At 65.0% G+C, this 53,438-nt stretch carries 67 protein-coding genes and 1 pseudogene (2 of these 68 cut by a window edge); 15 read left to right on the top strand and 53 right to left on the bottom strand.

Going from position 1 to position 53,438, the window contains the following annotated elements:
- From CFB45_RS09155 to CFB45_RS09135, 5 genes are all read right to left on the bottom strand, one after another.
- Positions 1 to 728, bottom strand: the 5' portion of a protein-coding gene (locus tag CFB45_RS09155; RefSeq protein WP_006484201.1) for a CysB family HTH-type transcriptional regulator. It extends 199 nt beyond the left edge of the window; only the first 728 of its 927 coding nucleotides appear in the window; its start codon is at positions 726 to 728; its stop codon lies off the left edge, out of view.
- A gap of 75 nt (positions 729 to 803) precedes the next feature.
- Positions 804 to 1,865: a sulfate/molybdate ABC transporter ATP-binding protein gene (locus tag CFB45_RS09150; RefSeq protein WP_089425350.1), complete on the bottom strand. Its 1,062-nt coding sequence runs from the start codon at positions 1,863 to 1,865 to the stop codon at positions 804 to 806.
- 13 nt (positions 1,866 to 1,878) lie between these two features.
- The gene (gene cysW / locus CFB45_RS09145; protein ID WP_089425349.1) at positions 1,879 to 2,823 is read right to left on the bottom strand and encodes a sulfate ABC transporter permease subunit CysW; all 945 of its coding nucleotides are present in this window, start codon (positions 2,821 to 2,823) and stop codon (positions 1,879 to 1,881) included.
- Positions 2,820 to 3,710, bottom strand: coding sequence for a sulfate ABC transporter permease subunit CysT (gene cysT / locus CFB45_RS09140; protein ID WP_089425348.1), 891 nt, complete (start codon positions 3,708 to 3,710; stop codon positions 2,820 to 2,822). The genes cysW and cysT overlap by 4 nt, the downstream gene beginning before the upstream one ends.
- A 122-nt stretch (positions 3,711 to 3,832) precedes the next feature.
- Positions 3,833 to 4,870, bottom strand: a complete 1,038-nt coding sequence (locus tag CFB45_RS09135; RefSeq protein ID WP_011351893.1) for a sulfate ABC transporter substrate-binding protein — start codon at positions 4,868 to 4,870, stop codon at positions 3,833 to 3,835.
- Between the two features lie 264 nt (positions 4,871 to 5,134).
- Between CFB45_RS09135 and lexA the strand changes: the two genes are divergently transcribed.
- The 3 genes from lexA to CFB45_RS09120 are packed head-to-tail and all read left to right on the top strand — an operon-like array spanning position 5,135 to position 6,884.
- Positions 5,135 to 5,782: a transcriptional repressor LexA gene (gene lexA, locus CFB45_RS09130; protein WP_089425347.1), complete on the top strand. Its 648-nt coding sequence runs from the start codon at positions 5,135 to 5,137 to the stop codon at positions 5,780 to 5,782.
- A gap of 26 nt (positions 5,783 to 5,808) precedes the next feature.
- Positions 5,809 to 6,144, top strand: a complete 336-nt coding sequence (locus CFB45_RS09125; RefSeq protein ID WP_006476078.1) for a hypothetical protein — start codon at positions 5,809 to 5,811, stop codon at positions 6,142 to 6,144.
- 29 nt (positions 6,145 to 6,173) lie between these two features.
- The gene (locus CFB45_RS09120; protein ID WP_089425346.1) at positions 6,174 to 6,884 is read left to right on the top strand and encodes a DUF2939 domain-containing protein; all 711 of its coding nucleotides are present in this window, start codon (positions 6,174 to 6,176) and stop codon (positions 6,882 to 6,884) included.
- A 96-nt stretch (positions 6,885 to 6,980) separates the two neighbouring features.
- Here the strand turns inward: CFB45_RS09120 and CFB45_RS09115 are convergent, their stop codons facing one another.
- Positions 6,981 to 7,478: a universal stress protein gene (locus CFB45_RS09115; protein ID WP_039358765.1), complete on the bottom strand. Its 498-nt coding sequence runs from the start codon at positions 7,476 to 7,478 to the stop codon at positions 6,981 to 6,983.
- A 336-nt stretch (positions 7,479 to 7,814) separates the two neighbouring features.
- On the opposite strand from CFB45_RS09115, the gene nodI reads away from it, so the two are divergent.
- Positions 7,815 to 8,729 (top strand): nodulation factor ABC transporter ATP-binding protein NodI, encoded by a 915-nt coding sequence (gene nodI, locus CFB45_RS09110; RefSeq protein ID WP_244115410.1) that lies wholly within the window; start codon positions 7,815 to 7,817, stop codon positions 8,727 to 8,729.
- Positions 8,730 to 8,735: 6 nt separating this feature from the next.
- Positions 8,736 to 9,569, top strand: a complete 834-nt coding sequence (locus CFB45_RS09105; RefSeq protein WP_089425344.1) for an ABC transporter permease — start codon at positions 8,736 to 8,738, stop codon at positions 9,567 to 9,569.
- Between the two features lie 36 nt (positions 9,570 to 9,605).
- Here CFB45_RS09105 and CFB45_RS09100 read toward each other — a convergent pair whose 3' ends face one another.
- From CFB45_RS09100 to CFB45_RS09085, 4 genes are all read right to left on the bottom strand, one after another.
- Entirely contained in the window at positions 9,606 to 10,028 is a 423-nt protein-coding gene (locus tag CFB45_RS09100; protein ID WP_021157006.1) for a hypothetical protein, read from the bottom strand.
- A 101-nt stretch (positions 10,029 to 10,129) separates the two neighbouring features.
- Complete coding sequence (locus CFB45_RS09095) at positions 10,130 to 11,188, bottom strand: permease (RefSeq protein ID WP_089425343.1); 1,059 nt, start codon at positions 11,186 to 11,188, stop codon at positions 10,130 to 10,132.
- Positions 11,185 to 12,312, bottom strand: coding sequence for a tRNA 2-selenouridine(34) synthase MnmH (gene mnmH / locus CFB45_RS09090; RefSeq protein WP_089425342.1), 1,128 nt, complete (start codon positions 12,310 to 12,312; stop codon positions 11,185 to 11,187). The genes CFB45_RS09095 and mnmH overlap by 4 nt, the downstream gene beginning before the upstream one ends.
- Before the next feature lie 64 nt (positions 12,313 to 12,376).
- Complete coding sequence (locus CFB45_RS09085) at positions 12,377 to 13,330, bottom strand: LysR family transcriptional regulator (protein WP_089425341.1); 954 nt, start codon at positions 13,328 to 13,330, stop codon at positions 12,377 to 12,379.
- Between the two features lie 166 nt (positions 13,331 to 13,496).
- Between CFB45_RS09085 and CFB45_RS09080 the strand changes: the two genes are divergently transcribed.
- Together CFB45_RS09080 and CFB45_RS09075 are read left to right on the top strand one after the other, a co-directional pair.
- Positions 13,497 to 14,918 carry a M20 family metallopeptidase gene (locus CFB45_RS09080; RefSeq protein WP_089425340.1) on the top strand — a complete coding sequence of 474 codons (1,422 nt, stop codon included), beginning with the start codon at positions 13,497 to 13,499 and terminating at the stop codon, positions 14,916 to 14,918.
- A 35-nt stretch (positions 14,919 to 14,953) separates the two neighbouring features.
- Complete coding sequence (locus CFB45_RS09075; RefSeq protein ID WP_089425339.1) at positions 14,954 to 16,240, top strand: MFS transporter; 1,287 nt, start codon at positions 14,954 to 14,956, stop codon at positions 16,238 to 16,240.
- Between the two features lie 87 nt (positions 16,241 to 16,327).
- Here CFB45_RS09075 and CFB45_RS09070 read toward each other — a convergent pair whose 3' ends face one another.
- Positions 16,328 to 17,380, bottom strand: a complete 1,053-nt coding sequence (locus CFB45_RS09070) for an NADP(H)-dependent aldo-keto reductase (RefSeq protein ID WP_089425338.1) — start codon at positions 17,378 to 17,380, stop codon at positions 16,328 to 16,330.
- 147 nt (positions 17,381 to 17,527) lie between these two features.
- On the bottom strand, positions 17,528 to 17,965 hold the full coding sequence (locus tag CFB45_RS09065; RefSeq protein WP_039358790.1) for a PaaI family thioesterase: 438 nt from the start codon (positions 17,963 to 17,965) through the stop codon (positions 17,528 to 17,530).
- 178 nt (positions 17,966 to 18,143) lie between these two features.
- Between CFB45_RS09065 and CFB45_RS09060 the strand changes: the two genes are divergently transcribed.
- Together CFB45_RS09060 and CFB45_RS09055 are read left to right on the top strand one after the other, a co-directional pair.
- A complete protein-coding gene (locus tag CFB45_RS09060; RefSeq protein ID WP_089425337.1) occupies positions 18,144 to 18,632 on the top strand; it encodes a winged helix-turn-helix transcriptional regulator in 489 nt (162 codons plus the stop codon).
- A gap of 344 nt (positions 18,633 to 18,976) precedes the next feature.
- A complete protein-coding gene (locus CFB45_RS09055; protein WP_034201824.1) occupies positions 18,977 to 19,600 on the top strand; it encodes a phospholipase D family nuclease in 624 nt (207 codons plus the stop codon).
- 106 nt (positions 19,601 to 19,706) lie between these two features.
- On the opposite strand, the gene CFB45_RS39395 is transcribed toward CFB45_RS09055, so the two are convergent.
- Entirely contained in the window at positions 19,707 to 19,925 is a 219-nt protein-coding gene (locus CFB45_RS39395; protein ID WP_089425336.1) for a hypothetical protein, read from the bottom strand.
- 264 nt (positions 19,926 to 20,189) lie between these two features.
- Here CFB45_RS39395 and CFB45_RS09045 point away from each other — a divergent pair, with 264 nt between their 5' ends.
- The gene (locus CFB45_RS09045; protein WP_089425335.1) at positions 20,190 to 21,161 is read left to right on the top strand and encodes a GGDEF domain-containing protein; all 972 of its coding nucleotides are present in this window, start codon (positions 20,190 to 20,192) and stop codon (positions 21,159 to 21,161) included.
- A 74-nt stretch (positions 21,162 to 21,235) separates the two neighbouring features.
- Here CFB45_RS09045 and CFB45_RS09040 read toward each other — a convergent pair whose 3' ends face one another.
- From CFB45_RS09040 to CFB45_RS09020, 5 genes are all read right to left on the bottom strand, one after another.
- Complete coding sequence (locus tag CFB45_RS09040) at positions 21,236 to 21,709, bottom strand: VOC family protein (protein ID WP_046545626.1); 474 nt, start codon at positions 21,707 to 21,709, stop codon at positions 21,236 to 21,238.
- Between the two features lie 162 nt (positions 21,710 to 21,871).
- Positions 21,872 to 22,423 (bottom strand): aspartyl-tRNA synthetase, encoded by a 552-nt coding sequence (locus CFB45_RS09035; protein WP_089425914.1) that lies wholly within the window; start codon positions 22,421 to 22,423, stop codon positions 21,872 to 21,874.
- Positions 22,424 to 22,601: 178 nt separating this feature from the next.
- Positions 22,602 to 22,844, bottom strand: a complete 243-nt coding sequence (locus CFB45_RS39740; protein WP_089425913.1) for a hypothetical protein — start codon at positions 22,842 to 22,844, stop codon at positions 22,602 to 22,604.
- Between the two features lie 207 nt (positions 22,845 to 23,051).
- On the bottom strand, positions 23,052 to 23,360 hold the full coding sequence (locus CFB45_RS09025; protein WP_046546333.1) for a phosphatidylserine/phosphatidylglycerophosphate/cardiolipin synthase: 309 nt from the start codon (positions 23,358 to 23,360) through the stop codon (positions 23,052 to 23,054).
- Positions 23,361 to 23,406: 46 nt separating this feature from the next.
- Entirely contained in the window at positions 23,407 to 23,790 is a 384-nt protein-coding gene (locus tag CFB45_RS09020; RefSeq protein ID WP_089425334.1) for a VOC family protein, read from the bottom strand.
- Positions 23,791 to 23,876: 86 nt separating this feature from the next.
- Here CFB45_RS09020 and CFB45_RS09015 point away from each other — a divergent pair, with 86 nt between their 5' ends.
- Positions 23,877 to 24,620: a DUF695 domain-containing protein gene (locus CFB45_RS09015; RefSeq protein WP_089425333.1), complete on the top strand. Its 744-nt coding sequence runs from the start codon at positions 23,877 to 23,879 to the stop codon at positions 24,618 to 24,620.
- A gap of 430 nt (positions 24,621 to 25,050) precedes the next feature.
- Here the strand turns inward: CFB45_RS09015 and CFB45_RS09010 are convergent, their stop codons facing one another.
- Positions 25,051 to 25,677, bottom strand: coding sequence for a hypothetical protein (locus tag CFB45_RS09010; RefSeq protein WP_089425332.1), 627 nt, complete (start codon positions 25,675 to 25,677; stop codon positions 25,051 to 25,053).
- A gap of 209 nt (positions 25,678 to 25,886) precedes the next feature.
- A complete protein-coding gene (locus tag CFB45_RS09005; RefSeq protein ID WP_089425331.1) occupies positions 25,887 to 26,282 on the bottom strand; it encodes a hypothetical protein in 396 nt (131 codons plus the stop codon).
- Positions 26,283 to 26,607: 325 nt separating this feature from the next.
- Here CFB45_RS09005 and CFB45_RS09000 point away from each other — a divergent pair, with 325 nt between their 5' ends.
- Entirely contained in the window at positions 26,608 to 27,072 is a 465-nt protein-coding gene (locus tag CFB45_RS09000; RefSeq protein ID WP_089425330.1) for a plasmid fertility inhibition factor family protein, read from the top strand.
- A gap of 75 nt (positions 27,073 to 27,147) precedes the next feature.
- Here CFB45_RS09000 and CFB45_RS08995 read toward each other — a convergent pair.
- A pseudogene (locus tag CFB45_RS08995) lies at positions 27,148 to 27,399 on the bottom strand (GNAT family N-acetyltransferase); the annotation flags it as partial.
- A 634-nt stretch (positions 27,400 to 28,033) separates the two neighbouring features.
- Here CFB45_RS08995 and CFB45_RS08990 point away from each other — a divergent pair.
- On the top strand, positions 28,034 to 28,552 hold the full coding sequence (locus CFB45_RS08990) for a VUT family protein (RefSeq protein WP_089425329.1): 519 nt from the start codon (positions 28,034 to 28,036) through the stop codon (positions 28,550 to 28,552).
- Positions 28,553 to 28,674: 122 nt separating this feature from the next.
- On the opposite strand, the gene CFB45_RS08985 is transcribed toward CFB45_RS08990, so the two are convergent.
- On the bottom strand, positions 28,675 to 29,562 hold the full coding sequence (locus CFB45_RS08985) for a phosphatase PAP2 family protein (protein WP_179255050.1): 888 nt from the start codon (positions 29,560 to 29,562) through the stop codon (positions 28,675 to 28,677).
- Between the two features lie 406 nt (positions 29,563 to 29,968).
- On the opposite strand from CFB45_RS08985, the gene CFB45_RS39390 reads away from it, so the two are divergent.
- Complete coding sequence (locus tag CFB45_RS39390; RefSeq protein WP_256978178.1) at positions 29,969 to 30,397, top strand: hypothetical protein; 429 nt, start codon at positions 29,969 to 29,971, stop codon at positions 30,395 to 30,397.
- A gap of 598 nt (positions 30,398 to 30,995) precedes the next feature.
- Here CFB45_RS39390 and CFB45_RS08975 read toward each other — a convergent pair.
- From CFB45_RS08975 to CFB45_RS08920, 13 genes are all read right to left on the bottom strand, one after another.
- Positions 30,996 to 31,607: a lipase family protein gene (locus CFB45_RS08975; protein ID WP_089425327.1), complete on the bottom strand. Its 612-nt coding sequence runs from the start codon at positions 31,605 to 31,607 to the stop codon at positions 30,996 to 30,998.
- Positions 31,604 to 32,281, bottom strand: coding sequence for a hypothetical protein (locus tag CFB45_RS08970; RefSeq protein WP_089425326.1), 678 nt, complete (start codon positions 32,279 to 32,281; stop codon positions 31,604 to 31,606). The genes CFB45_RS08975 and CFB45_RS08970 overlap by 4 nt, the downstream gene beginning before the upstream one ends.
- Before the next feature lie 43 nt (positions 32,282 to 32,324).
- Complete coding sequence (locus tag CFB45_RS08965) at positions 32,325 to 32,540, bottom strand: hypothetical protein (protein WP_089425325.1); 216 nt, start codon at positions 32,538 to 32,540, stop codon at positions 32,325 to 32,327.
- Positions 32,541 to 32,542: 2 nt separating this feature from the next.
- A complete protein-coding gene (locus tag CFB45_RS08960) occupies positions 32,543 to 33,175 on the bottom strand; it encodes a hypothetical protein (protein ID WP_089425324.1) in 633 nt (210 codons plus the stop codon).
- A gap of 76 nt (positions 33,176 to 33,251) precedes the next feature.
- Complete coding sequence (locus CFB45_RS08955; RefSeq protein WP_256978176.1) at positions 33,252 to 33,818, bottom strand: glycoside hydrolase family 19 protein; 567 nt, start codon at positions 33,816 to 33,818, stop codon at positions 33,252 to 33,254.
- Between the two features lie 2 nt (positions 33,819 to 33,820).
- Positions 33,821 to 34,228, bottom strand: coding sequence for a hypothetical protein (locus CFB45_RS39385; RefSeq protein ID WP_256978175.1), 408 nt, complete (start codon positions 34,226 to 34,228; stop codon positions 33,821 to 33,823).
- Positions 34,229 to 34,288: 60 nt separating this feature from the next.
- On the bottom strand, positions 34,289 to 34,477 hold the full coding sequence (locus CFB45_RS08950) for a hypothetical protein (protein ID WP_218828871.1): 189 nt from the start codon (positions 34,475 to 34,477) through the stop codon (positions 34,289 to 34,291).
- A gap of 4 nt (positions 34,478 to 34,481) precedes the next feature.
- Positions 34,482 to 35,426 (bottom strand): hypothetical protein, encoded by a 945-nt coding sequence (locus tag CFB45_RS08945; RefSeq protein WP_089425322.1) that lies wholly within the window; start codon positions 35,424 to 35,426, stop codon positions 34,482 to 34,484.
- A 75-nt stretch (positions 35,427 to 35,501) separates the two neighbouring features.
- Positions 35,502 to 37,103, bottom strand: a complete 1,602-nt coding sequence (locus tag CFB45_RS39380; protein WP_256978173.1) for a hypothetical protein — start codon at positions 37,101 to 37,103, stop codon at positions 35,502 to 35,504.
- A gap of 8 nt (positions 37,104 to 37,111) precedes the next feature.
- Positions 37,112 to 37,828 carry a DUF2612 domain-containing protein gene (locus CFB45_RS08935; RefSeq protein WP_089425321.1) on the bottom strand — a complete coding sequence of 239 codons (717 nt, stop codon included), beginning with the start codon at positions 37,826 to 37,828 and terminating at the stop codon, positions 37,112 to 37,114.
- Between the two features lie 2 nt (positions 37,829 to 37,830).
- Positions 37,831 to 39,018: a baseplate J/gp47 family protein gene (locus tag CFB45_RS08930; RefSeq protein ID WP_089425320.1), complete on the bottom strand. Its 1,188-nt coding sequence runs from the start codon at positions 39,016 to 39,018 to the stop codon at positions 37,831 to 37,833.
- Positions 39,015 to 39,368, bottom strand: coding sequence for a hypothetical protein (locus CFB45_RS08925; RefSeq protein WP_089425319.1), 354 nt, complete (start codon positions 39,366 to 39,368; stop codon positions 39,015 to 39,017). Before CFB45_RS08925 ends, CFB45_RS08930 begins: the two co-directional genes overlap by 4 nt.
- A gap of 7 nt (positions 39,369 to 39,375) precedes the next feature.
- On the bottom strand, positions 39,376 to 40,122 hold the full coding sequence (locus tag CFB45_RS08920) for a Gp138 family membrane-puncturing spike protein (protein WP_089425318.1): 747 nt from the start codon (positions 40,120 to 40,122) through the stop codon (positions 39,376 to 39,378).
- A gap of 10 nt (positions 40,123 to 40,132) precedes the next feature.
- Here CFB45_RS08920 and CFB45_RS08915 point away from each other — a divergent pair, with 10 nt between their 5' ends.
- Positions 40,133 to 40,579, top strand: a complete 447-nt coding sequence (locus CFB45_RS08915) for a hypothetical protein (protein WP_089425317.1) — start codon at positions 40,133 to 40,135, stop codon at positions 40,577 to 40,579.
- Here the strand turns inward: CFB45_RS08915 and CFB45_RS08910 are convergent.
- The 18 genes in view from CFB45_RS08910 to CFB45_RS08825 are tightly spaced (at most 55 nt apart) and all read right to left on the bottom strand, a layout consistent with a single transcriptional unit that may run on beyond the window.
- Positions 40,570 to 41,559 carry a phage protein gene (locus CFB45_RS08910; RefSeq protein ID WP_089425316.1) on the bottom strand — a complete coding sequence of 330 codons (990 nt, stop codon included), beginning with the start codon at positions 41,557 to 41,559 and terminating at the stop codon, positions 40,570 to 40,572. The genes CFB45_RS08915 and CFB45_RS08910 overlap by 10 nt on opposite strands.
- Positions 41,559 to 41,873: a phage baseplate plug family protein gene (locus CFB45_RS08905; RefSeq protein WP_089425315.1), complete on the bottom strand. Its 315-nt coding sequence runs from the start codon at positions 41,871 to 41,873 to the stop codon at positions 41,559 to 41,561. Before CFB45_RS08905 ends, CFB45_RS08910 begins: the two co-directional genes overlap by 1 nt.
- Entirely contained in the window at positions 41,873 to 42,472 is a 600-nt protein-coding gene (locus tag CFB45_RS08900; protein WP_089425314.1) for a phage baseplate protein, read from the bottom strand. Before CFB45_RS08900 ends, CFB45_RS08905 begins: the two co-directional genes overlap by 1 nt.
- Positions 42,469 to 44,325: a glucosaminidase domain-containing protein gene (locus CFB45_RS38265; protein WP_144025188.1), complete on the bottom strand. Its 1,857-nt coding sequence runs from the start codon at positions 44,323 to 44,325 to the stop codon at positions 42,469 to 42,471. The genes CFB45_RS08900 and CFB45_RS38265 overlap by 4 nt, the downstream gene beginning before the upstream one ends.
- Positions 44,318 to 44,503: a DUF6889 family protein gene (locus tag CFB45_RS08890; protein ID WP_059723640.1), complete on the bottom strand. Its 186-nt coding sequence runs from the start codon at positions 44,501 to 44,503 to the stop codon at positions 44,318 to 44,320. Before CFB45_RS08890 ends, CFB45_RS38265 begins: the two co-directional genes overlap by 8 nt.
- Complete coding sequence (locus tag CFB45_RS08885; RefSeq protein ID WP_089425313.1) at positions 44,500 to 45,027, bottom strand: phage tail assembly chaperone; 528 nt, start codon at positions 45,025 to 45,027, stop codon at positions 44,500 to 44,502. The genes CFB45_RS08890 and CFB45_RS08885 overlap by 4 nt, the downstream gene beginning before the upstream one ends.
- A 2-nt stretch (positions 45,028 to 45,029) precedes the next feature.
- Positions 45,030 to 45,470: a phage structural protein gene (locus CFB45_RS08880; RefSeq protein ID WP_089425312.1), complete on the bottom strand. Its 441-nt coding sequence runs from the start codon at positions 45,468 to 45,470 to the stop codon at positions 45,030 to 45,032.
- A gap of 15 nt (positions 45,471 to 45,485) precedes the next feature.
- Positions 45,486 to 47,297 carry a DUF3383 domain-containing protein gene (locus CFB45_RS08875; protein ID WP_089425311.1) on the bottom strand — a complete coding sequence of 604 codons (1,812 nt, stop codon included), beginning with the start codon at positions 47,295 to 47,297 and terminating at the stop codon, positions 45,486 to 45,488.
- Positions 47,298 to 47,306: 9 nt separating this feature from the next.
- Positions 47,307 to 47,897: a phage neck terminator protein gene (locus CFB45_RS08870; protein ID WP_089425310.1), complete on the bottom strand. Its 591-nt coding sequence runs from the start codon at positions 47,895 to 47,897 to the stop codon at positions 47,307 to 47,309.
- Between the two features lie 4 nt (positions 47,898 to 47,901).
- Positions 47,902 to 48,273, bottom strand: a complete 372-nt coding sequence (locus tag CFB45_RS08865; protein WP_089425309.1) for a hypothetical protein — start codon at positions 48,271 to 48,273, stop codon at positions 47,902 to 47,904.
- A gap of 3 nt (positions 48,274 to 48,276) precedes the next feature.
- A complete protein-coding gene (locus CFB45_RS08860) occupies positions 48,277 to 48,759 on the bottom strand; it encodes a hypothetical protein (protein WP_089425308.1) in 483 nt (160 codons plus the stop codon).
- Positions 48,760 to 48,787: 28 nt separating this feature from the next.
- Entirely contained in the window at positions 48,788 to 49,171 is a 384-nt protein-coding gene (locus CFB45_RS08855; protein ID WP_049096470.1) for a DUF4054 domain-containing protein, read from the bottom strand.
- Positions 49,172 to 49,226: 55 nt separating this feature from the next.
- Positions 49,227 to 49,664, bottom strand: coding sequence for an STY1053 family phage-associated protein (locus CFB45_RS08850; protein ID WP_089425307.1), 438 nt, complete (start codon positions 49,662 to 49,664; stop codon positions 49,227 to 49,229).
- A gap of 9 nt (positions 49,665 to 49,673) precedes the next feature.
- Positions 49,674 to 50,711: a DUF2184 domain-containing protein gene (locus CFB45_RS08845; RefSeq protein ID WP_089425306.1), complete on the bottom strand. Its 1,038-nt coding sequence runs from the start codon at positions 50,709 to 50,711 to the stop codon at positions 49,674 to 49,676.
- 10 nt (positions 50,712 to 50,721) lie between these two features.
- On the bottom strand, positions 50,722 to 51,210 hold the full coding sequence (locus tag CFB45_RS08840; protein WP_089425305.1) for a structural cement protein Gp24: 489 nt from the start codon (positions 51,208 to 51,210) through the stop codon (positions 50,722 to 50,724).
- A gap of 12 nt (positions 51,211 to 51,222) precedes the next feature.
- Positions 51,223 to 52,536 (bottom strand): DUF2213 domain-containing protein, encoded by a 1,314-nt coding sequence (locus tag CFB45_RS08835; protein WP_089425304.1) that lies wholly within the window; start codon positions 52,534 to 52,536, stop codon positions 51,223 to 51,225.
- Between the two features lies 1 nt (position 52,537).
- Positions 52,538 to 53,182, bottom strand: a complete 645-nt coding sequence (locus CFB45_RS08830; protein WP_256978172.1) for a phage head morphogenesis protein — start codon at positions 53,180 to 53,182, stop codon at positions 52,538 to 52,540.
- On the bottom strand, positions 53,121 to 53,438 hold the 3' portion of the coding sequence (locus CFB45_RS08825; protein ID WP_089425302.1) for a DUF1073 domain-containing protein. The gene runs 1,266 nt beyond the window's last position; 318 of the gene's 1,584 nt are visible here — the last part of the coding sequence; its start codon lies off the right edge, out of view — the gene reads right to left on this strand; the stop codon is at positions 53,121 to 53,123. The genes CFB45_RS08830 and CFB45_RS08825 overlap by 62 nt, the downstream gene beginning before the upstream one ends.

The raw sequence follows: 53,438 nt of genomic DNA, 5'->3' as shown, positions 1-53,438 counted from the left end.
ACCACGCCGATCCCCATGCCGAGCTCGACATAGGTCTTGATCACGTCCGCGTCGATCGCGGTCAGCACGACGTCGGGCACGGCGCCCGCCTGCGTGAACGCCTGGTCGATGTGCGAGCGGCCCGTGAAGTCCTGGTCGTACGTGATGATCGGGTACTCGGCGATTTCCTCGAGCGTCAGGTTCTCGCGGCCGACGAGCGGATGGCCCTTCGGCACGACGACCGTGTGGTGCCACGAATAGCACGGGAACGTGACGATGTCCGGATAGCGGTCGAGCGCTTCGGTCGAAATGCCGAGATCGGCCTCGCCGTTCAAAATCATCTGCGCGATCTGCTGCGGGCTGCCCTGGCGCAGCGCGAGATGCACCTTCGGGAACACGTCGGTGAACTGGCGGATCACCTTCGGCAGCGCGTAGCGCGCCTGCGTGTGCGTCGTCGCGACGACGAGGTGGCCGCTGTCCTGGTCGGCGAACTGGCGCGCGACGCGGCGCAGGTTCTCGGCGTCGAGCAGCATCCGCTCGATCAGCTGGTGCACGGCCTTGCCGGGCTCCGTGAGCCCCGTCAGCCGCTTGCCGCGCCGGATGAAGATGTCGACGCCCAGCTCATCCTCGAGATCCTTGATCTGCTTCGACACGCCCGACTGCGACGTGTACAGCACGTTCGCGACTTCCGTCAGGTTCATGTTCTGGCGCACCGCTTCGCGCACGAACCGCAATTGCTGAAAATTCATGGGTATGCCTCTTAGGCTGTCGTTGTTTGATTGTCGATTCCGAGCGTATCCCGCCCCCTGCCCTGCATTTTCTCGTCAACGCGCGGGAAACACACGCACCGCGCGCGGCACCGCCGTCGCACCGTCGCCGACCTGCAGCGACAGCGCCCGCCATGCATCGCGATCGAGTTCGGCCTCGAGCGCGCCACCCGCGCGCGCCTCGAGCTCCACGCGCACCGAGCCGCCCAGCGGGATCACGCGGCGCACGTCCACCGCGATGCCGTCGCGGTGCCCTGCTTCGCCAACCGGCCACAGCTGCAGGTCGTGCGGGCGCACATAGGCGTTCGCGGGGCCGGCGAAATCGGCGTCGACCTTGATCGGCGCGGCCGCCCCCTCGGCGACGAAGCCACGCCCGGCGACCGTGCCCGGCAACCGGTTGGCCGCGCCGAGGAATTCGTAGACGAATGCGCTCTGCGGATGATCGTAGACGTCCTGCGGGCTGCCGACCTGCTCGACGTGGCCGCGGTTCAGCACGACGATGCGGTCCGCGACTTCCAGCGCCTCCTCCTGGTCGTGCGTGACGAAGATCGTCGAGATGTGCAGGTCGTCGTGCAGACGACGCAGCCAGCCGCGCAGCTCCTTGCGGACCTTCGCGTCGAGCGCGCCGAACGGCTCGTCGAGCAGCAGCACCTTCGGCTCGACCGCGAGCGCCCGGGCGAGCGCGATACGCTGGCGCTGGCCGCCCGACAGCTCGGACGGATAGCGCTGCGCGAGCCAGTCGAGCTGCACGAGCTTGAGCAGTTCGTGCACCTTCTCGCGGATCGCGGCTTCCGACGGCCGCTCGCGGCGCGGCTTCACGCGCAGCCCGAATGCGACGTTCTCGAACACCGTCATGTGGCGGAACAGCGCGTAGTGCTGGAACACGAAACCGACCTGGCGGTCGCGTGCGCCGACCGATGCCACGTCGAGCCCCTGCAGCACGACCTGGCCGGCATCCGCGTGCTCGAGGCCCGCGATCACGCGCAGCAGCGTGGTCTTGCCGCAGCCGGACGGCCCGAGCAGCGCGACCAGCTCGCCCGGCGGGAAGTCGAGCGATACGTTGTCGAGCGCCGTGAAATCGCCGAAGCGCTTCTGAAGGTTACGGACGGTGATACCCATTCTGGTTGCCTCTTTACGATTTCGACGAAACGGCGCCGACGGGGCCGGCATGTGCGGGAACGGCGTCGTGCGCGTCGGCCAGTTCGGCCGCCAGATGACGCTCGGCGATCAGCTTCAGCGCGAGCGTGACGAGCGCGAGCAGCGCCAGCACCGACGCCACCGCGAACGCCGCCGCGAAGTTGTATTCGTTGTATAGGATCTCCACGTGCAGCGGCATCGTGTCGGTCACGCCGCGGATGTGGCCGGACACGACCGACACCGCGCCGAACTCGCCCATCGCGCGCGCATTGCACAGGATCACGCCGTACAGCAGGCCCCACCTCACGTTCGGCAGCGTCACGCGACGGAAGATCTGCCAGCCCGACGCGCCGAGCACGCGCGCGGCTTCTTCCTCGTCGGTGCCTTGCGCCTGCATCAGCGGAATCAGCTCGCGCGCGACGAACGGGAACGTGACGAAGATCGTCGCGAGCACGATGCCCGGCACCGCGAAAATGATCTGCACGTCGTGATCCTGCAGCCACGGCCCGAACCAGCCCTGCGCGCCGAACAGCAGCACGTACACGAGGCCCGAGATCACCGGCGACACCGAGAACGGCAGGTCGATCAGCGTCGTCAGCAGCGCCTTGCCGCGGAATTCGAACTTCGCGATCGCCCACGATGCGCACACGCCGAACACGAGGTTCAACGGCACCGCGATCACGGCGACGGTCAGTGTCAGCTTGATCGCCGACCACGCATCGGGATCGGCCAGCGATTCGAAATAGAAGCCGACGCCCTTGCGCAGCGCCTCGACGAACACCGCGGCGAGCGGCACGACGAGGAAAAACGCGAGGAACGCCAGCGCGATGCCCGTGAGCAGCCAGCGCACGACGCGCGACTCGCTGACGGGGTCGAGCCGCTTCGTGGCACGCGCGGCCGGCGACGGGGTTTTCAGCACGACGGTGGCCTCCTGGCTCATTGCTGGCCTCCTGCTGCTACGGCGACGGTGGCGGGCGCCGGGCCGCTCGCGCCCTTGCTCGTACGACGCTGCAGATACCACTGCAGCGTGTTGATCAGCAGCAGCATCAGGAACGACACGACCAGCATCACGACCGCCAGCGCGGTCGCGCCCGCGTAGTCGTACTGCTCGAGCTTAGTGATGATGAGCAGCGACGTGATCTCGGATTTCATCGGCACGTTGCCGGCGATGAAGATCACCGAGCCGTATTCGCCGAGCGCGCGTGCGAACGCGAGCGCGAAACCGGTGAGGAGCGCCGGCAGCACGGCCGGCAGCACGACGCGGCGGAACGTCAGCCAGCGCGACGCGCCGAGGCATGCGGCGGCCTCCTCCTGCTCGCGCTCGAAATCCTCGAGCACCGGCTGCACCGTGCGCACGACGAACGGCAGCCCGATGAAGGTCAGCGCGACCAGCACACCGGCCGGCGTGAACGCGATCTTGATGCCGAGCGGCGCGAGATACTGGCCGACCCAGCCGTTGGTCGCGTAAACGGCCGCGAGCGAAATGCCGGCGACCGACGTCGGGAGCGCAAACGGCAAATCGACGACCGCATCGACGAGGCGCTTGAACGGAAACGTGTAGCGCACCAGAACCCAGGCGACAAGAAAGCCGAACACGGCGTTGATCAGCGCGCCGCCGAGCGCGGCGGAGAACGTCAGCCGGTACGACGCGAGCACGCGCGGCGACGTGACGGCGGTGACGAACTGGTCCCACGACAGCGTCGCGGTCTTCAGGAACGTGGCGGCGAGCGGTATCAGCACCACGAGGCTCAAATAGGCCACCGTGATGCCTAGCGTCACGCCGAAACCGGGCAGCGCGCTCGGCTTGCGAAAGGTGTACGTCGTCATCGGATGCTCTTGCTGGGTCGATGCTGCTCATGGGTCCGACGCAAACGCCGGCGCAGTGAATCGCGCCGGCGGCCCGTCGGGGATGCGGCGCGCTATCGTGGCGCGCCGCTGTCGTTATGGCGTTACTGCGGCTTGTAGATCGAATCGAACACGCCGCCGTCCGCAAAATGCGTCTTCTGCGCATTCGTCCAGCCGCCGAAGGTATCGTCGACCGTGTACAGCTTCAGCTTCGGGAACTGCTTCGTCAGCTCCGCCGGCACGTTCTTCGAACGCGGCCGGTAGTAGTTGCGCGCCGCGATCTCCTGGCCCTGCGGGCTGTACAGGAAGTTCAGGTACGCATCGGCCAGCTTGCGCGTGCCCTTCTTGTCGACCACCTTGTCCACCACCGCGACGGGCGGCTCGGCCAGGATGCTCACCGACGGCACGACGATCTCGAACTTGTCGGTGCCGAATTCCTTGACCGACAGGAATGCCTCGTTTTCCCATGCGATCAGCACGTCGCCGATCCCGCGTTGCACGAAGCTCGTGGTCGCGCCGCGCGCGCCCGAATCGAGCACGCCTGCGTTCTTGTAGAGCTTCGTGACGAATTCCTTCGCCGTCTGCTCGTTGCCGCCCGGCTTGTGCACCGCATACGCCCATGCGGCCAGGTAGTTCCAGCGCGCGCCGCCCGACGTCTTCGGATTCGGCGTGACGATCGAGATGCCCGGCTTGGTCAGGTCGTCCCAGTCCTTGATCCCCTTCGGATTGCCCTTGCGCACCAGGAACACGATCGTCGACGTGTACGGCGACGCGTTGTCGGGCAGGCGCTTCTGCCAGTCCTTGTTGACGAGCCCCTTGTTCGCGAGCGCATCGATGTCGTACGCGAGCGCCAGCGTGACGACGTCGGCCTGCAGGCCGTCGAGCACCGAGCGCGCCTGCGCGCCCGAACCGCCGTGCGACTGCTTGAAGTTGACGGTCTCGCCCGTCTTCGCCTTCCACTCCTTGCCGAACGCCTGGTTGAAGTCCTGATACAGCTCGCGCGTCGGGTCGTACGACACGTTCAGGAAGGTCGTATCGGCCTGTGCGTGCGTCGCGACGCCCAGCGCCGCCGCCGCGCCCAGCGCGAGTGTTGCGATCAGGCGGCCCACTCCGCCCACCAGCCCCGTATTGCGCTTGCCCATCCTTGGTTCTCCAGTGTTGTCGGTATTGCGATGTCGGGCCAGTCTAACGAACGGGTTACATGATTAAAAATAATCGTTCCTTATTTTTTAATACTCAAAAGTGCTAACGCAGACGGGATGGACGGTTGTGGCAGATGAACCGGCGTCCGGGCGTCGTGAAATCGCGTCGGAACCGGCGCGATCGCGTCGAACCTCACGTAACACTTGAAATTCGCGGACTACTGTATAAAAATACAGCTCACTGTCTATCCATACAGTTGAGCCATGACCAAACTCACCGCCCGTCAGCAGCAAGTGTTCGACTTGATCCGTCGCGCGATCGAGCGCTCCGGATTCCCGCCCACCCGTGCCGAGATCGCGGCCGAACTGGGCTTCAGTTCGCCGAATGCGGCCGAGGAGCACCTGCGCGCGCTGGCGCGCAAGGGTGTGATCGAGCTGGCCGCCGGCGCGTCGCGCGGCATCCGCCTGCTCGGCATCGACGATGCCCCGCACCAGTTCACGTTGCCGCACGCCGCCCTGATGCAGTTGTCGCTGCCGCTCGTCGGCCGCGTCGCGGCCGGTAGCCCGATCCTTGCGCAGGAGCACATCTCGCAGCATTACGCGTGCGATCCCGCGCTGTTCTCCAGCAAGCCCGATTACCTGCTGAAAGTGCGCGGCCTGTCGATGCGCGACGCCGGCATCCTCGACGGCGACCTCCTCGCCGTGCAGAAGCGCACGGAAGCGAAGGACGGCCAGATCATCGTCGCGCGTCTCGGCGACGACGTCACGGTCAAGCGCCTGATGCGCCGGCCTGGCGGTCTCGAGCTGATCGCGGAGAACCCCGATTACGAAAACATCTTCGTCAAGGCCGGCAGCGCGGAATTCGCGCTGGAAGGCATCGCCGTCGGGCTGATTCGCTCGGGCGAACTCTGACATTCCGTCTCGCTGAGGAGAACATCATGGAACGCCTTGCCCGTCTGCTGCCTTTCCGTCAATTCGGCCGCCTGCGTCACCTGCGCGGCCGCACGCCCTGCGCACCGCTGTCCGCGGCGGCGCCTGTGCAAGAAGAAGTCGCAGTCGAACGGCAGGCGTCCCTGCTGCCGTCGGCGCTCCCCGCTTTCGCGCGGGTATCGCTGAACGCCGGCCTGAATCACGCCGAACCCGCGCGCCGTGCACCGGTGCGCGTCTATCACGGCCGTTCGCGCCTGATCATGGTCGGCACGATCGATGCCGTATGCCGGATGATCGATCGCTGCATCGCAGAGGAACGATCGGCCACGCCCGGCGGTCTCTGATTGCGGAACATCCCCGCACCGGAGGCAACGTGACCGGATCTTCGGGCCGCGCATGGCGGCTCAAGCCCCTTCTGATCGTCGTGCTGGCCGTCGCCATCGTTACGGCGATCGGCTATGCCTACGCATCGCCGTACGTCGCGCTCGGTCGCCTGAAATCGGCGATCGATGCGCGCGATGCACAGGCCATCAGTGAATATGTCGATTTCCCGTCGCTGCGCATCAGCCTGAAGCAGCAGGTCACGGAAGAGTTGATGCGCCGGATCGACGCGGTGAAGAAGAACAATCCGTTCGCGGTGATCGGTGCGCTGATCGGGTCGGCACTGATCGGCCCGCTGGTCGATGCGTACGCGACCCCGGAAGGCGTAGCCGCGCTGATGAGCGGATTGCCACCGCGTGGCAATCCAGGAGAGCGCCCACCTGAATGGTCGAATCTGCCGCCAGGCAGCAATACGCCGGCGGCGCCGGCGGCCAATCCGGCTCCACCGGCAAGCGCAGCCGCTCCGGGTAGCAACACGGCCTCTACGGCTGCGTCATCGGCACCACCCGCCGCTGCCGCACCGGCCAGCCCGGTCGATGCAACGCATGTGCCGCACCAGCAGCAAACCAGCGCCGGTTACCGGAATATCGATGAATTCGTCGTGACCTACCAGCGCAGTGCCGACGGCACGCGCTATGCGGCGATATTCCACCGCTTCGGCCTGTTCTCGTGGAAGTTGTCCGCGATCGACCTGCGCGCTTGACCGGTTTTGAGTGGCCGCGGTCAGCGCCCGCCCGACGGACGTGGCCGACGCCCGACCGGCGCGATTCGCCGGTCAGGCAGTCATCGAATCATTGGATCATTTGCCGTTCGCCGTGGCCGCTTCACGCTCCCGCGCGATTTCTTCCTTCTGCTCCTGCGCCGACGAACACGCAACCAGAATGCTGCAGTTCACGCGATCGAGCAGTTGCGTGTTGCCCGACCCCATCCACCATCTGGACAACCCGCTACGGCACCGATGGCCGACGACGACGAGGTCGGCCTTCAGCTCCGTCGCAAGATTCGCGATTTCGTCGATCGGATAGCCGAACGCGAAATGGCCTTCGGCCTGCACGCCGCGCTCGCGCAGCCAGTTCACCCCTTCCTGCAGGATTTCACGCGCGGTTTCCTCGAACCGGCCACATGCGACGTCGGTCAGCAAACCCGCGCTCTGTGCAATGCTCGAGCGCATGTCGACCACCGACAGCAAATGCGTCTCGGCCTTCAGATCCATCGCGAGATTGGCGCCGCAACGCAGTGCCTTGCGTCCTTCGAGCGTGCCGTCGTAACACAGCAAAATCTTGTTGTAGCTAGCCATGAAACCTCCCTGTCACAACACCGAGCCTACGCATTCATCATGGTGCGCCGCAATTCAGGACGCAAGGGATGGAAAACGCTGATTCGCCCCGCTCGGCTCGTGCGCGATGATGCAGTGCACGATCGGTGCGACCATGCATCGCACCGTGCAGGCATGCCCTGAAGAGACGCAGCCGATGCACTAGAATGGCCCGTTCGTACTCCAGCGGGCCATCAGGCGCCGGCGTCGTGCGCTTCGGTCATGCCCGTGTGACACGCAATCGTCCGATCGGTTCGTCAACCGGCCACGCATCCGGCAGCGGAACGCTTCCGCGCCGCCTACAACGACAACATGCCCATGTCCGTTGCACCGATCGATTTCCGGAACGTCGAGAAGCACTATGGCGACAAGCTCGTCGTCAACGGCCTGTCCTTCACCGTCCAGGCCGGCGAATGCTACGGCCTGCTCGGGCCGAACGGCGCCGGCAAGACCACCACGCTGAAAATGCTGCTCGGCCTCACGCATCCCGATGCAGGCACCATTTCGCTCTGCGGCGAACCGGTTCCATCGCGTGCGCGGCATGCGCGCCAGCGCGTCGGGGTCGTCCCGCAGTTCGACAATCTCGACCCCGACTTCACCGTGCGCGAGAACCTGCTCGTCTTCAGCCGCTACTTCGGCATGTCGGCGCAGGCCGCGCACGCGCTCGTGAAGCCGCTGCTCGAATTCGCGAAGCTCGAGAACAAGGCCGATGCGAAGGTCGGCGAGCTGTCGGGCGGCATGAAGCGCCGCCTGACGCTCGCGCGCGCGCTCGTCAACGATCCGGACGTGCTGGTGCTCGACGAGCCGACGACGGGCCTCGACCCGCAGGCGCGTCACCTCATGTGGGAGCGGCTGCGCTCGCTGCTCGCGCGCGGCAAGACGATCCTGATCACCACGCACTTCATGGAAGAAGCCGAGCGCCTGTGCGACCGCCTGTGCGTGATCGAGGAAGGCCGCAAGATCGCCGAAGGCGCGCCGCACGCGCTGATCGAATCGGAGATCGGCTGCGACGTGATCGAGATCTACGGGCCCGATCCGGCCACGCTGCGTGACGAGCTGTCGGCGTTCGCGAAGCACACCGAGATCAGCGGCGAGACGCTGTTCTGCTACGTGAGCGATCCGGAACCGCTGAGCGCGCGACTCAAGGGTCGCACGGGGTTGCGCTATCTGCATCGCCCGGCCAATCTTGAAGATGTGTTCCTGCGGCTCACCGGCCGCGAAATGCAGGACTGATCGATCATGGATGTCCGCAACTATTCGACCGCCGCACCGTCGGCACCGCCGCGCGTGTCGCGCTTCGCGATTGCGATGCCCGCGAACGCGACCAACTGGATCGCCGTCTGGCGGCGCAACTATCTCGTCTGGCGCAAGCTCGCGCTCGCGTCGATGTTCGGCAATCTTGCCGATCCGATGATCTATCTGTTCGGGCTGGGGTTCGGGCTCGGGCTGATGCTCGGCCATGTCGACGGCGTGTCGTATATCGCGTTCCTCGCGGCCGGCACGGTCGGGTCGAGCGTGATGATGTCCGCGAGCTTCGAGTCGATGTATTCGGGGTTCTCGCGCATGCACGTGCAGCGCACGTGGGAAGCGATCATGCATACGCCGCTCGCGCTCGGCGACATCGTGCTCGGCGAGATCGTTTGGGGAGCCAGCAAGGCGATGCTGTCGGGGGCCGCGATCATGCTCGTCGCGGGGGCGCTCGGCTATGCGCAGTTTCCGTCGATGCTCGCGGCGCTGCCCGTGATCGTGCTCGCAGGCCTCGCGTTTGCCAGCATCGCGATGATCGTCACGGCGCTCGCGCCGTCCTACGATTTCTTCATGTTTTATCAGACGCTCGTGCTGACGCCGATGCTGCTGCTGTCGGGCGTGTTCTTCCCGATCACGCAGTTGCCGCCGATCGCGCAACACGCGGCGCAGGCGCTGCCGCTCGCGAATGCCGTCGAGCTGATCCGGCCCGCGATGCTCGGCCGGCCGGCAACCGACGTCGCGCTGCATGTCGCGGTGCTCGCCGGTTACGCGGTCGGCGGATTCCTGCTGTCCGCGTGGCTGTTCCGGCGGCGGATGATGCGCTGACGGCCGGCGCACGGGCGCCGGCTTCCTGCGACGACCTTACTCGTCGTCGTCGCTCCACGGGATTTCGACGTCGGTCAGGAACGCGACGGTCGCGAGCGGGCCGCCTTCCTGGCGGCCGAGCTTGCCGTCCGCGCGATGCCATTCGACGCGAAACTGCGTGCCCGGATCGTCGGCCAGCAGATAGACCGTGCGCAGCTCTTCCTTGTCGGCTTCGTCCACCGGGCCGTCGAACGACACCAGCATCTTCTGCGGCCACAGGCCGTTGACCGGATCGTAGATGCGATCGCCTTGCGGAATGTCGATGCTGGCCTCGACGCCGATCGTTGCGGAGGCCTCGATGATCATCGTGCCGAGTGCGTTCAGCACGGCAGTCGCCCGCGCGGAATTGGCCTGGCGGATCGCGAGATCGCCGCGCGTCAGCGCCTTTTCGAGTCGAGGATGGATCTTCGGTTGGGTCATGCGTTTTCCTGTTTGCTTCTTGTAAATGGCGCCGCACGCGTGAAACGGCGGCGCCGGATGAATACGACGATTGCGCCCGTTTGGCGCGCCGCTTGCGCGCGTCAGAACCCGAGCGCGACCGCGAGCAGGCCGCTCGCGATCCCGAATACGACGACGAGCGTCGCGACGATGGCCAGCATGTAAGGCTTGAACGAACGCGCGAGCATCGCGAGCGACGGCACGCTGACCGGCGGCAACGTCATCAGCAGCGCGGCGGCCGGGCCAACGCCCATGCCGAGCGACAGCATCGCCTGGATGATCGGCACCTCGCCGGCCGTCGGGATCACGAACAGCATGCCCGCGACCGCGAATGCAATGATCCAGCCGAGATGATTGCCGATGTCCGGGCCGATATGCGGGAACAGCCATGCGCGCGCGGCGCCGAGCAGCAGCACGAGCACGATGTATTCGGGCACGAGCCGCACGGCCATGCGCGCGAGCAGCTTCATCCAGCGGACGAACGGATTGCCGGCCGCGGCCTGCTCGGCCGCCAGCGCGGCGAGCTGCGCATCGTCGATGCTGCGGTCTTCAGGGCGTGCGATGCGGTTCAGCAGATAGCCGATCCCGAACACCATCGCGATGCCGAGCACGAGGCGCAGCGCACTCCAGTGCCAGCCGAGCACGAAGCCCATGAACACCAGCGCCGCCGGGTTCAGCACCGTGTTGCCGAGCCAGAACGCGACCGCACCGCCCGGCGATGCATGGCGCGCACGCAGCCCCGCGACGACCGGCGCCGCACAGCACGTGCACATCATGCCGGGCAGCGACAGCAGGCCGCCCGCGGCGACGCTGCCGAAGCCGGTGCGGCCGAGCACGCGCGCGACCCAGTGCGCGGGCAGCAGCGCCTGCACGGCCGAACCGAGCAGCAGGCCCAGCACCATTGCCTGCCAGATCGCCTTGCCGTACGCCCACGCGTAGTCGAGCGCGGCCTTCAGCGACGGCTCGGGCGCGGTCGCCGACGTGCCCATCAGGATCGACTGGCCGATCGAATGGTGCTCGGCGGCCACGAACGCCTTGTTGTAGTACGGAAACCATTTCACATAGAACAGTCCCGCGACCGCGATCAGCAGGAAGGTCATCCAGCCGAGGGCCGGACTGGGTTGGGTGCGTGTGGTCGTCATCGTGTGGTGGTCGATTGGATTTGATCAGTTTCGAATGTCGCGCCTGCAGCAAACGCGGCCGATGCGGGTAGCCCGGCCTGTGCGAGCTGGGCCAGCAGCGCACGCGCCTGCTCGCGCCCATCGGCGGCGTTGGGCCGGAACGTGAACGTCAGCGCCCGGTTCGGCTTGTTGTATGCCGCGCGGTAGGTCCGTGCGTAGGCCGGATCGTAATGCTTGTCGATCAGTTCGGTGAACAGTTCGGCCCGCGCGTCCGCATCGATCAGCGCCTTCCAGTGCGTTACCTGTTCGCGGCTGTGCAGGCCGATCAGCCGATGAAGCTGCGCCTTGAACGCATCCGGCTCGTCGAACAGGTGGGCGTAGTCGTCGAGGAGAAATGCGATGCGCTCGTCATGCGCCGCGTCGACATGCACCCACGGCCCTGCGTGAAACGCTTCGATCAACGCGATCGGCAACTGCACGAGCCCGATCCGACGGCTTTCCGACTCGACGAACACCGGCCATTCGGGGTCGAAACGTCCGAGTGTTTCGACGAGCCCCGAATCGAACCCCTTCTGCGCCGGCTGAGGCTTGCCCGGCAGCGCGCCGAGCAGCGAACCGCGATGGCACGCGAGCGCCTCGAGATCGAGCGTCTGCGCGCCCACGTCGCGCAGCGCGTTCAGCAGGCGCGTCTTGCCGCAGCCCGTATGGCCGACGAGCGCGATGTAGCGAAAGCGCGTCGGCAGCGAGTCGAGCGTCGCGCACACCGACTGGCGGTACGCCTTGTAGCCGCCGTCGAGCTGGCGCGCCTTCCAGCCGATCAGGTTGAACCAGGTCGTCATCGAGCCCGAGCGCTTACCGCCGCGCCAGCAATAGATCAGCGGCCGCCAGTTGCGCGGACGGTCGGCGAACGTCGTGTCGAGATGGCGCGCGATGTTGCGCGCGACCATCGCCGCGCCGACCCGGGTCGCCTCGTACGGCGACACCTGGCGGTACATCGTACCGACGAGCACGCGCTCCTCGTTGCTGAGCACGGGCGCGTTCAGCGCGCCGGGAATATGGTCCTCGGCGAACTCGAGCGGCGTGCGCACGTCGATGATCTCGTCGAACTCGCCGGCGCGATCGAGGGTGACAATCAGGTTCTTCAATTTGGCGTCGAACGGGGGCGATGCGGCTCGATGAGCCGCATGGGCACGGAAGGCGGATTGACGATTATCTCACGGGCCGGCGTCTCGGGCCGCGCGCGGCAGTTGGCGGCGCCGACGCGGCCTGCATCGCATCGATCAGATGGTCGCGGAACGCGCGAACCGACGCGGGCAGGTCACGCCCCGCCATCGTCTGCACCTGGATGCTGCGCTCGCGCAGCTGCGGATTCGTCACGGGCACGACGACGAAGCCGTCCGCGGCGCAGCGGTCACGCACCGACAGCAGCCCCGTGAACATCACCGCGCCCGTGCGGCGCGCGTAACCGTACATCGCCGCCGTGTTGTTGCTCGTCAGTTCGGGCTCGAGCAGCAGCCCGTCGAGCGCGCACGCGATGTCGATCAGCTGGCGCACCGTCGTGCCGGCCTCGGGCAGCACGTGCGGGTGACGCGCAACATCGGCGAGCGACACGGCTTCCCGCGTCGCGAGCGGATGGTCGTGCCGCACCAGCGCGAAGATCGGCGCGCGCTCGGAGTGGTCGACGCGCACGCCCTTCTCCGGCGCGAGGCTGAAGCTCAACGCGATGTCCACATCGCCATCGCGAACACGCCGCGTCGCGTCCGCCGGTGACACCACCCATACGGAGAAATCGACACCCGGATGGCGCGCCTTGAAGCTGGCCAGCGTGCCGGGCAGGAAATCGATCGCGAACCCTTCCGAGCACGCGATCTTCAGCAGGCTGCCGTGCAGCGCGTCGAGCCCGCCGATGTCCTTCATCACGTGCTCGGCCTCCAGCAGGCTGCGCTGCGCGAACGCCAGCAGCCGCTCGCCGGCCTCCGACAACGCCATTCCGCGCGGCCGGCGCTCGAACAGCGGTGCGCCGAGCTCGTTCTCCAGTTTCGCGATCTGGCGGCTGATCGCCGATACGGCCACGTGCAGCCGCGCGGACGCGTCGCTGATCGAGCCGGTGCGCGCCACCTCGACGAAATACCGCAACGCCAAGCCATGCAGGAAAGCCGCCATCGCTCTGTCTCCGCCCGGCTGCCGGGCTTGCCGCTTTGCCTTTTCGGCAAAGAAAGGTTCGAAATTCGATCATTGTGACAAAAAAAACGGCTTCCTAGAATCGATCGCATTTCACGCTGCATGCCCGATCCGGCGCGTGCAGCGAAGCCGTCAGAGGAGACCCGACTTGAGCCGTACCGCCGCCATCCAGCACGCGCTGAACCAGTTCGAATCCGGTGCGTTCTTCACGACCCTGAGCCGCCGCGTCGGCCTGCGCACCGAAAGCCAGGAGAGCGGCAATGAAGCCGCGTTGCGCGCCTACCTGACCGACGAGATCGCCCCCGAAGCCGCGCGCCTCGGCTTCACGTCGCGGATCGTCGACAATCCCGTCGACGGCGGCGGCCCGTTCCTGCTCGCCTCGCGCCACGAAGACGACGCGCTGCCGACCGTGCTGATCTACGGCCACGGCGACGTCGTGCGCGGCTACGACGCGCAGTGGCGCGCGCCGCTGTCGCCGTGGACGCTGACGGCAGACGGCGACCGCTGGTACGGCCGCGGCAGCGCCGACAACAAGGGCCAGCACACCATCAACCTGGCCGCGCTGGCGAGCGTGCTCGACGCGCGCGGCGGCCGGCTCGGCTTCAACGCAAAGCTGCTGATCGAAATGGGCGAGGAAACGGGTTCGCCGGGCCTCGACGCACTGTGCCGCCAGGAACGCGACGCGCTCGCGGCCGACGTGCTGATCGCATCCGACGGCCCGCGCATCGCCGCCGCGCGCCCGACGGTATTCCTCGGCTCGCGCGGCTCGATCAATTTCAAGCTGAGCCTGCGCGCCCGTGACGGCGCGCATCACTCCGGCAACTGGGGCGGGCTGCTGCGCAATCCGGCGATCGTGCTCGCCCATGCGCTCGCGAGCCTCGTCGACGCGCGCGGTGCGATTCGCGTCGCGGGGCTGCGTCCGCCGCCGATCCCGGCGGCCGTGCGCGATGCGCTCGCCGACCTCTCCGTCGGCGGCGGCCCCGGCGATCCGGCGCTCGACGCCGACTGGGGCGAGCCCGGCCTCACCGCGCCCGAGCGCGTGTTCGGCTGGAACACGTTCGAGATCCTCGCGTTCAAGGCCGGCAACCCCGAGCACCCCGTCAACGCGATCCCGCCCGCCGCGTACGCGCACTGCCAGTTGCGCTTCGTCGTCGGCACCGACTGGCAAGCGCTGCACGCGCATCTGCGCACGCACCTCGATGCACACGGCTTCGCCGATATCGAGATCGACGTCGAACGCGGCGCGCCGGCGACGCGCGTGCCGCCGGACGATCCGTGGGTGCGCTGGGCCGTCGCGTCGCTGGCGCGGACCACCGGCAAGAAGCCCGCGATCCTGCCGAATCTCGGCGGCACGCTGCCGAACGAAGTGTTCGCCGACACGCTCGGGTTGCCGACGCTGTGGGTGCCGCACTCGTACCCGGCGTGCTCGCAGCACGCACCGGACGAGCACCTGCTCGCGAGCGTCGTCAGCGAGGGGCTGCAGATGATGGCCGGCCTCTTCTGGGATCTCGGCGACGACGCACCGACCGCTCGCCGCACGGCGCCCGCCGCGGCCGACGCCGCCCTGTAACGCGCTTCGCCCCTTTCACGGGACCTGCACACACGATGAATACGACCACCCTGACCTCGCAGGAAGCCGCCCGCCCCAGCACCGCGAAGATCCGGCGCATCATCTTCGCGGCGTCGATCGGCAACGCGCTCGAATGGTTCGACCTGATCGTCTACGGCTTCTTCGCGGTGACGATCGCCAAGCTGTTCTTCCCCGCCACCAGCGAAGCGACGTCGCTGATGCTGACGCTCGGCACGTTCGGGCTGTCCTACCTGATCCGGCCGATCGGCGGCTTCGTGCTCGGCGCGTACGCGGATCGCGCGGGCCGCAAGGCGTCGCTGCTGCTGTCGATCGCGATGATGATGGCCGGCACGCTGCTGATCGCACTGATGCCGACCTACGCGTCGATCGGCCTGCTCGCGCCGCTCGGGATCATGCTGTCGCGGCTGATGCAGGGCTTTTCCGCGGGCGGCGAATTCGCGAGCTCGACCGCGTTCCTCGTCGAGCACGCACCGCAGCGGCGCGGTTTCATGTCGAGCTGGCAGTTCGCGAGCCAGGGCCTCGCGACGCTGCTCGCATCGGGCTTCGGCGCGTTGCTGACCTCCACGCTGACGACCGCGCAACTCGAAAGCTGGGGCTGGCGCGTGCCGTTCCTGTTCGGGCTCGCGATCGGCCCGGTCGGGCTGTATATCCGCCGCTACGTCGACGAGGGCGTCGAGTTCAAGACGCAGGCACGCTCGGAAGCGCCGGTGCGCGAGCTGTTCGCGGAACAAAAGGTGCGGGTGCTGCTGTCGATCGGCGCGCTCGTGATCTCGACCGCGATCAACTACATGATCCTGTACATGCCGACTTACGCGATCAAGCAGCTCGGCCTGCCCGCCTCGACGGGCTTCGCGGCCACGCTCGCGACCGGCTTCGTGCTCACGCTCGTCACGCCGGTCGTCGGCCACCTGTCCGATCGTACCGGGCGGATCCGCATGATGGCGGTCGCGGCGGTCATGATGCTCGTCACCGTGTACCCGACGTTCGCGTGGCTCACGCGTCACGCGTCGTTCGCGACGATGCTCGCCGCCCTGGTCTGGATCGGTGCGCTGAAGGCGATGTACTGCGGCGCGCTGCCTGCGCTGATGGCCGAGCTGTTCCCGTCGCAAACCCGCGCAACGGGGCTCGCGGTCAGCTACAACACGGGTGTCACGCTGTTCGGCGGCTTCGCGCCGTTCGTCATCACCTGGCTGATCAGCGCGACCGGCAACCGGCTGTCGCCGGCGCTCTACCTGATGGGGTGCGCGCTGCTGAGCCTCGCCGCGCTGTTCGTCGCGCGCACGCTGCTCAAGATGCGATAACGGAACAACCGACGGCGCGGCGATGCGCTGCCGGTGCGGCCCGTCGCGGCATCGCTGCCGCGCGGGCCGGGCGCCACCTGCTTCCGGTCAAGGCGCCGGGTTCGGCTGCAGTTCGTGCAGCGCGTCGATCTCGGCGAGGATCTCGTCGGACAGCTTCACGTCGACGCTGCCGATGTTCTCCTTCAACTGCTCGAGCGACGTCGCCCCGATCAGGTTGCTGCGCGTGAACGGCCGGCTGTTGACGAACGCCAGCGCGAGCTGCACGGGCGACAGTCCGTGACGCCGCGCGAGCGCGACATAGCGCGACGTCGCCTCGACGGCCTGCGGCTTGCTGTAACGCTGGAAGCGTTCGAACAACGTGATGCGTGCGCCGGCCGGACGCGCACCGTTCTCGTACTTGCCGGACAGCCAGCCGAACGCGAGCGGCGAATACGCGAGCAGGCCGACGCCGTCGCGATGCGTGAATTCCGACAGCCCGTTCTCGAACGTGCGGTTCAGCAGGCTGTACGGATTCTGGATGCTCGCGATGCGCGGCAGCCCGAGCTTCTCGGCCGCGCGCAGGAACTGCGCGACGCCCCACGGCGTTTCATTCGACACGCCGATCGCACGCACCTTGCCGGCCTTCACGAATTCCGCGAGCACGCCGAGGGTTTCCTCGATCGGCACCGTATAGGCGTCGTCGACCCACGGATAGGCGGGACGGCCGAACGTCGTCGTGCTGCGATCGGGCCAGTGCAGCTGGTAGAGATCGACGTAGTCGGTCTGCAGGCGCTTGAGGCTGCCGTCGAGCGCTTCGGTCAGGTTCTTGCGGTCGAACTGGTTCCCTTCGCCGCGAATATGGCGCGGATTGTGCGGCTGCCGCGCCGGCCCCGCGATTTTCGTCGCGAGCACGATGCGCTCGCGCTGCGCGCGATGCTGCGCGAGCCAGGTGCCGATGTACGCCTCGGTGCGCCCCTGCGTATCGGGTTTCGGCGGCACCGGATACATCTCCGCGGCATCGATCAGCGTGACGCCCTGTCCGATCGCGTAGTCGATCTGCTCATGCGCATCGCGCTCCGAATTCTGCTCGCCCCACGTCATCGTGCCCAGGCCGATCAGGCTGACCTCGATGCCCGAATCGCCAAGTGTGCGGTATTCCATGCTGTTCCTGTCGCGTCGGTGGAAAGCAGGAACGCTATCACATTGAAGCGACTGCTTCAGACAGGCGCCGCCTACGCTTACAGGCGGCCTTCGGCGCCGGCAGCGAGGTTCACGCGCCGGCCCGGATGATGGTGCTCCCGCCCGCCGTCACTGCGGCCGCTGGATGAAACAGGTTGCCGACGCATGCGCGACGATCTTGTCGTCCGCGGTCTTCAGCGTGCCCTCCGCGACGCCCAGCGAGCGCGACAGGTGAATCACGCGCCCTTCCGCGACCAGGTCGACGTCGCGCGGCACGGGCCGCAGCATCTTCACATGCAGATCGACCGTGCCGTAGCCGACGCCCGCATCCAGCATCGAATGCACCGCGCAGCCGGTGACCGAATCGAGCACCGTCGCGGCGAACCCGCCGTGCACGCCGCCGAGCGGATTCAGGTGCCGGCCGTCCGCCCGCGCCGAAAACTTCACATAACCGAGCTCAACGTCGAGCGGGCGCATCGGGATCGTCTCGGAAATCGACGCGAGCGGCGCATCGCCCGATACCGCCGCGCGCAACAGATCGAGACCAGACAGGGAAAGCGGGTTCATCGGGTTGTCTCCGGGTTGAAAGCGCGTCGCCGCGCGAGTAAGTTCTAAATTGGAACTAATTATTGGCAACGACGGCGCCCGTTGTCAACGTGGCCGGGCCCGTTGCAACCGAAGACGGGTTCTATAATCGAACCCGCTATTTCGCCGAACCGCCGCAAAGGATGCAAGAGACTCGACGATGAAATGGGATGACATCGGCACGCTGAACTGTTCGGTCGCGCGCACGCTCGCCGTGCTCGGCGACCGCTGGACCATGCTGATCCTCCGCAACGCGTTCCTCGGCTGCCGCCGCTTCGACGCGTTCCAGGCCCAGCTTGGCATCACGCGTCATGTGCTGGCCGAGCGGCTCGCGCGACTCGTTGACGAAGGCGTGCTGGTCAAGCGCGCGTACCAGGAGCGGCCGCCGCGGTTCGAATACCGGCTGACGGACAAGGGCCTCGACCTCTACCCGACCCTGCTCGCGCTGACGGCGTGGGGCGACCGCTGGAAAGACGACGGCCAGGGGCCGCCGGTGCAGTTGCGTCACCGCACTTGCGGCCAGCTGATGCATGCGGTCACCGTATGCTCCGCGTGCGGCGAACCGCTCGACGCACGCGACGTGCAGCCGGAGCGTGGCCCCGGGTGGATTGCAGCCGAGGCGGCCGGGGCGCCCGCGGACGAGAATTGATGCAGCGTCGTGCATCCATGAATGAACGCGTAACGCACACGGATCGTTAGTCGCACTCGCGCTGCTGTTGCGTGCCGCGTCGAACCCGCCCGGCTGCACGCGCGCAGGGCTTGCATGCATGCCGCGATTCCCCCACCACCGCACGCGCAATCGCGCGCTGCTTTCGGCTCCATCCGCTGATCAAACCGATCACGCGCTCGGATCCCGCACAACGCAACTTTGCGTCACCGTCTCGGCCGTCGCGGTCATCGCGATGCGTCATCCCGTCTCATCCACACGTGACCGGGCCGCCACGTCTGCGTTACACTCACGGCCCGCTGTCTCGAAATTGTTCGCTGTCCAAGATGTTGTCGCGCAATCGCCTCGCCGCTGCCTGTCTCGCCGCCTCCCTGCTCGCCACTCCGTTCGCCGCCTTCGGCAAGACGCAAAGTGAATCGCTGCTTCAGCAGGCGATCGACCTCGTGTCGCGTTGGCTGCCGGCCCCCACTCACGAAGCACCCGCGACACAGGTCGTCGAATCGGCGTTTTCGCCCGACGGCGGTGCCGAAGCGCTCGTGCTGAAAGCGATCGGCGCCGCGCGCAGCTCGATCCGCGTCGCCGCCTATTCGTTCACGTCGCCGCCTGTCACGCGCGCACTGCTCGCCGCCAAGCGACGCGGCGTGAATGTCGCGGTGGTCGTCGACGACAAGGGCAATCGCGCAAAAAGCAGCAAGCAGGCGCTGAACCTGCTCGTCAACGCAGGTATCCCGACGCGCACGATCGACGCCTACGCGATCCATCACGACAAGTACCTCGTGATCGACGCCGAACACGTCGAAACGGGCTCGTTCAACTACAGCGCATCGGCGGCCAGCCGCAATTCCGAGAACGTCGTGGTGGTGTGGAACAACCCGCAACTCGCGTCGCGCTATCTCACGCACTGGCAAAGCCGCTTCGACCAGGGCACGCCGTACCGCTCCAGCTATTGAGGCAGGCCGCGCGGCGCTTGCCCCGTGTTCGATCCGCCGTGTTGCAGATGATCGGCGAGCGCGGCGCGAAACTCAATTCAGCCGAATGGCCAGCGCGCCGCCGCACTCAATGGATGTCGGGCGTCCGCCCGGTCACCGCACCGGCCTGCGTCGTCGGCGCACAGCGATTCGCGTGTCCGCTCGCGCCGCTTGCCGAAGACGTCGGCAAACCGCCGGGCAGCGCGCTGCTCACGCAAACGACGCCGAATGCCAGCGTGTGCTGGACCATCGGATAAAGAAGATACAGCGCAAACGCGAGATAGCCCGCGTACAGGAATCGAACCATGGTGCGATGGGAAGCGATGAACGAATGGACTCGACCTGTTTACGGCACTGCGCCGGGCACCTTGAGGTATCGCGCCTCCGATTGAGCATCGGGGCGAACCGCGGGCCCATGGCGCCTGCTTCGCACCCGATCTGCATCGATTCACGCCGGGCCGAAACCACCGGTCGGCGGATTCGCAACGTGGCGATGCGCCGAACAATGCGCGATACTGTCCGACATACGATCCCGTGACCGGCCTCGCAGCCGGGACAAAAGGCAAGGCCCATGCAAATCGCACCGAAACCGGCCGACGAGGCGGCCAGGCTCGATACGCTTCATTCGCTCTCGATCCTCGACACGCCACCCGAAGAGCGCTTCGATCGCCTGACGCGTCTCGCACGCAGGCTGTTCGACGTACCAATCGCACTCGTCAGCCTCGTCGACGCCGATCGCCAGTGGTTCAAGAGCCATGCCGGGCTCGACGTCAAGCAAACGTCGCGCGACGTGTCGTTCTGCGCCCATGCGCTGCTCGAGGGCAATACGATGGTGATCCAGGATGCGCTGAACGACAATCGCTTCCACGACAATCCGCTCGTCACCGGCGCGCCCGGCATCCGCTTCTACGCCGGTCGACCGCTCACGGCGCCGAACGGCGCACCCATCGGCACGCTGTGCCTGATCGACACGCGGCCGCGCTCGCTCGAACCCGACGAACTCGCGCTGCTCGGCGATCTCGCCCACATGACCGAGCGCGAGATCGCCGCGCTGCATTTCGCGACCACCGACGAACTCACGCAACTGACCAACCGGCGCGGCTTCGAGATTCTCGCCCGCCACGTGCTGAGCCTGTGCGATCGCCTCGACCGTCACGCGGTGCTGCTGTTCTTCGACCTGAACGATTTCAAGTCGATCAACGACCGCTTCGGCCACGCCGAAGGCGACCACGCGCTCAAGGCCTTCGCCGACACGCTGACGGGCGCGCTGCGCGACAGCGACGTGGTCGCCCGGCTTGGCGGCGACGAGTTCGTCGTGCTGCTGAGCGCCACCGATCCGGCCGACGTTGCCGAGCCGGTCGAACGCGTGACGCAGGCGCTCGCGCTGCGCAACGCGGCCGACGCACGCGGCTATGACATCCGGTTCAGTGTCGGCCACGTCGACTACGATCCCGCACACCATCGCGACGTGGCCGACCTGCTCGCATCGGCCGATCAACGGATGTACGAGGACAAGCAGCGCGGCAAGACGGCCGGCACGTAAGCGCGGGCGGACCGGGCGCAGGCGCCTGCCGCCGCCCTGCCGCCCCGCCGCTCAACTGGGGTTGCGTGGTTGCGTCAGCTTCCGCACGGCGGCGCGCTGGCCATGGCCTCCGCGATCTGCTCGGGCGTCAGGTCGCGCTGATGTGTCGCGAGCGACCAGCGATGGCCGAACGGATCCTCGACCTGTCCGTAGCGATCGCCCCAGAACATGTCGGCAGCCGGAATCGTGACCGTCGCGCCGGCCGCGACCGCCTTCGCGATCGCCGCGTCGGTGTCCGGCACGTACAGGTGCAGGCACACCGGCGTGCCTTTCAGTGCCTTCGGCCCGAGCGCGCCGTGCTCGGGCATTTCATCCACCAGCATCAGTGTCGAATCGCCAATCACGAGGCACGCGTGCGCGAGCCGGCCGTCGGGCATCGCCAGGCGAAACTGTTCGCTCGCATTGAACGCGCGCTTGTAGAAATCGATGGCTGCGGTTGCGCCGGCGCAGATCAGGTGCGGCGTCAGCGTGCGCATCCCTTCCGGGATCGGTTTGACGGACGTGGACATGGGTGTCGCTCCTTCGGGCGGTTGTCGTATCGGAATCGGGACGGACGCGCGATGCGCACGCCTCCGATGCTACGACGGACGAACCCGGCGGAAATCGACACGGCGGCGGACATTTTTTTGTTTTCCCGGGGATCGGCGCACACGGGTTCCCCGCACCGGGCGTCATCGGCCCGTCAGGTCGGCCTCGTTGTCCCGTACGCCGAACTGCCGGCGGCATGCCTCCAGCAATCCGGCCACCGCATCGAGCGGCAGATCGGCAAACCGGGCGATCGGCAGCATCACGCCACCCGGTACCTTGTTGCGCGATGAAAGCGCCGAGAACTGGTAGCCGATGTAGCGATTTCCGGCAACGCTGATGATCCGGAATTCGGTGACGTCACGCCATCGCGTGACGGGTTGCTCGCGCAAAGCCCCGATCAGCCTGAAGCCCGTCTCGTCGACCTGCAGCGCCATCCTGCGTCGCGACGACACGAAGAAGGCGGCCCCCGCCAGCGCCAGCGCCAGCAACACGGCCAGTGCCGCCACCGGCCAACGCGCCGGCGCGGCCGCGTAACCGCACAGGCTCGCCACGGCCAGCACCGCGCACGCGATCGCCCTTCCTTTCAGGCTCCGGCCGTCGACCGCCAGCGTCACCGGCAACCGGCCGACGACGGCTCCCGCGTCGGGATCGTCGTGCCAGCCGGAGGAATCGGCGGTTTCGCTTTCGTCGTTCATCGCGCAATCGCCCATATCGACGACAACCGGCTCATCGAGGCCGGACACCCGATCGACGCGCCGAGACAGGCTGTCCGTCGCCGGAAAATGGTCGGGATCGACGACGGTGAGCATCGACCCACGACAACGCGCCTTCGTCCGCGCGGAACGGGCCACGCTCCGTCGGCATCGGTCATGTTCAGTTGCACACCTTGACGGTACCGTTGGTCGTGCATTGACCAGTGGCCCAGTGGCTCTGCCCTGCCAGATGAGGTGCCTGGCCGACGCCACGGATCGGCTCGGACGGCGACGATGCCGGAACGGCCGCGGCAACCGACGCGGTGTCGGGCGACGGTAGCGGAGACGGCTCGGGCGCGGCCTGGCAAGCCGACAATGCCAGACAAAGAGCGGATGCCAACAGGGCGATGAGCGGTCTGGACATGATCTCGTACGCGTTTGCGATGTTCGCTTCCGGTAAAACGGGCTGGCTCAAGATCACGTGCCCGTCAGACCGTTCGGCGCAACCGCCAATGCAGCATGACGGTCATCCAATACTACTCCTCGCGATCGACGTCGCGCGAGCGGCCATTCGGCCAGGTGCCGCCCTCCATGCGGCGGCACGCGCCATCGCTGACGCATGCCGCGCCGGTCAGATTTGCGGCAGGTCGCGCAAAGTACGCGACTCGTTCGTTGCATCGATGTCGAGCTCGATGCCTTCCGATGCATCGCGATACAGCACGCGCTTCAGCCGGGGCCCGATCGCGGTGGCGTCCGATGCCGAGAAGATTGCGCGGACATCGTTTCCGGACGCGAGCGCGCGCGCCACGTCCGCCACCGGCGCTTCGCTGGGCGTCGCCGCCCACGACCGGTCAGCCGGATTCACGGCCGCCCAGCGCACGTGCGTCACGCGCGCGCTGAGCGGATCGATTCGCACGCCATTCACCGCAAACATCGACATCGGCATCTCCTTCGAATTTTTTGCGGCTCGCCGTACCGATACGCGGTCACGGACGGCCCCAGATCTCGCAGACGTTTCCCGCCGGATCCGCCACGGAAATCGCGATCGTGCCGTCGCCGTAGTCCCATTCGTTCAGGATACTGACGCGACACGACTCAAGTCGCGCAACGGCTTCCGACACGTGCGCCACTTCGATCGCCAGCGCAATGCCATGGCCGGTCGGACGAAACTCAGGGTACGGAAACTTGCCACCGCTACCCGTATGGATGGTCAACGTCGCCCCGTTCACGACAAAGCGATGCCACGGATTCCCCGCAGCCGACACGCCTTCGGCATGCACGGGCAGCGCGAGCGCCAACCGATAGAAACCCACCACCGCCCGGAAGCGATCGTCTTCGACCGGCACCAGGATGCCCAGACTCGCGATCATGCGTGCTTCTCCGGCCCACGTGATTTTCGATGATACATTGGGACGCTTTACCACCGTCAACAGACAATCGTGCACGGGAGAAACACATGACCGACGCCTGGGGAACCTTCCCTGCCAGAATGGGCGACCATCAGGCTTTCATCAGCTTCAACCACAGCTTTGCGGAAATCGCCGAAGGCGATCCGCGCACGTCGCTGCTCAGCGTGCGCGTCCCCTTTGCGCATCCGACACCGGAAGGCCTGCCGAGCGGCGACGAATTCGCCGACCTCGCAACGATCGAGGATCTGCTCGACGCCACGATGACCGCGAAAGGCGGCGTGCAGGTGGGCCGCATCACCGTCGACGGCCACCGGGATTTCCTTTTCTACGTGCCGTTCGACGCAGAGGCAGCGGCGGAGATCGTCGACGCGCTGGCCGATCAGACGACTTACGCCCTTCAATACGCGCATCAGGACGATCCGGACAAGGAAGCGTACTGGCAGACGCTCTACCCGACCGATGACGACTGGCTGATCATGCGCGACATGCGCGTGCTGGATGAATTGCGGAAGAAAGGTGACGCCAGCGACGTAAGCCGGCGCGTGATGCACTGGGCGTACTTCCCCGACCCGAGCGACGCGCATCAGTTCGCGGACTGGGCCGAGTCGAAAGGCTATCCGGTCGAATCGGTGGCGCCCACCGAGGACGGCAAGTCGGCCGTCCGGTTTTCACATGAAGGCACCATGGCGCTGGCCGACATCACGCGCCATACGATCGCGATCAACCACGAAGTGCGTGCACTCGGCGGGGATTACGACGGATGGGAAACCAGCGTCGAACAGGCTGGCTGAGCGGGTCGACCTGCCCGCTGTGCGACACGTGATGCAACGCATCCGGCGCAAAAAATATCCCGGCGGCATGCTTGCGCGCCGCCGGGACCAAGGCATCACCGGCCGAAACCGGCGATGGGCCTGAGGGTTCGCCCAGGCACGAGGAAAGCGATTCGTGCGGATCAGGCGAACGGATGCCGGGGTGCGCAATCGATGCGCTCACGCCGCCCGCCGGACGCCTGTCCGGTTCCGTCGACGCAGCCTTCCCGCGTCGCACGGGCAAAAAGCCCCCGCTCCTGCGCGAGCGAGCGGGGAAACGGTTGACCGGGCCGGGGAAGAACGGTCAACCGACCAAATTGTGAGCGTGGGCCGCGCAACGATCTGTGCGGCAACTCACCATTTGGTGACAATGCCGCAGCAATTGGTTCGCCCGCGTGCCGCGCGGATCGCGTCACGGTCCGAGCGCAACGCCCGCGACCGGCGCGAGCATCACCACGATGATGGGCGACAGCACCACGGCCCCGATCATCATCACGCCGTCGGCCGCGAGCGTGACAGGCGTCGCGAGCACGCGCACGGCCTTGCCCGCCGTCGTGATGCGATCGGTGACCGGGATCTTGTACGAATGCGCAAACGACGACCACGTCTTGCCCTGCGCAAAACCATCGGCGAGATAGCGCGATCGGGCCAGTTCACCCTTCATCCCCAGATCCCAGTCTCCGAGCTTCGTGAAGCCGTCCTCCAGCGCACGATTCCAATCCTCATTGGTCATGTCATCGCGATGGAGCCGCAGCGAGAAATCGCCCGAAATCTTGCTGCCCTGCGCGACGAACCCAGATAGCGACGCCTCGATCGATTTCCGGTAAGGCGATGCCAGCACCGCGCCGAGATGCGCCGGCATCTCGAAGATGTAGTGATATTTCTTGCCGAGCACGACGAATTTCTTGCCGTCCTCGCTGACGAGGAATCGGTCGACTGTCTCTTCGTAATGGCCGTCTTCGAACAGCATGGCAGTGCAGCCTGTCAGGCCGGCAGCGACAACGATCGCGCCAGCCGTCAGCAGCGTTCTTCTTTTCATGCCTGGAGTTTTATTTTGTTTTAATTCAATTGGATATTTTCAGTCCGGGCCCAGTCTCCGGTAAGTCGCAGGTGTTGTCAAAGCAGGTTTATTCTATTTTTTAGATCGACACGATTCTGGTTTCATTTTCTTGCACCGATTTTTTCGAAACTGCATTTTGCGAACGCCGTGACTCGCGTCATGACAACCGGGTTTCGTCATCGTGACGGTCAGCTGAAAAGCCATTCTGCGACCATCTCTATCCAGTCGAGTTCGCCCGCGATATCGATGACGGTTTCGCCGACGATTTCGGCAGTCGATGTGGTCGATACGCCCGTCGCCACCGCCCCGGCAGCAACCGCGTTCGCCTTCGCCATTTCGACCGGCGCGCCCGATCTTGGATCGGCCAGCCGCTCCAGCCAGTCGACGATGTTGGCACGCGCATCCTCTTCATCGACGAAATCATGCCGCTCGAGAAAGCGATCGAACACGATCCACGCAAGCGTCTTGCTTCGCGAATCGGATTCGAGATGCCAGTCGACCACACCTGTCCGCCCGGACGCCCTGATTTCGAGCCTCGCGGTGAAACAGTAATCGAGGTACTCGATTTCAAGTTTCGACGACATGGTTTTTCTCCGGTCAATCTGCCAGCTCTGTACTTACGATGAGCCGCGCCCCGGGTTCCCCGACACTGTATGAATCTTCGATGAAATTCGCGCGGCGCATCATGTCCGCGAGCAGTATCGCGATATTCTCGTGACCTGTCGATATCGATCGCCGACACATGACCGCATGCGATTGCCCCACCCTTCCTCTCCGCGCTTTTGCTCGCGGTTCAGGTTCTGCCGCGAATCGCTTCGATTTCCTATTTCGGGTATTGTCCTGCCTCGCCGCCGCAATCGCGCTGCTAAACTGGAATCAATAAGGCCGCTTGCGACATCAGAGGAAACAATGGCACTCGCCCACGCACAGGAAAATGGCGTAGAAGTCTGGGTTATCCAGCTTCCCGGGCACACACCCTATGCCTATACGCACCTCAAGCGGGTGTTCTCGTCTGACGATACGCGCCATCGGGTCGTGACGATCGACCTGACGAAACTGCTGGCATGTGCCGACCGAGACACGACGGACTACGTGTTGCCGTCCGTTCTGTACTGGGCTCCTGGAAAAGCCGCGGGCATTCGCGAATTCCTCGATCCTGAACAGGACAGGATTGCGGACATGCCGTACATCACGTTTCGCGAGACGAGAACGCGAACGCTGCTCGGCATCCCCGGCCTGTCGAAGGTCGGCGTCGCGTCGTTCCGCAACGGCCAGCATCGCGCACGCTATCTGGCCTATGCAGGCGCAACGACCCTGCCCGTCGAGGTGCACGAGACGGAAGCCGATTTGCTCATGCGGTATTGCGGCGAGTAGCGACGGAGTCCGCTCGGCTTGCGCCCGGCGACGGCCGCACATCGTGCGACCGTTCGCTCGAATGTCGCCAGGCCGCTACGCCTGTATCGCATAGATCCGGTCGGTGACCTCCGTCTGGCCGATGCGGCTCGTCTCGATGCCCGCCAGTTGCCATCCATTGTGTTCATAGAAATCGATCGGGCGTTCGTTGTCCTCCAGCACCTTCAGGTGAACCTTGTCCACGCCAATCGTGCGCGCCCAGGCACGAACGGCTTCGATCATGCGCTTGCCCATGCCGCTTCCGTGATGCGAAGGATGGACGTGCAGGCAGTCGAGCAACAGGCCAGGCACCGGCTCGTGACGTCCGCCAGCGCTCGTCTTCTTCACGCCTGACGCGATCGCGTCAGCGCCTGCTCGCCGGGCGTCGCTGCAACTCGTTGCCCGTGCAACGGGATGCAGGCAAAAAAAATCCCGACACCATCATTGGTCGTCGGGATCGAACGGCCCTGCAAAGCATGAGGGCACGAGGAAGCCGACACATTACACCAATGTAAGACTGTTGCGCGCTGTCGGTTCACGCCAAGTCCCTGTCCCATTCCGCCATTCATGCGCAAAGCGCGGCCGTAAACGAAAAAAGCCTGCTCACGCGGAACGCGAGCAGGCAAGAAAACGGATCAGCATTCGAGGCACGAGGGCTGTCCATGGAAGATAACGGCACGGGGCGCAAGAACCTTAGCTGGGACAGGAAACTCGCAACATCATGTCGGCGGGATACGGCCATCCAATCCCGTGTCGAAGATCCATTGATGAAAACCGGCGACCCGGTGACGATATCCTGTCGCCCGCAACGCTGACCGACCGCGAACCGTGCGAAGCTCCACCCGGCTCGCTCGTAGCAAAGCACCACTCCGTTCAATCGGCCATGTATGGCAAACTTCGGCTCCGAATCGACGCAGCGCGCACTCTTCATTGCAGGGGAATCATGTACGTCTTGATCTATATCGCAGCAGTCGCTGTCGCGAACCTGATGGTCGCTCATTTCGGACCAGCTGCTACACCGATCATTGCGTTCTTTCTGATCGGACTCGATCTCGCGATTCGAGACCGACTCCATCTGGACTGGCGCGGCCGCGCGCTTTGGTCAAGGATGCTTGCGTTGATCGCGGCCGCTGGCGTTGTCAGTTACGCGCTCAATCCGGCTGCCAAGGAAATCGCCCTCGCGTCTCTCGTGGCGTTCGGTTCGGCGGCCGTAGCAAGTGCAATCGTGTTCCAACTCGCACGTCGCTTTCCGATACTGGCGCGCGCCAACGGTGCGAACGTCGCGGGTGCGGCTGTCGACTCCATCGTCTTTCCGCTGATTGCGTTCGGGGCAGTGTTTCCGACGATCGCCGCATTGCAGTTCGTCGCAAAGGTCGCGGGTGGCGCTTTGTGGTCGTGGGTGGTTTTTCGAAACACTCGAACGGTTCAGGCGGGGATCGCGAGCAATGTGGTTGATCGGTGACGACGAGTTCTGTCCAGATATCGCTGACTACGCTTTGATGGAAGAAGAAATTCGACGCGCAGATACCAGCCCGTGTCAGCTTCAGCGCGTGGAGTAAGCATGCAGACGGTGGAAAGGTTGATTCAGCGTCCCGTCAGGAGCGGTCGCCGCGCGATTTCATATCCCAAGAACCAGCGACGCACCAGCCATATCGTGACGATGCCCACGATCACGCCGGCACCGATATCTGCCAGGTAATGGCCACCAACCGAGAACGTCGATACCAGCATGACCGAATTGAGCGCGAGCGCGACGGGAAAAATGAAGCGAAGATTACGTGTGACGTAGATCAACATTACCGCGACGACTGCATGAAATGACGGTAACGAAACGATTCCCTGCATCGCCATGGGATTCATCACGATGGGCACCCCACTTCTGGCACTGAAATAATCGGAAAGGTGAGACGCCGGCCCGGAATCGCTAATACCGAAGTACGGGAATGCACTCGCCGCCGGATACCACGTCGAAATCGCAACGACGAATATCAGCGAAATCACGAATATCAGCATCATCTCGCAAAGCTCTTGCTTTCGGCGCAACAGTCCGAATAAAAAGCACAACAGAACCATCTGATATGAAATGGTTTTATATGCAAACACAAGTACTTGCTGAATAACCTCGTAACGCACGACCCATTGGTAGCTTTTCAGCCAATCGAATCCGAATGATTGCTCCCATGCCAGAAGCGCATCCTGGATCTCGGGACGGTTGACGGCTGCCCCGATATACGTCGCAATCACTGCCGCCTGCGCATTCATCGTGACGGTCCGAAAGCAAAGGACCGAGAGCGCGATATCCCGACAACGAAGTTTTTCGGCAATTTCCCGATAGCGCGGGATACGTCCGATGCCGACCAAGACACCGCAGATCAGTAGCGTCATGCCGCACGTCTCGACCGATTGCAGATACCACTCGTGAATGAGGGACAGCCCAAATCGGCCCATGGTCGCGAAATCGACAGCAAACATGACACTCGTCAGTATCCAAGCAATCGCAAACGCCCCCAATACGCTCGTTCTCATATTTTCCCCGGCCGTGCTTTTTATTGACGGTGTGTCCGTCCTGTCAGCACATATTCAATCACGCCCGGCAAAAAATTACACTGGGCGTTTGTCATAGGCCGGCCAAATCAGTCATCGCGGGAACGGCACTCGTAGCGGAGGCGGTTGCGGTATATCCAACGTTGCAGGGGCGTTTCCGCGTCTCGACCACCTTGCGTCGATCGAAGGCACTCGTCTAGCCGGTCGACACTCGCACCACTGTTACCCCGTTCGAGCTATCGAGCGCGACGTGCATCGCCTCGCGCCTGCTATCCAGGGAAGGAATCGAAGGGAGCGCCCAAGTGCGCGATCCGCGAAATCGCCCTGCGTTCGAATGCTCCGCTCGCCTGAAACCGCAAGATCGAATGCCTCGACCTCGCGCAACCGCAAGGCCGGTCACATTCGCGTGAAGCGCGCAATGCAGCGCCGGAAGATGCGCCGCAAGGTAATTGAGCAGTTCGAGATCACGCCGGCGCTTGCGGCACGCCCGATCGGTTGGAGGCGATTCGGCACGAAGGAATGCCTGTCCGTGTTCACGCCAAAGTGCGGCACGCACTACACGCGCGACGGATTCAAGGGATGCCGAGGGAAGTTGATGAGCGAAACGATCGAGGTGGAGGTCATTGCCGGTCGATTCGCATTCCATGACTTGCGCGCATATTACGCACCCAACATTAGAGCGCGGCGCCCTGCCCGACCGGCATGCGAACCCGGCGACAACCGCACGGGTGTACGACCGAAACAAAATCGGAAAGCGCTGTGAATTCCATTTTGTGAAATGCCAAAACAAAAACGGCACTGTCTTTTGGGACAGTGCCGTTCTTAACAACTTGATACTGCTTGGAATTCTGTGGGGTGGCTGATGGGACTCGAACCCACGACGACAGGAATCACAATCCTAGCGTTCCATCCTTATCCATCAAGCCTCACAGGCTCGCATGTGGGAATAATATAGGAAAACTAGCCCTTGATTCAACAGTCTTTTTTTCACTTCATTCCCAACGTTTCGCCCCTTCTTCTCGGCAGCCGCTCGGGTCTCCATATCGCATGCAGACCCCATTTTTCCACGTTGACGGCTCACCCTTCCGCCGAGATAAACTGTATATCCATACAGCATTGTTTCGCATCATGGAATTAAAGGGCGGTGCATATATTGGCCTGCATGTCCGCACTGTCACGCATGCATGCTGGACCTGCGAGCATTGGGCCGGAACGGCTGATCCCGGCGCCAGTCTCGCCTATTGCACCAACGAACGATGCTCGCCGGTGCGCGCGAATCCTCATCGGGGATGCTGCTGCTGGGTGCGTGCGACGGGCCTAGATGAGCTGGACGATGAGACTTGCGACCAGCTCGCGCAGCGCTATTTCTGAGCCGCGACGGCCGCATATTCGGCGGTCAGCGCACCAATCACCCGAGCAATCGCGTGATCCGTCACGTTCGGGAACGGAAACGCCGCGCGGCCGATTTGCCGGATCGGGCCGGCATGATGCCAGTCGGGCGGCAGGTCCGGCACGATGTCATTCCCGTTCTTGAACAGGTTCAGCGGCACCTTCGCGAGCACCGCCCCAACACTCCCGTTCGTGCTCACCCTCGGCGGTTCGAAGCCGTAGACGGCCGCCGGCGGATGGCCGCCGACCACCATCGCGGCCGCAGCCATGATCGCGATCGCGGCGCCGAGCGAGTGCCCGACGAGCGTCACCGGCCGCCCGTCGATCGAGGCGAGCACGTCAACGGCGATCGCGCCCCACGCCTTCCAGAACCCGTGATGCACCTGGCCGATGCCGATCACATCGATCGGATGCGCGTCAAGATCGGCCGCTACGCAGTCGAGGTTGTCGGTGCCCGGGAAGGCGACGACCAGGCCGCCGGGTGTCTGCCGCACGATTGCGCGCGAGGCGCTATCCGCGTTTCCGATGTCCGGCTTTGCGGAATACGCTTCCTGCGCGAGCAGCGCGTAATCGCGCGGGGTCATTGCAGCGGCGCGCCCGCGAGCGGCATCGAAGCAGGCGAGACGATCAACGGCATCTGCCATGCCGCGCTCAAATCGATCGGGCGAATACGCAACTCAAGCGTTTCGAGGCGGCGGTTGAGAGATTGAAAGTTCCGATTGAGACCCTCCGCAGTCAGTACGTCGCCAGGTTGAAACTTCATCATCGCCTCCGGCGTCATGGGTGCGGCCGGAGTCGTCGCCGGAATCGACGTCGAAGTCTTTGCGGCCTGGAGCGCGTTTTCGTACGTCCCGACCAGATTCACGGCCAGCTCGGCTGCAGCAAAGCCTGCCTGGATGGCCGCCTGAGTCGTCGGCGCCAGCGGAAGTGCCGCCACGACACCTGCAATTGCCGGGATGCCCTGCGTGACAAGCGCTTGGACGCTCGTCGACGTGATGGTCGCGCCGGCCGCACACGCGCCGGCGACGATTGGCTTGACGGTCTTTTCAATCACGACGTTCGCATTCGCAGCGGACGGCAACGTCGGCGCCATGGCCGCATTGAACGCCGAGATCTGGGTGATTGCGCTGTTGGTTGCCGGACACAAGACTGCGGCAATCTGGGCCGGCGATTGTTGAACCGTGCCGAACGACTGGCAGCCGGAAACGAGAAAAGTGGACGCGGCAATGCCTGCCGCGAGCAGCATGAGCTTCTTCATCGGGGATTCCTTCGGGATGGTGCCGCGGCGCGCGGCGGGAGGGTTACAGCTGGGGCGCTGCCGGGACGGCGTTGCGCGCGATCAGGCGGTTGATTACGGCATGCGCGGCTGCGCACACCAGGCCGGTGACGAGGACCGAGACGCTCTCCGGAACCGGCGCATGCGCCAGCGCACTGAGCGCCCATTGAACTGCGGGTTCGACCGTTGCGGCGCTGATCGTGACGCCACCGGTCACGATGCTCGAGGTGGGTGCGGGCATGGCTACTCCTTGCGATCTTGGACGAGCTCGTCCGGGGTGAAGACGAACCCGGCCTTGCGCGGGAACGCCTGGAACACGAAAGTCGGGAACGACCGGTGATGGATGCCGTGCGTCGGCGACCGGTGGAACTTCGCCGACAGCGGCAGCATGTTCGTCATCGCGTCGACGAAGGTCTCGGGCTTCTCCGGGTCGAACGCATGCCAGTCGAAGCCGCGCAGCTCGACTAGCTTGCAGACGAGCCACAGGAACGATTCCTCGACCGGATACAGTTCCTTCGTCGGCTGGTCGGTGATCGGATCGAGCACGGGCAGTTCCTTAACGTCGCCCAGCGCGACGCTGCGCACGGTTGCCCAGTCGATCGCGTCCGAATCTGCCCACTCGCAGAACAGATGGTGATACTCGGGCGCCGGCTGGCCGCTGATCGAACAGCGCAGGCCGGCCGCATGGCCGACCTTCTTCGTGTGGCGAAACGTTTCCGACTCGGTGCGCGGCGGGTGGTCCGGGTAGTACTCGATTTCAACGTCGGTCACGCGCACGGCGTGCTCGCCGGCGATCTTCGGGAGGCTCGCGAGCCCCTCGGCCGTGCACTTCTCGCAGCGCTGCTCGAGCGCGACGTCATGGCTGCATCGGGTCATGTCTGGTTCCAGAAACGAAAAGCCGGCGCGTGGCCGGGCGGGATTGCGAAATTTCGAAAAATCGAAAACCGGTGTGTCAGGCGACGCCGAGTGCCTTCTTGCAGGAACCCCAGAGCGCCAGGCGGTCGGGCATGCCGTTCGGTGTCGCCGCCGAGCGCGGATTGCCGAGGTTGATCGCGCGGCTGATCGCGAGGAAGTCACCAGCGTCTGCGAACGCGCTAAGCGCGTGGTCGGCCCAGAACTGCGCCGAGGCATGCGCGGCGACGGACGGCTGTGTGATCAGGTCCGGGTTTCCCTCCAGGTCGATGCCGATCTTCTGGCCCATCTCACGGAAGTTGTAGCGGCCGGTGATCTGCAGCAGGCCGCCGCCGCGGTACCGGAAGCCATCTCCGGCCCTCGTGTTGCCCAGCTCGGCCGCCTTCGCCGCCGGAGGCTCATATGTGCGCTGCGCGACCGTCGGCCCCCAGATCTCGCGGAGCCACTGGAAGCGCCCTGTTTCGTGACCGCACTGCGCGAGAAACGCGGCTTGGCGCACGGGAGAATCGATCGCATACAGCGCCATCGCGGCCGAGAGCGGATCGGCCCACGGCGTCGCGCGCGCGAGCGGAATCTCCAGCGCGGCGGAAAGGGTTTGTGGTGTCATGGTCATCCCAGAAGCAGTTTCACGACCGCGCTCGCCCAATCGGGAATGGGTTCGTGTCGCAGGTAACGGAAGACGATCACGCCGACGGTGCCGAAGGCGATCGTCGGGCCGGCCACGTTCCGGACGAGGAAGCGCCACGCATCGGCAAGACGACAGAGCGCGCGGACGACGCGCGCGCCGCCCTCCCACGTGTCGACCATCGATTGCGTGTTCGTCTGGATCGTCGACACTGCGATGACGATTGAGTCGATCTTTTCGTCCTGGCGCTGAAGGTGTTCATCCTGAAGCTGTAGGTGGGCCCTCACCTGCTCATCGCTCTCATCGATTCGACGCTCCAATTTCGAAAAGCGCCGTTCCCCATCGCGAAATCGTTCTTCGACGCGCGCGCGTGACGATGCGTTGTCGGTCATTCATCCCCCGGAAATGAAAAAGCCGCCCGTAAGGCGGCTTGCTGTTGTGCGTAGCGCGGACTATTCGCCACTCTCGGCGCCCGGCGAGAACTTCGCGCCGTCGTACATGTATCCGAGGCAGACGAGAGTGCCGGCCGGGACAGGGACCACCTGCGCGCCGGCGGGCGGATCCCATTCCGACGTGCCGTCCCACAGCACGATGTTCACGACGACGTCGTTTTCAACAACTGCGTAGCTAGAAATTGTCATGTGATCACCATTCGAACATCATGAAACCCGGTCCACTGTTACCGCCGGCACCGCCGTTGCCGCCGCCGGCCGTATAGACGCCGCCACCACCACCGCCGCCAGCGCCAAACCCAAATGCATTGGCACCAGCGACGCCGCCATTCGTAGCTCCACGGCCCGCACCGCCGCCTCCACCGAACGGCGAGCTCGCACCCATGCCACCGTTACCGCTCGCATTATTCGCAGTCGTGTCGGATCCGAACGAGCCATTGGGGAATCCGGGGCCGCCGCCGCCGCCGGCTGCGTTGGAGTTCGTTACGGCCTGCCCTCCACCGCCACCACTACCACCGGCGAGCGTGACGGGCGTACCTCCATTGAAGCCTGTACCGGAGATGATCAGGTTCCCGCCCGCTGCTCCGTTGTTGCCGTTGCCCGAGGTCGGCGCAGCGCCGCCGATAGCGGATGCTGGAATCGTGATGTTGACGACGGTCCCCGGGACAACCGCATATGGAACTCGAATGATCGGTTGGCCGGCACCGCCCCCGCCGCCTCCTGCCGACCAAGCAGCAGTGCTTGAAACCGAGCCTGCGCCTCCGGATGCTCCAGCTCCTCCTGCAGCAACTCCGCTCGCCCATACAAGCGAGACGCCGGCTGGAACAGTCCACGACGTGCTCGAAATGAATCGAGCAATGCCACCCCCACCAGCAATGAGCGCTTGCTTGAGGTTCGCGAGCAGCGTCGCGGTCGTTCCATCGTCCGTCGCGTTCTGGCCAGTCAGATCGACGATCAACTGCGCGAGGACGGCCGACATGATGCTCGACTGCCGCCACACCTTGTTCAGTGCTGCCGACTGCGCTGTTCCCGCCTGGAATCCGGTCGCCAGCGCGGCGAGCGCGAGATAGTCTGCCTGCGACAGCACATTCGCGCCCGCGCCCGTCGCGAACGGCTGAAAGTCATTGGTTCCGGACATTGCCTCTCCTGGGCCGCTGTCGAGCGGCCAAAAAAAAGCCACCCGAAGGTGGCCTGCATATGAATGGTTGCGAGGTCAGTTGCCCGCGCAGAGAAACTGCACCGTATCCGTTCCAGTTCCGGTGAAAGTGATCGATGTGCCGGAGCCTTGGGTGACTTTCACCGCGTTTGCAGAAGTCGTGTCATTGGCGGTGCAGGTGTAGCTCGACGAGGACGAAAAGACGGCCGATCCGCTGAGCGTCACCGTGGCAGACCCGGATGAGAGCGCAACCGAGCCTTGCACCATATGCGGTGCGTTCACGCTGGCTCCAGTCGTGCTGTACAGCGGCATTGCTCCAGTCCCAGTCGACGAGAGCGTCGTGAATTTCCCCGTATTCGGCGTGTTGGCGCCGATCGCCGTTCCGTCGATGCCGCCGGTAGTTGAAAAATTTCCGTTTTGCGTGAGCGTCGCCGTGAGCGTGGATGCTGTGCCATTCCACTGGTACCACTGGAAACCACCTGTCGAGCCGCCTCCTTTGGCGTTTACAAAATCCGTCTCGCCGCCGCCGTTCGAGCGGTTCCAGCCGATCGAATTCGTGCCAGTCGTCGTGTTGTTTCCTGGCAGTGTAAGACCCGCAATATTACCGAGCATATAGCTGGTGCTGTTTGCGGAGACATTCCCAAGTGCGGTTACGGTGCCGTTGGCCGTCACATTTCCGGACGTATCTCCTGATACGACCGTCGTTCCCGCAATTGTCTGGAAATTATATGAACCGTTGCCGAACACGAACCGAAACGAAGCCGTCGTTGCATCGCTGCGGATCGCTGCGACCTTATTTCCGGCGCTTCCGTACCAAACGACCGCATCTTTCTGCGGGAGCACGATCGCATTGCCTTCGCCAGCCGTCGTGTTCAGCGCGGAGCTGTGAAACACGATCCCGTTCTCGAATGCGGTGTTGTTGTTGATGATGCCGAGCGCCGCACTCGCGTTTGCGGCGCCAGACGTCACGTCCGGGCGTCCCGACGACAACCAGAGCGCGGGCGTCGTTCCGGTCGTGAACATGTTGTAGGGGTCGAGCCCGACGACGGCCCCCTGGTTCACGACGTCGATCTCGCTGCCCTGGGTGGTGCCAGCTCCCGCCGCGCGGCGCGCCTCGAAGTAACCACCGTAGACGGTTTGAACCTGCGTCGTGTTGTCGTTGATCGCGTAACCGGCGACTCCCTGCGCCGCCATCGATCCAGCAAGCGTGTTGTCCGACGATCGCGTGGCACCGAGCAGCCCGCTACCGCCGCCGGTCGACTGCGACCACGTCTGAGCACAGTCCGTCGAGCATGAAATCAGCGAGCGGAGCCAGGTCGACTGGTTGCCGAACGACGCGAACGCTGGGGATGCAAAAGCGCCGGTCGTCGTGACGTTGTTCAGCGTAGCGCCGCTCGCCAGCACCAGAGAGCCAGTGCCCGTCGCCGTCGTCACGCCGGTGCCGCCCGACGCAACAGGAATCGGTGCGGGCAAGCCAGTGATCGTAACTCCAGTAATCGTGCCACCGGTAATCGCCGCTGCAGCGTTGCTGGTTTTCGCCGCCAACGTTGCATTCAGCTGCGATGCCGTCAGCGGTTGGCCCGGAGCAAACTGAGCATGCGAAGGGAGCGCGCACAGCATCGCAAGCGCCATGAAGGCGCGCATCAGTAAATTCTTCATGGTCGAAATCAGCCGAGAAGTGAAACGTCGAGGACGAACGTATAGTCGAGCAGGTCCTGCGCGATGATCGTGGACGCGCCCCACGCTCCCCTATCGAAGCCGGCGCAATACTGGTTGTCGTTGTCGAACCCGAACAGCGGATCACCATCGATCGTCGTTATCTCGTAATTGACGCGAACGGCCTCGGGTTTGACGCTCAGGAGACCATTATTAAGCAGCGCAATAAACAGTGCCGAGGGCTGCTTGCCGGCCACGCCGATCGTCATCGACATGTCCTGATTGTCCTGGATGAACACCAGCGATCCGGCCGGAGCCAGCAATTCGAGGATCGCTGCGGCGCCGTCCGGCGTGCCGTCCCAGTGGTTCGCGGCGATCTGCGCGCGAATCACCATTCGGAACGTGTCGTCGTCGAGCAGCGTCAGCCCAGTGTCAGGATCGAAAGGCCCCTTCCAGACTCCCTGATCGAAGCCCAGGCCGTCTAGATCGAACGAGAAATACACGCCCGTGAGCGGCGTGCTCACCCGTCGATTCGTACCGACCCATTCGGCTACGGTATCGAGCTGATCGCCGACAGCGACGTCGAGGTCGAACAGCCCAGGCATGCCCTCGAGCACATTGATCTGGTCAACGGCGGGCGCGGCCAGAGCGGCGACCACGGCCATAAAGCGCGGCCGCGGTTGATGCTCCGACGTGATCAGTGCGGTGTAATCGTCCAGTTCTGCCATATTCAAACCGGTGTGATAACTACCTGATCAGGCGTGCATGACGCCGCTTCGTTAAACACCAGCGCATAGTCAGGCGTGCCAGCGCCGCGCGAGCCAGTCAGCGCGAGGGACGCCAGCTTGAACGTCGTCGCTCCCGTCACCCCCTTCGCGGCCGCAATGCACGAGTCCCATTCGACGCACTGCGGCGTGCCGCCACCGATCGCGATCGCGTTGATATAGTCGGACACCGCCTGTTGGATCGCGACGCCTGTCGCGGTCGTGTAGCCCTGCAGTACCCTGAGGGAAATCGCTACAGCGATCGGCGCATCCGTCGGGCGGAAGAACCACATGGTGATAGGCATGCCATAGCGGTTGAGCACCGTAACGGACGTCGTGCCGTACGTTCCTCCACCCGGCGTCTTCTTGACCGCCATCGCGGTCGCGATCGCAGTGGCATCACCACCTTCCACGACCAGCGAAATGGTGTGCGGCGGCAGCCCGTTCGAATCTACGAGATTCGTGTCGTTCTCGTAGGCGGCGAGCCGTGTGACGCCGCTGACATTCTCGACCGCGCCGACGATGCCTTCCAGCACGGTCTGGGACGGGAGCGCCGTCGAGACGGTCTGCCGCTGGCGCAACGCCGCATCAGTTTCGACCGGCGCGCCGACGGCCGCGTCGGCCGCGTTATTCACCGTCTGCCAGCCGCGCGTCGGCGTGCCGATCTGGTCGATCGTGCCGGCCAGCGCAGCGATCGCGCCGAGCGTCTGGCAAGTCGCGGTCACGGTGATCTCGCCGGCCGGCGGAATGGTGACCGTCGCCGGGAGCGCCCACTGGTTTCCGTTCCCGTCCTTCGCAATGCCGTTCGCGATCGTCGTGCCGGCCTGCCCGACGATCAACAGGTCTGCCGTCGAGTACGACGCGACTTGCCGTGCGATGCCGTTGATCTTCACGTTGCTCGACAGCCCGGCGCCGACCGCCTTCGACGGACTGAACGAGTTGTAGACGCCGATGCAGACCGAGTTCACGTCCGCGAGCGCCTGAGCAAACACGGCGAGCAGTTGGCCGTCCTGGCTATCCGGATCGATATACACGTCGACCCCATAGATCGCCTGGTACTGCGCCTGAAGGTACGCGTAAATGTCCGCGTAGGTCGGCGCGGTTATGCCGTTCGCGTCGATCGTCGGCGCGACAGTGGTGAGCGTCGTCGTCACAGGGTGGTCTCGATGGTGGTAGTGCCGTACAGCGTCGTGATCGTCGCGGTAACGGTCAGCTTTCGGGTGGTGCTGTCGAGCGAGCTCGCGTACGCGGTGATCTCGGTGACGCCAGTCGTGCCGAGAATGCACGCGCGGATCGCCGCGTCGGCCGTGTCCTGCGTGTTCTTGCCGATCACGTCGGTTTCCCACGGCATACCGACGGTCGTGTCGAGGAACCACTCGCCGCGCAGCAGGAGCAAGCGCGTGATCACGGCCTGCGCGACGGCGTCCGGCGAGTTCACGAGAAAGTCGTTCGCCGACCCGCCGAAGACGTAGTCGCCGTCAGCGTCGAGTTTTCGGTATCGCATGGGGATCTCAGTTGACGGTGCCGCTGTTCCCGCTGCCCGGCTGCACGCCATTGTGCGTGTGCGTGTCGTCGACGCGCTTGCCGTTCGCGGTGATCTGGCCGATCACGTTCAGCACGCCGTTGAACACCGCGGCCGCGCCGCTCAGCGCGCTGCCGACCATGCCGCCGACGAAGGTCAGCAGGCCCGTGATCGACACGGCATCCGAGAACGTCGCGAGCGGCGCGACGACGTCGAAGCCGCCAGGCGCGACGATCCTCACCTTCTGCAGCGTCGGGTTCAGGTCGATGTACGTCGCGCCGTCGTCGCTGCGCAGCTGAGCGGACGAGGTGCTGACGCCCGACAACGCGCGCGGGCGCGAGCGGAAGCCGAGCAGAACGAACCCGTCCGATAGGTCGTGCATGCGGAGCGCGGCCTGCTCCTGAACGCCGCCCGACTGCCACCACGCATCGAAGCTGCGCGACGCGAACACGACCAGACATTCGTCGCCCGGAGCGACCGGAAAGGTCAGCGTACAATTCCCGCCAGACGGGAACTGCACTGGGCAGTCGACAACAGGCGGCAGCGCGGCAGTCGTGACCGTGCCGTCGTTGGCGCGAACTGGCATCTTGATCGCCGGCTGCACAACGCAGGTCTGCGCGCCAGCGTCGAATGACTCGATCACGCCGGGTAGTGCCGTCCAGATGCCTACCTGCCATCCGCGCAGCGCTTCACGCAGCGACGCCAGCTCGTCGTCGACTCGCTCTTTTCGATCCATCGGGGGAAGAATGCAAAAAATTTTAGCTGCAGCAATCGCCACGCTGTCAGTGGCCAGTGCCACCGCCATTGCGGGAACCAGTGAGGCTTATGTCATGGCGATGAAGCCGCCCGTTGACGGCGTGATCAAAAACGCGTCGATGCTATATATGCTTGATCCGAAGGTTGCGTGCCCTCTTCCTGTCGCGAACTACAAACACATGAGGCTCGCATTCATCTTCAACCCGGCATTCAAGAAGCCGATCACCGGATGTTGGGCAAGGACTAACGACCCGTCCGGAGCGGAGGCCGTCATAGTAGGTAATGATGGGACGTTTCTCCCAAGTGTGAACCTGATGAATCTCTATCGCGTAGACGTTCTCGACAATGGTGATGGGCGCGTTCTCGGACCACTAATGACCGAAGACGAGCGCCAGAAGAACGTCGCAACTTACAAGCAACAGTTCCGTCAGCCGTAGGGATCAATCACACCGAGTTTCGGGGGGACCACGCCGCTGACATTCTGGTCGCTCTTATTCACGAGATTTAGATCCTGTGCTGTCGCATCCACAGCCAGGCAAATCACCTCGTTGTACCAGTCGTTTCCGCGCGTATCGCCCCAAAACTCGTTCGTCATCACGTAATAGAAGCCATCACCGTTGATCCGGTTTTGCAGCGCCGTATTGCGACTAGCGATGGCATCGGCGCTGCTCAAACTGAATTCATATCGCTGGATGCTCGAGTTGTCGAGCTGAATCAGGCGACCGATCTTCACTGCCGGGTTGAGCAGCATGCGCACGGTGATGCCGTTCTGCGTCTGCTCGGGCAGCCCGACCATGCCCGACTTTGCGTTGATCACCGGGATCTCGCCGGGAACATACGACGTCTCGGGCACAATCTGCAGTTGGCCGTCCTGTATCGACCAGAGCGTCTGCGTCGACCGCGCGACCGTTTCGAGGTGGTCGCGCGCCATGCCGAACAGCACCTGGCCTCGCGGCAGAGGATTCGCCGGCAGATCCACGATATAGCCGGCGGTCACGCCAAACTTCCCCATCGCATTCAGGCACGCGTTGACGACGTCGGCATGCGTCGAGCCTGCCGCGAGCGTCGTGTTGACCACAGCGAAGTTGTAAGCCATGTCGCCATCGGCCGCCGTGATGTCGATGTAGGTGTCGGTCGGGCTTTCACGCCCGCGCCGCACCTGAATGATCGACCCGTCGAAGATGATCCCGTAGTTGCCCTCGTAGCCGGCCTGCAGCACCACGCGCGTGAACTCGGCCGCCGCGCGCTGCGCCGTGTTATCGGACACGTTGTAGACCCGGATCCTTGCTGAGTTCGGCGTCTGGAGGTCGCCGCGCTGCACGCGGAATACGATGCGCAGGCCGGACAGGTCCAGCGCGTCGCCGGAGTCCGGGCCGATGATCAGCGAGACTTTGCGGCCGAATTGTTGCGTTCCCATCAGTTTGTCACCCAGAAAACGTGAGAACCAACACCCAGATCATCGAACGTCGGCACGTCATCGGGGCTCGCAGCTCCCTGCACCCATAGACGGCCACCGAAGCCGAGATATCCGTATTGCCCCAATAGGTCGGTTCCCGTCACCAACGGGATACCGTTGACCAGCGGACTGCCGCTCGCGTCCGCAACATCAAGGACCCAGCCCGTGCCCCCAGCCGCGCGATACTGCACCGTCAACTGATAAATGACGCTGCTCAGCGTGACCGTGAACGTCTGTGGGTCCGGCGTCAGCGGGATTTCGTAGAACGTCGTCATCACATGCTCGTCGGTGGAACCGAGCCGCCCGGCGCCGGCGACGCCGGCACTGCTGACTTCGCTCCCGCGTTTTGCGTCTCGGCAGTCGCGGCCGGGTTCGCCTGGTTAGCGCGCGGCGGTAGCTTCGTCGCCTGCGTGCTCACAATGATCACCTGCTTCAGCGACGCCGTTAGCATAAGCGCCGAGCCGGATTTCACGTCCGTGACGACCGAGAGGCCGGTGATCAACATGTTCGAATACTTCCGGCGCGTCGACACAACGTCGATCGGCAGCCGCGTGCCCTGGATCTGCAGCAGTTGGCTGTAGATCGCATCGACGTATGTGCCGGTCGCCATCGTGTTAGCCCCGGTATCGTCGAACGACACGACGGCCGCGCCGAGCAACGCCTCGTAGTCCGCGTTGCTCCATCCGCACTTCATCAGGATCTCGCGCGGCCGCATGTACGCGTGGTCGTTCACCGGCGCCCCGGTTTCAACCGGATGCTCGGTGACGACCACCTCGTCGCTATACACCTCTTCGATGGCGGCCGAGATCGTCACGGTGCCGATCTTCTTGCTGCCGACGAGTGTGACGTCGAGGATGTCGGAAAGCGTGCTCACGTCATCGCCCCTTTCATGTTCCGCACCGTGGCGTCGGCGACACCCTTCTGCTCGCGCGCGACCGACCGCGCGGTCGCATCAGGGTCGCTGGATCCGCTCACCTGAATCTTGACGTCCTGGTTGATCTCGACGTGATTCGACACGCCGGACGGCCCTGCCGACGGCGCGAGCCACTCGGGATTTTGCAGTGCGTTCGACATGATCTTCTTGAGCTTCGCGCCGTAGTTGCGGTCCTCGGCATAGACGCCGGTCAATGCGTCGGCAAACGAAAAGGCGTTGCCCATCACCTTCCGGGCATTCGCGTACGGCTTGCCCTTCGCGAGCAGCTGCGCATGCGCATCGAACGCTTCCTCGAGCGTCTTGAACCGGCGGAACTTCGCCTGGTACGGCGTGCCGTCAGCGCGATGATCAAGGCCCCACACGAAGTCCTGACCCTTGGCGGCCTGGATACTGAACGGGTTGTTGCTGCGCTTCGACAGGCCGCTGCTACCGAATCCGCTTTCAAGCGCCCACTGCGCGAACGTGACCAGCCACGGGACGCCGTACTTGCGCTCCGACTCCTTCGCCGCGGCGATTGCGGCGCGCACGCGATCGATGAAGCCCGGTGCCGACAGATTGCTGCCGCTATTCGAAGTCGCTGGGCCGGGCTGGCCCGGCGCCGGCGCGGGCGGCGCTGCGGTAGACGGCGCACCCTGCGCGCCGCTCGGTTGCGGCCCGTCAATCGTCGGCCCGAGCGCCTGGCGCCGGCGAAGCTCTTCTTCCTCGCTGCTGTTCAGGTCGTCGCTGTGCAGCAGCAGGCCCAAGCCGCCTGCGAGGCGCGCCGCGAACGGCAGCAGCCGGCCGAGCAACCCTACGCCGCCGGCGGCCGTGCCAGCTGTCGATGCGGCCGCCGTGGCAGCACCCATCGCGCGCAGCGCTGTCACCATCTTCCAGATACCGCCGATGATCTGAAACCCGCCCAGCACCTTGAAAATGCCGACCATGAACAGCAGTTTCGTCGACCAGCCATCGGTCGCCTTGTCCAGCTCAAGGAATTCGTCGGCGAGCCACTTCAAGGGCGGTCCCATGGCAGCGGCCGCGCTGACGAAGGCGCTCGCGATGTCGCCGACGCGGCGCGCGATTTCTTCGCCGTGGTCATCCATCCACTTCTGGAAGTGATCGAGCTGCGGCCCGATCTTCTGCAGCATCACGCCCTCAACGCGGATGCCAAGGTTCTCGAACGACGTCCCGATCTCGCGCAGCCGGATCATGAACTGGTGCGAGTCGTCGGCCGCCTTGTCGAGCCCGGTCGTCGCCGACATCTCGCGATACTGCTTCAGGAGCTTCTCGAAGTCCCCGTTGCGCATCGCGAGCATCAGGTTCTCGTCGATCCCGAAGATGTTCGCGTACTGGGCCGCGCGCCAGGTTGGCATCTTGGCGAGCGCGCCGCCGAGATCCGACATGATGTCGACTGTGTCGCGGAGCTCGCCGTTTGCGTTCCGCGTCTGCACGCCGAGGCTCGCGAGATAACCCTCCCCCGCAGGGTTATTGCGCAGGAAGCGCGCGAGGTTCTCGATCGTGCCGAACGCGGCGTCGGTCGACACGCCGAGATTGCGGGCGGCGAAGTCGAACGCGCGTAGGCTCGTCGCCGCAGCGCCCGTGCGCTGCGACACGAAGTACAACCGTTCGAGCTTTGACGCGAACGCGGACACGCCCGCGCCGAGCGTGAGCGCGGCGCCGGAGATCGTGGTGATCAGGCGCGTGACGCCCTTAGTTGCCCCCTCGACGCCCTCCGTGAAGTTCTTCAGGCCCTTCTCGTCGACCTTGAAGCCGAGAGCGACCAGGAACTCGCGGATGACGACCGATTCAGCCATTTTCTCTTTCCTGTCTGCGGCGCCAAGCCGCTTCGTTGTCTGCCCTGACGGCGAGTGAATCGTTCATCAGCGCGACGTCGGCCAGATCAAGCGTCCCGTCCTTCAACGACTCGAACCGGCACATCTGCGCGTGCACGGGCGCGAGCAGCCAGTCCTCGCCGCCGGGCAGCGACTTCAACCAGCCGTAGTCGCCGCCGGGCTGCTCGCTTGGCTGGTAAGCAGCCCGTTGATAAAAGGGCCGAGGTTCTCGACCACGACGCGCACGACCAGCGGCAGCATGGACCCCATGTCCATATCGTCGAACAGCGACGTCTTATGGGCAGCCGACCAGACCTTCGCCCAGCCGTTCTGATGCTGGCGCTCGACTACCGACAGGCATGTCCCGAAGACATACTCGGCATCTTCGTCCTTCAGCCCGGCGAGCGCGTCAGCGAATGGCTGCAGCACCGGCGCGATCGAGTCCACGAGGCCGAGCATGTCTCGCTGTTCGGCGGCCGAGGCATCCTCGCCAGCTGCGAGTGCGCCGAGCGCCGCGTTCGCGGCAGCGTTGCGCGAGCGCTCGATCTCCGCATAGAACTTCATCAGCACTGGAATCATCGACGGGATGATCGGCGCGATGCGGCGGCTCACGTGAAACTGCTGCATCGCGTTCAGCTTGCCGATCTGGTACCGCTTGCCGCCCAACTGGATTTCCGTCGCCATGGTCAGTACGTCCCGAGCAGGCTGTCGATCTTGATCGAGTCGAAGATCCACTCGACGATGTCGCCGTCCTTCGCATACTTCAGTTCCGGCGCCTTCTTGAACGCGCAGCTGCGCGCCGTGATGACATCACCGGCCGCAGTCTGCGACACCTCGATGAGGTTCTTGCCCCAGAGGGCGCTCGACAGCGACTGCGCGTCGTACATCGCCATCAGCTTGGCGTTGACGGGCGCGGTCTTCAGGTAACGCAGCGTCACCTGGCCGGACTTGTCGGCATGCAGGCTATGCATGCCCTCGCCATCCGAGCCGATGGTCATCGTGTTCTTGTCGCCGGCGCGAGCGATCACGATGCCTTCCTCTGCGGTGGCCTCTCCGTAGCCGAGCGAGAACACGCCCGTCGGACCGACGATCGTCGCCGTGACGTCCACAAAGCTATAGGTGCTCATGGTGTTTTTCTTCCTTTACCGGTTGACGGTGAGCGCGATGTCGACGTCGCCGATCGCGCCCGCCTCCTTCGCCGCGACCTGGAACGAGACGGACTTGCGGGCCTCGCGGTCCGCCTGCGATTGCGACGAGATCGGCGGTGCATACACGTAGTAGCCCTTCGACAGCGTCTGTCCCTGCACGATGGCGCCGAAGCCGGCCGAGTTCCACACACCCGGTGCGAGGTAGCCGTTCGTCACGGCCTGGTCGCACACCGACGAGATCGCGCCGGCGATCAGCGCATTACCAGCGTCCGTCTGCGGGATCTTCGTCGGGCTCTGGTACTGGAGGTTGTAGACCGCCGTCTGGACCGCGTTCTTGAACCAGATCGCGTTGTAGATCGAGTCGACGAAGATACCGCTCGGCGTGACGCCGTACTGCACGATCGCGGTGTTGTTCTGGTACGCCGCGAAGACGTTGCAGTTCTTCGACTGCAGCGCGTTGGCCTGCGACGTCGACAGCGTTTCGGCGACGATGCCCGGCTCCTGCTTGTAGTCCATCGTGATCGTCGTGCTGTTGCCGTTGAAGTCGACGGTCAGCAGGCGGCCGAGGAACGAGCTGATCGCGTAAGGGCTCGCGCTCGAGTACTGGATCACCGAGTACTGGTAGTTGAGCGCCTTCAGGCGGCTCGCGAGGTCGGTCGTCACGGTCGAGTCCAGCGCCTGCGGGTTCTGGGTTGTGATCCCGTAGATGTGCGCCTGGTCGGCCTCGATCATCGCCGCAACCGCGACGTGTTGGTCGTCCGTCACCGCGGTGTCCGCGATTTCAATCCCGAGGAACTGATTCGCGAAGCGATCGAGGAAGATCGCGATGGCGTCGGTCGGTTGCTCGGCCGAGATCCCGTTCACCGGTGCCGATGCGAGCCCGCTCGTCAGGCCAAGCATCGCGGAAACGTCGGTTCCGGTGCCGGGCGCGGTCGCATAGCTGACCGTCGACGCCGCGACACCGCCGGCGAGCGTGGCGCCCGACAGCGTGATGGCGGCGCTCGACTTCGCGAGCGTGATCGCATTGCCGGCGTTGCCCACCGCGATCGCGGTCACCCTCGTGACGGCGCCCGCCGTCGAGTAGCTGCACTGGGACAGATTCGCGTCCGTCGAAGCGGCGAGGAACGCCTGCAGGTTGGCTGCCGTGGCCGCCGCGTTGGCACCGATCAGCACCTGGCTGCCCGTCGGCGCGGAAGCGACGAACGTCACGGCCGTGCCGTTGATAGTGACCGTATCGTTCGCGGCGGGGTTCGCCGTCAGCGTGATCGTGCCGCTCGCGGCCGCGCCGATCCCGCTGGAATTGCTCGTCACCAGGAACTGGCTGCCGGTCCACACGACCGTCGCATACGACGCGAGCCCCGCCTGCACGATCGAGGCCACGCCGTTCAGGTTCGAGGCAGACGAGAAGTTCAGCGCGGACACGTTGCGCGCAGCGCCATCGATCGTGATGTTGAACGCGCCATTCGTGATCGCCTGCCACTGCGCGAGCGCCTGCTGCGCCGCCGACAGCACCCCGCCGCGCAGCGAGCCCGACGTCGCCGTCTTCGCCCAGCGGCCGATGCACACGCTCTGCGGCTTCGGCGTCTGACCGAAATATAGCGCCGCAGCGAGGTATTCCGGCGACGCAGTGCCGTAGTCCGCAGCCACGTCGGTGATTCCGGCGTACGGGCGCATCCGCTCGTTCGTGTCGATCACCGTCGATGCGCCCAGAATGAGCGCGGTGTTCAGGTTCGCGCCCTGCGCCGCGAGCGCCGCGAGGCTGAGCGTCACGTTGATGCGGCGCGATACCGGCAGTCCGTTGGACATGCTGATCCCCTACAGGTTGACGTTTATGGTGGATGTGACCGGCGGCGACGCGTCTGTCGTCGTCGACGCCTGCACAGACTTCAGGTTCAGGACCGCGTAGGTGCGCGTGACCTTGCGGCGCAGCTTTACGGACATGTCGTACCGCCGCACCCATTGCTGGTTGACCAGGTCCGGCGCCGCACGGATCTCGGAGACGCCGACGAACGCCATGTCGAGCAGCTGGAGTTGCTCGCGGTTCTGCGGAAGCGAGAGACCGTCGGCAAGCCGCTGCGCATTGCCCTTGGCCTGCGGGCCGTAGAACGTGCAGAGCACGTCGAGATCCTGATGGCGGATGTACGTGTCGCTGCCCTCGTTCGCGCCGTTGTGGACGATCGCCGGGCTGGCGTCTAGCGTCTGCGTCTGGATGCCGAATGCGCACCAGTTGACGCCCGGCTCGGGCTGCTTCGCGACCACTGGTTGCCAGCGCGGCCGCACGAGGTCGGGAGACAGGGCCGTGATACCCGCGACCAGGTCGTGCACCAAGTCATCGAGGGCATCGTCCTCCTCCGGCGGCGTATCGACGGCTGGCGCCAGGTATCCGCCGGTCGAGCTGTCGGTCATAGCGTCATCCCGAGAGGGGTTTCAGGTCGCACGTCGCGCAGACGAAGCCGCGGCCGAAGTGCGAGTAGTCGTTCACGTTGACAACGGTGTAGGTGCGGCCGGCCCAGATCACCTCGTCGGCGTCCTGCCCGGGACTGCCATCCATCAGGCGAAACATCGTGTGAAGCGTGATCGAGCCGATGATTCGGCTGCCGTCGGCATTCCGGTGCAGGATGTCGCCCTTGTCGCTCGTCACGACGGCGGCGAACGGGGTGGCCGTCGGCGTGTTCTGCCCGCGCCCATGCGCGTCGACAACCTGAGTCATGCGGTTGCAGATCAGGCCGGTATCCATGAAATCCGGGTCGAGCAGCACCTCGGTGACGTCGAGGAAAGCCATGCGCTACCCCTTCTTGCGGATCACATACGTGATCGAGTTGCGGTACTGGCCGGTGTCGACCAGCGTGTTCTCGCGCGTGATGCCGCGCCGGCGCCGCGCTTCGAGCGTCGATTCAGCCAGTTCGGGGGCGATGTTGCTGTTGATCTTCGCGCGCACGGAGTTCTGTGCCGCGATGCCGGCCATGTTGAGCCGGCGCTGGACCTGTTCGAGGTCGCCATCGAGCGCTGCTTCGACGCCCTTCTGCAGCTGCGGCTCGAACTTCGGCCGCGCGTCCTGCACACCGGGCACGAGGTGCGGGCGCGCGGGGATGTTGTTAGCTGGGGATCCAGTCTCCTGGATGTAGCCGATCTCGGCGTTGCTGAGCGGTTCGCCGTCGTCCTTGCGACCGGCCGTGCTGTCGGGCACGCCGACGAGCACCTCCTGTTTCACAAGACCGGCGATCGACTTCAGCACCTCGTCGAGGCGGTCGATTTTCATGCTGCCCATGGGGTTCTCCCAGCGGGCAGCGGCGGCGCTACAGCTGCATGCCGCCCGCGCCCATCATCATCGCGAGGCTGAGATAACGGATTCCGTACATGGTGCTGTTCCAGAATCCACCGTCCTTGATGGCAACGGCCGCAGTGTCGTAGCTGGCGCTCACCTTGTCGACGGACTTCGCCGACTGCGGCCCGGTCACCTGGCCGGGCACCGCTCCGACGGCCGCCGCGTTCTGGTCGCGCATCGATAGCGCGACATGGTGCGCGGTACAGAGCCCGATCCCGATGTCGGTCAGCTCCTGCCAGCGCTCCGGATTCACGAGCGACACGGACACGGTCAGCCAGATCTGGATAACCGCATCGGGGTACAGCGTCGAATTCTCGAATTCAGGAAACGTCTGGCGGAACTGAGCGATATCCACGGGTCACCTTCGGTTGAAGATGGCGGGCGCGCCAGTGGCGCCCCGCCTGCGGCCATTATGCCTGCTTGCCGCCCTGCTTCTGGCTGCCGCTCGCCTTCTGCGACGCAGCGTCGGCAGCAGCTGCCTGAACAGCCTCGAACGCCGCAACGTTCGAGGCATGCTCCAGTTCGCGCGCGGCGATCGAGCCCTCCCGCGCGTCGAGCTCGGCGGCACGAGCGTCGATGCCCTTCGACATCGCGTCGAGCTCGGCACGCTGTTCGGCCAGCCGGCCGCCCTCGGCTTCGAGCTCGGCGCGCGCCGCCGCGAGCGCCGCGGACATGTCGCCGCCGGCCGCCGCCGGCGCGTCACCAGGATCGCCGAGGTGGTGCTTCACGTACCAGTTTTCGGCGACGGCCTCGTCGACCGTATGCATGCCGACGTGGAAGTCGGTGTGCTTGCCGTCAGCGCCGAGCAGCTTGAACGCCTTCGCTACGTAGATCTTCGTCTTCGCCATGATGCCCCCTTACACGCCGTCGCGGTAGCCGATCGTTTCCGGATACACGACTTCGACGACACCGAGCCGGCCGAAGTACGTCGTCAGCTGGCGGATGTCGCGATACTCGAGCGGCGTGCGTTGCAGCGGCACGAGCGGGAAGCGAACGCGGTTCTTGTCCTTCGTGTACGCGACCATGCGGTTCGTGTTGCTCGCGCCGCGGTTCGTGAGCCACTTCGACGGGTAGATCTCGAGCGGGCGGCCGTTGATGGCGTTCGACAGCGAGTTGTTCTTCAGGAACTGCAGGATGCTGATATTGCCCGCGCTGCTCACGATTTCCGAGTTCAGGCGCGAGAAGTTCAGCGGATCGATCAGCAGGCGCTCGGGGCACACGGCATATGCCGATGCCGCCCACACGCTGTTGAGCAGCTCGTTCACGTCGGCGAGCATCTGCGCCGGCGTCGCGCTGCCCCAGTTGCCGGTGATCGCGTTGCTGGTGTTGGTCACCGTCGCAGCGTTCACGAGCCCCGTCACGCCGAGGATCGGGTCGCCGATGTACACCTGCTCATCGACGTCCATGTTGTGCTTCAGCTGCATGCCCTCGAACTTCTGCTGATCGACCGGGCGACCGAGCTTCTGCGCGGATTCGAGTTCCGGGATCGTCCAGCCGATCTGCATGCCCCAGAGGGTGAGCGGATTCGGCGTCTTGCCGATGTCCAGCGACAGGCCGGCGATCGCGCTCGCATCCTTGCCGATCCACGACTTGCCATTCGGCGACGCGCCGCCGGCAGCCGCAAACGTCGAGTTCGTGAACGACGACACCTCGTCGGCGATCGACACATCCTCGCGGAGGTCGATGTCGCGCGACCAGGTGACGGACGCGAGCGGCATGTGCAGCGTCTGGTCGAGACGTTCCAGCTCGCCGACGAGGAACGAGCCGGTGCTGTCGATCGTCGCCGCGTCGAACGTCATCAGCGCGTCGCGCGTGCGTGCGCGGATGATCGCCGGCGCGCCGACGATGGCGATGCCCGCCGCGCGGGCGAGCAGCGGTTTGTTGTGAGTCGTCATGTCGGCTCCCTTAGATGTTGTAGGCGATTTCGACGTTGCCGGCGGCATCGGCCGCCGCCATGAACGTCGCGCCGGCGATGGCGATCGTGTTCGTGCCGTCAGCCGCTGCTTCGATGCCGCCGATCGGCTTGCCGGCTGCGGCCGCCGCAACGCGCACGTAGACCTGGCCGTTGAGCGTGGCAACGCCCGCGTTCAGCTGGACGGTCATGTAACCGCGGCGCAGGATGTCGGCCGGCCCCTTGGTCGGGGGCGTCGACGTGCCGACGGGGTCTTGCGAGCTCTGCGTCGGGAACGGGCGCACGAGCAGGCCGTAGACGGCCGTGGCGACGTCACCCGCGCCGATCGGCACGAACTTGCCGCTCACGACCTTGCCGAACAGGCCATACGCCGAGAACGGGTTCGTCGAATCGAAGAACCCCGTCTCGACCGTGGCCTGCGACTGCCGGCTGATGTCGCCGGGAATGCCCGAAGGCATGCGATACAGAATTGCGTTGCCCATGTGGCACTCTCCTTATTGGCCGGCCCGCTTGGACCAGAATTCCGCGTTGCGCTTGTTGATGTCGGCGATCGTGGTTGCCTTGCCGAAATCGCGCGTGTTCACCTTGCCGCTCGAGGCGCCGGCGTTGTTCTTCGCCCGCATCAGCTCGGCCGCGCCGGTGAAGATGGTGTCGACGACGCGTGCCGGCATAGTGTCGAAGTCCGGAGCGCGGCCGCCGAGGAACGGCGCGATCGCGGCGCGGCCGGCGTCCGTCTCGTATGCCTGGTCGAGCGCCTTGCGCTGGCAGCGGCAGAGCGCGGCCGCGCGGTCCTTCGTCTTCAGGCCGTCGAGCGTCGGGAGCTTCACGCCCGGAGCGAGGATCTCCGCGCGTGCCGGGATCAGGCGCGCGGAGTCGCCGGTGTACAGGTCGACGCCCGACTGATCGAGGCGGCCGGCCGTTTCAGCCTCGATGACGGTGTCCGTCGTCTCGTCCATCTCATCGTCCTCTTCCTCGTCGTCGTCCTCGGTTTCGCGCTCAGCGTCGCGCGCGGCGAGGCGGTTGATCTTGCGATCGAGGGCCTTGACCGTCTTCGTGAGCGCTGCGATCGCATCAGCCGTCTTGCCCTCGCGCTCGGCTGCTTCGCGCTTCTCGCGCTCTTCCTCGGACTCTTCGTCCATCGACTTGCGGCCCTCTTCGAGCGCTTCCTCGACGCCGTCCTCGTCGCCGGTCTTCAGCGACTTCATCAGGCGGTCGAGCCACGACGAGCGGCGCGGCGGCTTCGTGGTCGGCTTGCTGTCTTTCGTCTTCATCTCGGGTTCCTTATCGCCGATCGCGCAGCGCGGGCCGCAGCGGCCGCGAGGGACGATGGCTACGTGGTTGACAACGATGTTCCGCTGTACCCCGCGGCCGGGTGATACCTGTTCGTAGTCAGCCTCGTAGCCGAGGCTGACCTCTTCGATTTCTTCGTACTGCACCGCTTCGATCGCTTCCTGCGCGGTGATCAGCAGATCGGCGAGGATCAGGTCGTTCTCGATCCCGTCGCCCCGGCGGATGTTCAGCATCACGCCCTTGCCGAGCGCGGAGAATGTCGCTGGGGTTACGAAGTCGTCGGGGTGATCCAATGTCACCGGCTTGCCGGCGCAGCTTGCGAGCGTCTCGTCGCGGAACACCTCTTCCGGCGTGCGGCTGATGCGGATCAGGCCGTCCGGCCCCGCCTCGATCGGAACCTCGCCATCGGCGTACAGCATCTCGCCGGTGCGCGCGACGGGAACGTCCTCGCACAGCAGGAAGCCCTCGGGCGTGAGCGAACGCTTCGGCCCGAGCTTCTGGATCGTGTAGAAGCGCATGTCAGTCCTCGGAAATGATCGGTTCGGCCCAGCACCGGCAGTTCCAGATCTGACCGGGGTGGAACCGCATGACGCGGCCGTTTTCTTCGACCTCCGGCGGGTCGTTCCAGGCGCAGACCATGCCTTCCATCGCGCGGTGGCCGGGCCGCACGTCGCTGTCGCCGCTGGTGCGCCAGATGTAGTGCGTGCTACCGACGGCGAGCGCGCGGGCTTCCGTCAGCGACGTCGCTGCGCGCGAAACCTCCGTGCGGGCGATCAGGTCGGCGCGGCTCTTTGCGACCTCGCCCGATCGCTGAATCTCCTTCGAGATCGCAGCCGCGCGCGTGCTGTCTTCAAGCGCCTCGATCGTGAGTCGGTGCACGCGCTCGGCGGCCTCCAGCGGAATCGACTTGATCAACCCCACCTGCTCCGCCATCAGCGCGCGCATCGTCTCGCCGGTCGGCGCGCGCCGCAGCTCGTCGCGCAACGCACGCGACATGTCGGCCGCCTGCTGCATCCACGCCTGCTCGTCGCGCCGGTTCAGGTCGTCGAGCAGGCGCGCGGCGGTGACTTCCGCCCACGGACCGAGTGCCTCGGCATACCGCCTAAGCAGCTGCTCGATCGTCGGCGCGTACGCGGGATCGCCAGGCGGAAAGCCATCGACCAACGCGCCCACCTGTTCGGCGATCTTGCGGAGCTGCGTCCTTAGATGACGCTCGGGAGCGGCCAGGCGCAACGGGTTTCGGCGTCGCTTGCGGTCCGTCGTTCGGGTCATCAGCATCAGTGGGAAGCTCCATCTCGGCCGCCGGCGGTGGCTCGTCCTCGGCCTGCTTGATTTCCTCGTCGGTGATCGACGCGAACACGCCGGTGCGATGCGCCGACGCGCGCAGCTCCTTCATGCCGCCGGACGGCGACATCAGGCC

The sequence above is a fragment of the Burkholderia sp. HI2500 genome (genome assembly GCF_002223055.1).
Lineage (GTDB): Bacteria > Pseudomonadota > Gammaproteobacteria > Burkholderiales > Burkholderiaceae > Burkholderia.
This window is presented reverse-complemented; position numbering and strand designations above follow the sequence as displayed.

Bases quoted from the DNA above. Each gene is read 5' to 3' on its own strand.
- CFB45_RS09150 (WP_089425350.1), bottom strand. From the start codon at position 1,865: ATGGGTATCACCGTCCGTAACCTTCAGAAGCGCTTCGGCGATTTCACG.
- cysW (WP_089425349.1), bottom strand. From the start codon at position 2,823: ATGAGCCAGGAGGCCACCGTCGTGCTGAAAACCCCGTCGCCGGCCGCG.
- cysT (WP_089425348.1), bottom strand. From the start codon at position 3,710: ATGACGACGTACACCTTTCGCAAGCCGAGCGCGCTGCCCGGTTTCGGC.
- CFB45_RS09135 (WP_011351893.1), bottom strand. From the start codon at position 4,870: ATGGGCAAGCGCAATACGGGGCTGGTGGGCGGAGTGGGCCGCCTGATC.
- lexA (WP_089425347.1), top strand. From the start codon at position 5,135: ATGACCAAACTCACCGCCCGTCAGCAGCAAGTGTTCGACTTGATCCGT.
- CFB45_RS09125 (WP_006476078.1), top strand. From the start codon at position 5,809: ATGGAACGCCTTGCCCGTCTGCTGCCTTTCCGTCAATTCGGCCGCCTG.
- CFB45_RS09115 (WP_039358765.1), bottom strand. From the start codon at position 7,478: ATGGCTAGCTACAACAAGATTTTGCTGTGTTACGACGGCACGCTCGAA.
- nodI (WP_244115410.1), top strand. From the start codon at position 7,815: ATGTCCGTTGCACCGATCGATTTCCGGAACGTCGAGAAGCACTATGGC.
- CFB45_RS09105 (WP_089425344.1), top strand. From the start codon at position 8,736: ATGGATGTCCGCAACTATTCGACCGCCGCACCGTCGGCACCGCCGCGC.
- CFB45_RS09100 (WP_021157006.1), bottom strand. From the start codon at position 10,028: ATGACCCAACCGAAGATCCATCCTCGACTCGAAAAGGCGCTGACGCGC.
- CFB45_RS09095 (WP_089425343.1), bottom strand. From the start codon at position 11,188: ATGACGACCACACGCACCCAACCCAGTCCGGCCCTCGGCTGGATGACC.
- CFB45_RS09085 (WP_089425341.1), bottom strand. From the start codon at position 13,330: ATGGCGGCTTTCCTGCATGGCTTGGCGTTGCGGTATTTCGTCGAGGTG.
- CFB45_RS09075 (WP_089425339.1), top strand. From the start codon at position 14,954: ATGAATACGACCACCCTGACCTCGCAGGAAGCCGCCCGCCCCAGCACC.
- CFB45_RS09070 (WP_089425338.1), bottom strand. From the start codon at position 17,380: ATGGAATACCGCACACTTGGCGATTCGGGCATCGAGGTCAGCCTGATC.
- CFB45_RS09065 (WP_039358790.1), bottom strand. From the start codon at position 17,965: ATGAACCCGCTTTCCCTGTCTGGTCTCGATCTGTTGCGCGCGGCGGTA.
- CFB45_RS09060 (WP_089425337.1), top strand. From the start codon at position 18,144: ATGAAATGGGATGACATCGGCACGCTGAACTGTTCGGTCGCGCGCACG.
- CFB45_RS09055 (WP_034201824.1), top strand. From the start codon at position 18,977: ATGTTGTCGCGCAATCGCCTCGCCGCTGCCTGTCTCGCCGCCTCCCTG.
- CFB45_RS39395 (WP_089425336.1), bottom strand. From the start codon at position 19,925: ATGGTTCGATTCCTGTACGCGGGCTATCTCGCGTTTGCGCTGTATCTT.
- CFB45_RS09045 (WP_089425335.1), top strand. From the start codon at position 20,190: ATGCAAATCGCACCGAAACCGGCCGACGAGGCGGCCAGGCTCGATACG.
- CFB45_RS09040 (WP_046545626.1), bottom strand. From the start codon at position 21,709: ATGTCCACGTCCGTCAAACCGATCCCGGAAGGGATGCGCACGCTGACG.
- CFB45_RS09035 (WP_089425914.1), bottom strand. From the start codon at position 22,423: ATGAACGACGAAAGCGAAACCGCCGATTCCTCCGGCTGGCACGACGAT.
- CFB45_RS39740 (WP_089425913.1), bottom strand. From the start codon at position 22,844: ATGTCCAGACCGCTCATCGCCCTGTTGGCATCCGCTCTTTGTCTGGCA.
- CFB45_RS09025 (WP_046546333.1), bottom strand. From the start codon at position 23,360: ATGTCGATGTTTGCGGTGAATGGCGTGCGAATCGATCCGCTCAGCGCG.
- CFB45_RS09020 (WP_089425334.1), bottom strand. From the start codon at position 23,790: ATGATCGCGAGTCTGGGCATCCTGGTGCCGGTCGAAGACGATCGCTTC.
- CFB45_RS09015 (WP_089425333.1), top strand. From the start codon at position 23,877: ATGACCGACGCCTGGGGAACCTTCCCTGCCAGAATGGGCGACCATCAG.
- CFB45_RS09010 (WP_089425332.1), bottom strand. From the start codon at position 25,677: ATGAAAAGAAGAACGCTGCTGACGGCTGGCGCGATCGTTGTCGCTGCC.
- CFB45_RS09005 (WP_089425331.1), bottom strand. From the start codon at position 26,282: ATGTCGTCGAAACTTGAAATCGAGTACCTCGATTACTGTTTCACCGCG.
- CFB45_RS09000 (WP_089425330.1), top strand. From the start codon at position 26,608: ATGGCACTCGCCCACGCACAGGAAAATGGCGTAGAAGTCTGGGTTATC.
- CFB45_RS08990 (WP_089425329.1), top strand. From the start codon at position 28,034: ATGTACGTCTTGATCTATATCGCAGCAGTCGCTGTCGCGAACCTGATG.
- CFB45_RS08985 (WP_179255050.1), bottom strand. From the start codon at position 29,562: ATGTTTGCTGTCGATTTCGCGACCATGGGCCGATTTGGGCTGTCCCTC.
- CFB45_RS39390 (WP_256978178.1), top strand. From the start codon at position 29,969: ATGCTCCGCTCGCCTGAAACCGCAAGATCGAATGCCTCGACCTCGCGC.
- CFB45_RS08975 (WP_089425327.1), bottom strand. From the start codon at position 31,607: ATGACCCCGCGCGATTACGCGCTGCTCGCGCAGGAAGCGTATTCCGCA.
- CFB45_RS08970 (WP_089425326.1), bottom strand. From the start codon at position 32,281: ATGAAGAAGCTCATGCTGCTCGCGGCAGGCATTGCCGCGTCCACTTTT.
- CFB45_RS08965 (WP_089425325.1), bottom strand. From the start codon at position 32,540: ATGCCCGCACCCACCTCGAGCATCGTGACCGGTGGCGTCACGATCAGC.
- CFB45_RS08960 (WP_089425324.1), bottom strand. From the start codon at position 33,175: ATGACCCGATGCAGCCATGACGTCGCGCTCGAGCAGCGCTGCGAGAAG.
- CFB45_RS08955 (WP_256978176.1), bottom strand. From the start codon at position 33,818: ATGACACCACAAACCCTTTCCGCCGCGCTGGAGATTCCGCTCGCGCGC.
- CFB45_RS39385 (WP_256978175.1), bottom strand. From the start codon at position 34,228: ATGACCGACAACGCATCGTCACGCGCGCGCGTCGAAGAACGATTTCGC.
- CFB45_RS08950 (WP_218828871.1), bottom strand. From the start codon at position 34,477: ATGACAATTTCTAGCTACGCAGTTGTTGAAAACGACGTCGTCGTGAAC.
- CFB45_RS08945 (WP_089425322.1), bottom strand. From the start codon at position 35,426: ATGTCCGGAACCAATGACTTTCAGCCGTTCGCGACGGGCGCGGGCGCG.
- CFB45_RS39380 (WP_256978173.1), bottom strand. From the start codon at position 37,103: ATGAAGAATTTACTGATGCGCGCCTTCATGGCGCTTGCGATGCTGTGC.
- CFB45_RS08935 (WP_089425321.1), bottom strand. From the start codon at position 37,828: ATGGCAGAACTGGACGATTACACCGCACTGATCACGTCGGAGCATCAA.
- CFB45_RS08925 (WP_089425319.1), bottom strand. From the start codon at position 39,368: ATGCGATACCGAAAACTCGACGCTGACGGCGACTACGTCTTCGGCGGG.
- CFB45_RS08920 (WP_089425318.1), bottom strand. From the start codon at position 40,122: ATGGATCGAAAAGAGCGAGTCGACGACGAGCTGGCGTCGCTGCGTGAA.
- CFB45_RS08915 (WP_089425317.1), top strand. From the start codon at position 40,133: ATGCAAAAAATTTTAGCTGCAGCAATCGCCACGCTGTCAGTGGCCAGT.
- CFB45_RS08910 (WP_089425316.1), bottom strand. From the start codon at position 41,559: ATGGGAACGCAACAATTCGGCCGCAAAGTCTCGCTGATCATCGGCCCG.
- CFB45_RS08905 (WP_089425315.1), bottom strand. From the start codon at position 41,873: ATGACGACGTTCTACGAAATCCCGCTGACGCCGGACCCACAGACGTTC.
- CFB45_RS38265 (WP_144025188.1), bottom strand. From the start codon at position 44,325: ATGGCTGAATCGGTCGTCATCCGCGAGTTCCTGGTCGCTCTCGGCTTC.
- CFB45_RS08885 (WP_089425313.1), bottom strand. From the start codon at position 45,027: ATGGCGACGGAAATCCAGTTGGGCGGCAAGCGGTACCAGATCGGCAAG.
- CFB45_RS08880 (WP_089425312.1), bottom strand. From the start codon at position 45,470: ATGAGCACCTATAGCTTTGTGGACGTCACGGCGACGATCGTCGGTCCG.
- CFB45_RS08875 (WP_089425311.1), bottom strand. From the start codon at position 47,297: ATGTCCAACGGACTGCCGGTATCGCGCCGCATCAACGTGACGCTCAGC.
- CFB45_RS08870 (WP_089425310.1), bottom strand. From the start codon at position 47,897: ATGACCGACAGCTCGACCGGCGGATACCTGGCGCCAGCCGTCGATACG.
- CFB45_RS08865 (WP_089425309.1), bottom strand. From the start codon at position 48,273: ATGGCTTTCCTCGACGTCACCGAGGTGCTGCTCGACCCGGATTTCATG.
- CFB45_RS08860 (WP_089425308.1), bottom strand. From the start codon at position 48,759: ATGGGCAGCATGAAAATCGACCGCCTCGACGAGGTGCTGAAGTCGATC.
- CFB45_RS08850 (WP_089425307.1), bottom strand. From the start codon at position 49,664: ATGGCGAAGACGAAGATCTACGTAGCGAAGGCGTTCAAGCTGCTCGGC.
- CFB45_RS08845 (WP_089425306.1), bottom strand. From the start codon at position 50,711: ATGACGACTCACAACAAACCGCTGCTCGCCCGCGCGGCGGGCATCGCC.
- CFB45_RS08840 (WP_089425305.1), bottom strand. From the start codon at position 51,210: ATGGGCAACGCAATTCTGTATCGCATGCCTTCGGGCATTCCCGGCGAC.
- CFB45_RS08835 (WP_089425304.1), bottom strand. From the start codon at position 52,536: ATGCGCTTCTACACGATCCAGAAGCTCGGGCCGAAGCGTTCGCTCACG.